43 protein-coding genes (2 of these 43 only partly in view) are annotated in these 57,671 nt (G+C 42.7%); 38 read left to right on the forward strand and 5 right to left on the reverse strand.

Annotation, left to right across the window (positions count from 1 at the left end; translation table 11 throughout):
• The 9 genes from DWW52_RS10750 to DWW52_RS10790 form a co-directional block, all read left to right on the forward strand.
• Positions 1 to 945, forward strand: the 3' portion of a protein-coding gene (locus tag DWW52_RS10750; RefSeq protein ID WP_118715512.1) for a PKD-like family lipoprotein. The gene continues 582 nt to the left of window position 1, outside the view; the window shows 945 of its 1,527 coding nt (coding positions 583–1,527); its start codon lies beyond the left edge, outside the window; it ends in the stop codon at positions 943 to 945.
• 18 nt (positions 946 to 963) lie between these two features.
• The gene (locus DWW52_RS10755; protein WP_118715513.1) at positions 964 to 3,300 is read left to right on the forward strand and encodes a DPP IV N-terminal domain-containing protein; all 2,337 of its coding nucleotides are present in this window, start codon (positions 964 to 966) and stop codon (positions 3,298 to 3,300) included.
• A 31-nt stretch (positions 3,301 to 3,331) separates the two neighbouring features.
• Positions 3,332 to 3,979, forward strand: coding sequence for an RNA polymerase sigma factor (locus DWW52_RS10760; RefSeq protein WP_233556833.1), 648 nt, complete (start codon positions 3,332 to 3,334; stop codon positions 3,977 to 3,979).
• A 100-nt stretch (positions 3,980 to 4,079) separates the two neighbouring features.
• Positions 4,080 to 5,252: a FecR family protein gene (locus DWW52_RS10765; protein WP_118715514.1), complete on the forward strand. Its 1,173-nt coding sequence runs from the start codon at positions 4,080 to 4,082 to the stop codon at positions 5,250 to 5,252.
• 86 nt (positions 5,253 to 5,338) lie between these two features.
• The gene (locus DWW52_RS10770) at positions 5,339 to 8,692 is read left to right on the forward strand and encodes a SusC/RagA family TonB-linked outer membrane protein (RefSeq protein ID WP_233556835.1); all 3,354 of its coding nucleotides are present in this window, start codon (positions 5,339 to 5,341) and stop codon (positions 8,690 to 8,692) included.
• Between the two features lie 10 nt (positions 8,693 to 8,702).
• Complete coding sequence (locus DWW52_RS10775) at positions 8,703 to 10,124, forward strand: RagB/SusD family nutrient uptake outer membrane protein (protein ID WP_158582565.1); 1,422 nt, start codon at positions 8,703 to 8,705, stop codon at positions 10,122 to 10,124.
• 10 nt (positions 10,125 to 10,134) lie between these two features.
• Positions 10,135 to 10,893, forward strand: a complete 759-nt coding sequence (locus tag DWW52_RS10780; RefSeq protein WP_158582566.1) for a DUF4843 domain-containing protein — start codon at positions 10,135 to 10,137, stop codon at positions 10,891 to 10,893.
• A 26-nt stretch (positions 10,894 to 10,919) separates the two neighbouring features.
• Entirely contained in the window at positions 10,920 to 12,461 is a 1,542-nt protein-coding gene (locus tag DWW52_RS10785; protein WP_158582567.1) for a PKD-like family lipoprotein, read from the forward strand.
• 1 nt (position 12,462) lies between these two features.
• Positions 12,463 to 13,557: a TlpA disulfide reductase family protein gene (locus tag DWW52_RS10790; protein WP_158582568.1), complete on the forward strand. Its 1,095-nt coding sequence runs from the start codon at positions 12,463 to 12,465 to the stop codon at positions 13,555 to 13,557.
• Positions 13,558 to 13,621: 64 nt separating this feature from the next.
• On the opposite strand, the gene DWW52_RS10795 is transcribed toward DWW52_RS10790, so the two are convergent.
• The gene (locus DWW52_RS10795; protein ID WP_118715519.1) at positions 13,622 to 14,176 is read right to left on the reverse strand and encodes an RNA polymerase sigma-70 factor; all 555 of its coding nucleotides are present in this window, start codon (positions 14,174 to 14,176) and stop codon (positions 13,622 to 13,624) included.
• A 172-nt stretch (positions 14,177 to 14,348) separates the two neighbouring features.
• On the opposite strand from DWW52_RS10795, the gene DWW52_RS10800 reads away from it, so the two are divergent.
• The 8 genes from DWW52_RS10800 to DWW52_RS10835 all read left to right on the forward strand — a co-directional run bounded on the left by DWW52_RS10800 (position 14,349) and on the right by DWW52_RS10835 (position 26,890).
• Positions 14,349 to 15,506, forward strand: a complete 1,158-nt coding sequence (locus DWW52_RS10800) for a FecR family protein (RefSeq protein WP_118715520.1) — start codon at positions 14,349 to 14,351, stop codon at positions 15,504 to 15,506.
• A 76-nt stretch (positions 15,507 to 15,582) separates the two neighbouring features.
• On the forward strand, positions 15,583 to 19,158 hold the full coding sequence (locus tag DWW52_RS10805) for a SusC/RagA family TonB-linked outer membrane protein (protein ID WP_118715521.1): 3,576 nt from the start codon (positions 15,583 to 15,585) through the stop codon (positions 19,156 to 19,158).
• 14 nt (positions 19,159 to 19,172) lie between these two features.
• Positions 19,173 to 20,651, forward strand: a complete 1,479-nt coding sequence (locus DWW52_RS10810; protein ID WP_118715522.1) for a RagB/SusD family nutrient uptake outer membrane protein — start codon at positions 19,173 to 19,175, stop codon at positions 20,649 to 20,651.
• Positions 20,652 to 20,675: 24 nt separating this feature from the next.
• Complete coding sequence (locus DWW52_RS10815) at positions 20,676 to 21,581, forward strand: hypothetical protein (RefSeq protein ID WP_118715523.1); 906 nt, start codon at positions 20,676 to 20,678, stop codon at positions 21,579 to 21,581.
• 10 nt (positions 21,582 to 21,591) lie between these two features.
• Positions 21,592 to 22,686 (forward strand): TlpA disulfide reductase family protein, encoded by a 1,095-nt coding sequence (locus tag DWW52_RS10820; RefSeq protein ID WP_158582569.1) that lies wholly within the window; start codon positions 21,592 to 21,594, stop codon positions 22,684 to 22,686.
• Between the two features lie 262 nt (positions 22,687 to 22,948).
• Entirely contained in the window at positions 22,949 to 24,031 is a 1,083-nt protein-coding gene (locus tag DWW52_RS10825) for a TlpA disulfide reductase family protein (protein ID WP_118715525.1), read from the forward strand.
• A gap of 5 nt (positions 24,032 to 24,036) precedes the next feature.
• Positions 24,037 to 25,140 (forward strand): TlpA disulfide reductase family protein, encoded by a 1,104-nt coding sequence (locus tag DWW52_RS10830; RefSeq protein ID WP_118715526.1) that lies wholly within the window; start codon positions 24,037 to 24,039, stop codon positions 25,138 to 25,140.
• Positions 25,141 to 25,405: 265 nt separating this feature from the next.
• On the forward strand, positions 25,406 to 26,890 hold the full coding sequence (locus tag DWW52_RS10835; RefSeq protein WP_233556837.1) for a hypothetical protein: 1,485 nt from the start codon (positions 25,406 to 25,408) through the stop codon (positions 26,888 to 26,890).
• 51 nt (positions 26,891 to 26,941) lie between these two features.
• On the opposite strand, the gene DWW52_RS21310 is transcribed toward DWW52_RS10835, so the two are convergent.
• The gene (locus DWW52_RS21310; protein ID WP_255418986.1) at positions 26,942 to 27,091 is read right to left on the reverse strand and encodes an EamA family transporter; all 150 of its coding nucleotides are present in this window, start codon (positions 27,089 to 27,091) and stop codon (positions 26,942 to 26,944) included.
• A 114-nt stretch (positions 27,092 to 27,205) separates the two neighbouring features.
• Between DWW52_RS21310 and DWW52_RS10845 the strand changes: the two genes are divergently transcribed.
• Positions 27,206 to 28,585: an MATE family efflux transporter gene (locus tag DWW52_RS10845; protein WP_118715527.1), complete on the forward strand. Its 1,380-nt coding sequence runs from the start codon at positions 27,206 to 27,208 to the stop codon at positions 28,583 to 28,585.
• Here the strand turns inward: DWW52_RS10845 and DWW52_RS10850 are convergent.
• The gene (locus tag DWW52_RS10850; protein ID WP_118715528.1) at positions 28,556 to 29,134 is read right to left on the reverse strand and encodes a Crp/Fnr family transcriptional regulator; all 579 of its coding nucleotides are present in this window, start codon (positions 29,132 to 29,134) and stop codon (positions 28,556 to 28,558) included. The genes DWW52_RS10845 and DWW52_RS10850 overlap by 30 nt on opposite strands.
• Positions 29,135 to 29,387: 253 nt before the next feature.
• Here DWW52_RS10850 and DWW52_RS10855 point away from each other — a divergent pair, with 253 nt between their 5' ends.
• Genes DWW52_RS10855 through DWW52_RS10875 form a run of 5 tightly spaced genes read left to right on the forward strand, consistent with a single transcriptional unit; the run spans position 29,388 to position 37,063 of the window.
• Positions 29,388 to 30,488 (forward strand): SPFH domain-containing protein, encoded by a 1,101-nt coding sequence (locus tag DWW52_RS10855; RefSeq protein WP_118715670.1) that lies wholly within the window; start codon positions 29,388 to 29,390, stop codon positions 30,486 to 30,488.
• Between the two features lie 9 nt (positions 30,489 to 30,497).
• Positions 30,498 to 31,586, forward strand: coding sequence for a hypothetical protein (locus tag DWW52_RS10860; RefSeq protein ID WP_118715529.1), 1,089 nt, complete (start codon positions 30,498 to 30,500; stop codon positions 31,584 to 31,586).
• Positions 31,587 to 31,597: 11 nt separating this feature from the next.
• Positions 31,598 to 34,375: a transglutaminase family protein gene (locus tag DWW52_RS10865; RefSeq protein ID WP_118715671.1), complete on the forward strand. Its 2,778-nt coding sequence runs from the start codon at positions 31,598 to 31,600 to the stop codon at positions 34,373 to 34,375.
• Positions 34,372 to 34,827, forward strand: a complete 456-nt coding sequence (locus DWW52_RS10870) for a GNAT family N-acetyltransferase (protein ID WP_118715530.1) — start codon at positions 34,372 to 34,374, stop codon at positions 34,825 to 34,827. The genes DWW52_RS10865 and DWW52_RS10870 overlap by 4 nt, the downstream gene beginning before the upstream one ends.
• A 22-nt stretch (positions 34,828 to 34,849) precedes the next feature.
• On the forward strand, positions 34,850 to 37,063 hold the full coding sequence (locus DWW52_RS10875) for a beta-N-acetylglucosaminidase (RefSeq protein ID WP_118715531.1): 2,214 nt from the start codon (positions 34,850 to 34,852) through the stop codon (positions 37,061 to 37,063).
• A gap of 125 nt (positions 37,064 to 37,188) precedes the next feature.
• On the opposite strand, the gene DWW52_RS10880 is transcribed toward DWW52_RS10875, so the two are convergent.
• Complete coding sequence (locus tag DWW52_RS10880) at positions 37,189 to 38,514, reverse strand: MATE family efflux transporter (RefSeq protein WP_118715532.1); 1,326 nt, start codon at positions 38,512 to 38,514, stop codon at positions 37,189 to 37,191.
• 110 nt (positions 38,515 to 38,624) lie between these two features.
• Complete coding sequence (locus DWW52_RS10885; RefSeq protein WP_148315358.1) at positions 38,625 to 39,128, reverse strand: hypothetical protein; 504 nt, start codon at positions 39,126 to 39,128, stop codon at positions 38,625 to 38,627.
• 679 nt (positions 39,129 to 39,807) lie between these two features.
• Here DWW52_RS10885 and DWW52_RS10890 point away from each other — a divergent pair.
• The 15 genes from DWW52_RS10890 to murC form a co-directional block, all read left to right on the forward strand.
• Positions 39,808 to 40,962, forward strand: a complete 1,155-nt coding sequence (locus DWW52_RS10890; protein ID WP_118715672.1) for a sugar MFS transporter — start codon at positions 39,808 to 39,810, stop codon at positions 40,960 to 40,962.
• Positions 40,963 to 41,033: 71 nt separating this feature from the next.
• Positions 41,034 to 42,131, forward strand: coding sequence for an ROK family protein (locus DWW52_RS10895; protein ID WP_118715534.1), 1,098 nt, complete (start codon positions 41,034 to 41,036; stop codon positions 42,129 to 42,131).
• A 179-nt stretch (positions 42,132 to 42,310) separates the two neighbouring features.
• Positions 42,311 to 43,816, forward strand: coding sequence for a glutamine synthetase family protein (locus tag DWW52_RS10900; RefSeq protein ID WP_118715535.1), 1,506 nt, complete (start codon positions 42,311 to 42,313; stop codon positions 43,814 to 43,816).
• Between the two features lie 186 nt (positions 43,817 to 44,002).
• Complete coding sequence (locus DWW52_RS10905; protein WP_118715536.1) at positions 44,003 to 44,746, forward strand: hypothetical protein; 744 nt, start codon at positions 44,003 to 44,005, stop codon at positions 44,744 to 44,746.
• 31 nt (positions 44,747 to 44,777) lie between these two features.
• The gene (locus DWW52_RS10910) at positions 44,778 to 45,380 is read left to right on the forward strand and encodes a hypothetical protein (protein ID WP_118715537.1); all 603 of its coding nucleotides are present in this window, start codon (positions 44,778 to 44,780) and stop codon (positions 45,378 to 45,380) included.
• A gap of 204 nt (positions 45,381 to 45,584) precedes the next feature.
• Entirely contained in the window at positions 45,585 to 46,031 is a 447-nt protein-coding gene (locus tag DWW52_RS10915) for a division/cell wall cluster transcriptional repressor MraZ (protein WP_118715538.1), read from the forward strand.
• 91 nt (positions 46,032 to 46,122) lie between these two features.
• Positions 46,123 to 47,025: a 16S rRNA (cytosine(1402)-N(4))-methyltransferase RsmH gene (gene rsmH / locus DWW52_RS10920; protein WP_118715539.1), complete on the forward strand. Its 903-nt coding sequence runs from the start codon at positions 46,123 to 46,125 to the stop codon at positions 47,023 to 47,025.
• Between the two features lie 4 nt (positions 47,026 to 47,029).
• Positions 47,030 to 47,410: an FtsL-like putative cell division protein gene (locus DWW52_RS10925; protein ID WP_118715540.1), complete on the forward strand. Its 381-nt coding sequence runs from the start codon at positions 47,030 to 47,032 to the stop codon at positions 47,408 to 47,410.
• A gap of 163 nt (positions 47,411 to 47,573) precedes the next feature.
• Positions 47,574 to 49,694 (forward strand): penicillin-binding protein, encoded by a 2,121-nt coding sequence (locus tag DWW52_RS10930; protein ID WP_233556839.1) that lies wholly within the window; start codon positions 47,574 to 47,576, stop codon positions 49,692 to 49,694.
• 240 nt (positions 49,695 to 49,934) lie between these two features.
• Positions 49,935 to 51,383, forward strand: a complete 1,449-nt coding sequence (locus tag DWW52_RS10935; RefSeq protein WP_118715674.1) for a UDP-N-acetylmuramoyl-L-alanyl-D-glutamate--2,6-diaminopimelate ligase — start codon at positions 49,935 to 49,937, stop codon at positions 51,381 to 51,383.
• A gap of 3 nt (positions 51,384 to 51,386) precedes the next feature.
• Complete coding sequence (gene mraY, locus DWW52_RS10940; protein ID WP_118715541.1) at positions 51,387 to 52,637, forward strand: phospho-N-acetylmuramoyl-pentapeptide-transferase; 1,251 nt, start codon at positions 51,387 to 51,389, stop codon at positions 52,635 to 52,637.
• A 131-nt stretch (positions 52,638 to 52,768) separates the two neighbouring features.
• Positions 52,769 to 54,124 carry a UDP-N-acetylmuramoyl-L-alanine--D-glutamate ligase gene (gene murD / locus DWW52_RS10945; protein WP_118715542.1) on the forward strand — a complete coding sequence of 452 codons (1,356 nt, stop codon included), beginning with the start codon at positions 52,769 to 52,771 and terminating at the stop codon, positions 54,122 to 54,124.
• A 69-nt stretch (positions 54,125 to 54,193) separates the two neighbouring features.
• Complete coding sequence (locus DWW52_RS10950; RefSeq protein WP_118715543.1) at positions 54,194 to 55,414, forward strand: FtsW/RodA/SpoVE family cell cycle protein; 1,221 nt, start codon at positions 54,194 to 54,196, stop codon at positions 55,412 to 55,414.
• 16 nt (positions 55,415 to 55,430) lie between these two features.
• A complete protein-coding gene (gene murG / locus DWW52_RS10955; protein WP_118715544.1) occupies positions 55,431 to 56,537 on the forward strand; it encodes an undecaprenyldiphospho-muramoylpentapeptide beta-N-acetylglucosaminyltransferase in 1,107 nt (368 codons plus the stop codon).
• Between the two features lie 48 nt (positions 56,538 to 56,585).
• Positions 56,586 to 57,671 carry the 5' portion of a UDP-N-acetylmuramate--L-alanine ligase gene (gene murC, locus DWW52_RS10960; protein ID WP_118715545.1) on the forward strand. 282 nt of this gene lie beyond the right edge of the window, so 1,086 of the gene's 1,368 nt are visible here — the first part of the coding sequence; it begins with the start codon at positions 56,586 to 56,588; its stop codon lies beyond the right edge, outside the window.

Consider the following 57,671-nt stretch of genomic DNA (forward strand, 5'->3'; position numbering starts at 1 on the left):
AAGACTGTGGTTTTGAGAAATCAGAAAGCGATTCATGTCCTTTCCGAGCAGGAATTTAAGACGATAGATGCTTCAACTTTACAATTGTTCAAAAATTACAATGACGAGTTTTACGCTTTTCCAGTAGGAGCTTTCCCTGGGGATCTTAGTTACCAGAGAGAATATTTGTTTTACGTGGATGCCGGGAAATTGTACTCGTGTTATATCGGAGGGGTTGGAAAGTTTGGAACATCGAAATACATTGATAATTATAATTATGACCTTGATTTGTATCCTGGAATGATATCCAATCGGGATCGGGTGATTGTGTTCGATAGAAAAAGCAACACGTTTATGCTTGGAACGCATGATGACAAAAAATTGTTGCGGTTTAGAGATGAAAGCGGTTCACGTTCTTTAACATCCATGGATGCGGATTTGGTAACTTTATTACAACGGACATCTCCAGAAGATTATACAAGTACGGGGTATGCAATTATGAAAAATAAGCATACGAGTGAAAAAGGTGATTATGTGTTGTTATCTATGACTTTGGCTTCGTATAACTCGAATTATTATCCGGCAGAAATTGATACAATACCTGCAGGTTGTTATATGCCGAGAGCTAAGGTGTGGGGTACTCATTTAGTTTCAAATTGTATATATTTCGGTAAGGAGAATCAACTTTGGGTATATACGAATGCTGCAATCGAGCAACGGGAAAAGATGATTAAAACTTTTCCCGAAAACGAAGAAATTGCTTTTATTCAAAATATCGAAGGACGGGTATTTGGAGATACGAAGGCAATCAATTATTTGGTGGTCGCAACTAATACGGATCGGGAATGGAAGGTTTACTTCTTTACTATCGTGGGAAAAACACCTGAAATCAATCCCGAACAGGCTCACCTGATAAAAGGGGAAGGACGGGTCAGACAGGTTATGTATTATAATAGTTCGAAGTAATGATTGGTTTGATAGATTATGAATAAACTGATATATTTGTTTTTGGTTATTGTTATACCAGCTTCAGCACAAAAGGCTGATTATAAAACAGCGGATAAATTTTCAGAATGGAATCTTCGCAATATTATAGGTTCGCTATCAGTAGTTCCGCATTCTGGGGAAACAGGAGCCGCATTCTGGTACGATTATGAAATTTCTGGTAGAAAGGAGTATTATTACGTGGATCCTGTTCGAAAGATTCACGAAAAGTTGTTTGATCTCCAAAGTTTGGCTACCATGATTAAAGAACAACTTGGGATTACGTTGGAAAAGGCTCGTCCTAGTGATATTGTTTTTTCTGAAGACGGAAAGGCATTGAAAATTTCAGTGGATACTTTTTGGTTTAAATTGGATTTGAAAAGTAAAGTTTTGAAACAGTTGTTTGCACCTAAAAAGCGAAATTATAACACGAGTAATACATGGGTTGGTCCGGGATCGGATGATGGAAAGTTTGCTGCATTCGTTAGTAATCATAACGTGTATTTGTTGGATTTACAGACAGGTGATACAACGCAATTGACTTTTGACGGGGAAGAAAAATATTCTTTCGAAGGGGTTGATGATAAGATTGCTGAAGGATCTATGAATCCGCATATCACGTGGTTTGCCGGTAAAAATAAGTTTTATATTGTTCGTTCGGATTATAGAAAAGTTTCTTCTTTGACACTTACAAGCAGTTTGAACCCGAGGGCCAAACCAGAAACATTTATTTTTTACATGCCGGGAGATAAAAATGTACCGCAACATGAATTATTTATTTTTGATGCGGAAACAAAGTCTGCATTGAAAGTTCCGGTTGAGAAATGGAAGGATCAAACGTTGAAAATTATAGATGATGGACGTGACGGATTTTGTGAACGACTTTATTTTATTCGTAAGAAAAGAACCTGTGATGAGTTAGAGTTATGTAAGATAAATCCTAGTGACGGAAGTGTAAAAATACTTTTTAATGAAGTATGTAAACCTTATTTTAATAATGAACTGTATCATCTTTCAATCTTGAACGAGGGTAGAGATATTCTTTGGCATTCGGAGCGAACGGGATATGGTCATTATTATCATTATGATGGAGAAGGAAATTTTAAGAACGTAATTACAAATGGAGAATGGGTCGCCGGAGAGATTGAATTTATTGATGAAGCGAAGAGAGAGATTTATTTTTATGGCTATGGACAGGTAAAAGGGGAAAATCCTTATTATGCTCGGTTGAACAGGGCTTCTTTGGATGGAAAGTTTGAGGTGCGCTGTTTGACTCCAGAGATGGCAACACATAGTATTTCTTTTGTTGGGCCAGATAAAAAATATTTCGTGGATAATTATTCGAGAGCAGATTTGGAGCCTGTGAGTGTTGTTCGGGATCTTAAAGGGAAGGTTATTTTGAAATTGAAATCTCCCGATTTGGTAAAATTGTATGAATTGGGGTGGCAGAAACCCGAACCTATTCACGTGAAAGCTGCCGATGGTGAGACTGATTTGTATGGATTTATGTGGAAGCCTTATAAAATGGAACCGGGACGTAAGTACCCTATCATTTCGCACGTGTATCCAGGACCGACTTCCGAAGATATGTCTTTATCATTTAATCCGGCCGAGTTGAACACAGCTTTGGCACAAGTTGGTTTTATCGTGGTTAATTTCGGACATCGTGGTGGAAGTCCTTTACGTGATGCTAAGTATCATAAGTATGGTTATGGTAATTTGCGGGATTATCCTTTGGCTGATGATAAATATGGTTTGGAACAATTGGCCGAGCAATATGATTTTATCGATCTTTCTAGAGTGGGAATATACGGTCATTCGGGGGGAGGTTTGATGTCAACGTCAGCGATTTGTACTTATCCGAGTTTTTATAAAGCGGCTGTTTCTTCTTCCGGAAATCATGATAGTAATACGTTTAACTTGTGGTGGGGAGAGACACATCACGGGGTAAAAGAAGTACATAAACAGGTAGAGAGAAAAATCAAGAATCCCGTAAACGGTTTGGATTCCGTTTATACGGAAGACGTGATTTCTTTTGAGTCGAAGATTCCTACGAATATGGAGTTGGCTAAAAGGTTAGAGGGACATTTGTTATTGATTACGGGGGATGCGGATCAGACTGTAAACCCAAGTAATACGATGAGAATGGCAGATGCTTTGGTGAAAGCCGGTAAAAAATTTGATCTTTGGGTATATCCGGGGCAAAGACATGCCTATATGACGTATTATCGGGATCTTTACATACGACAATTGTGGTTCCATTTTGGAAAACATCTTCTCGGTGATTATTCCTCGGAGGCTTTTGTCAATATGAAGGATTATAAAAAGGGGAATTAATTTACCTTTTTTCAAGAGGGGAGAGAGGTTTATGAATAAACTTTTGATTCCCCTCTTGTTTTATAATTATAAAGCCGTATTTTTGTTCATCTGTGGGACGCAATGTATAGAGATGCAAAATGGAGATAACGGTTTTTTGTTGAAGCGTTTGCAAGAAGGAAACGAACGAGCTTTTCGGATGTTATTCGAGGAGTTTTATGCTTCGTTATGCCTGTTTGCTATCCGTTATCTAGGAGATCGGGAGGAAGCTGCAGATGTGGTGCAGGAAGCTTTTTTGAAATATTGGCATCGACATGCGGATTTTGATGATTATCGGAAGATCAAGTCTTTTCTTTACGTGGTTGTGCGTCATTCTTGCCTTAATTTGTTACGGGATCGAAATTTGCGTTCTCGTGTTTCAGAAGAGCTGATCAAGGATTCCGAACAGGAGTTCCAGAATCAGGTGATGGAAGAGGAGGTGCATCGCATTTTCAATCATGCTATCGATAATTTACCAACTCAAATGCGAACTGTGATTCATTATTCTTTGGATGGATTAAAGAATTCGGAGATTGCCGAGAAAATGGGACTTTCGGAAGGAACAGTTCATGCTTATAAAAAAGAAGCGTATAAGAAATTGAGAATTAGCATGAAGGAATACTATTATTTGTTGCCTTTCCTTTTGTTCATGTCGCATTAATTGTTAATTAATTTTAAATTTTAATGGTCAAACACTCCATAAAATTCAATTTTAGTGTTCTAGCTGAAAATTGAATAAATTTATATAATTGGAGTATACAATGGATGACCGTATTTTTGATATTGCCGAATTGGTAAGTAAATACATGACGGGAGAATTAACTGCTGAAGAACAGAGATGTTTGGATGATTGGTTAACTCTTTCCGAGAGAAATCGTCAGTGGTTTGATGCTGTTACCGGTAAAGAATTGGTTTGGCGGAAACGCCGGGAACTAAAGTCGATTCCTGTCGAAGAGGGATGGCAAGCGCTTTTGAACAAACGTAATCGGGAAAACAGACGACAATTATGGGGACGTGTTTGGAAGTATGCCTGTGTATTTATTGTATTGTTGTCTTCAACTATATATTTTTTCATACGAGATGTCGACCGTGATGAGATTATTCCTGTCGTGAATACAGAAATTGTTCCGGGGGCGTCCAAAGCAATTCTGTACATGGCTAACGGGAGTGTGATTGATTTGGGGATTCATCAACGGGATACTTTGAAAGAAGAGGATGGAACAATTATCGGCTTGCACGGTGAAAGTATCACGTATGAGAATTCGGCAGATTCTACGGTACGAGAGGAATTATTTAATGAACTTGTGATCCCGCGGGGAGGGGAGTATGTGTTGACTCTTGCCGACGGGACGTTAGTCTGTTTGAATGCCGGATCTAAATTGCGTTTCCCGGTTCAATTTAATGGAGACACGAGAAGGGTTGAATTGGAGGGAGAAGGGTATTTTCAAGTGGTTCGTGATGAAAAAAAGCCTTTTGTTGTCGGTGCTTCTGGGGTGGATATTACCGTGTTGGGGACAGAATTCAACGTGTCGAATTATCCGGAGAATATGGATGTGCAGACCACTCTTGTGGAAGGATGTGTGAAGATTAACGTTGAACAGGATAAAGAAAGTTATATTTTACAACCAGGGGAACAGGCTGTGTTTAATAAAACAAGTGGTGAATTACATGTATCGGCAGTTGACGTGTCGTATGCTATCGCTTGGAAAGAAGGACGTTTACGTTTTAGAGATCGTCCATTGAAAGAAATTATGGATTTTATTTCCCGTTGGTATGACGTGGAGGTTGAGTATCGGGATGAAGAGGTAAAGGATTATCTTTTCGGGTGTAATTTTAATCGTCACGCAACAGTATTGCCTTTGTTGGAACTTTTTCAAAGTACGGGTACTGTTTGTTTTGAGATTGTAGGAAAGAAAATAATTGTAGGCAAATAAAATAGCGAAGAATACGTGATTATTCTTCGCTAATTAATCAAGCCTCTTGGCGGAGGCGTAATTATAAATCAATCAGTTTCAAAATTATGAAAAAAAAACGTAGAAGTATTCATTGGAGAGGGACAAAAATGAAAAAATTGTTCTTTTTCTGTCAAGTGACTCTTTTTCTTTTATTTTCCAGCAATGTTATAGCAAATGTAGGAGAAGAGGAGCCCGTGATTAATCTTTCGATGAAGGATGTGTCTGTTAAAGATGTGATCTGGGCTATCGAAAAACAGTCAAAATTGGTTTTCGTTTATAATGCAACCGATTTGGATAAAGCGGGCAAAATAGACGTGGAAATTAAGAAAAAAACGGTGAAAGAAGCGTTGGATATATGCTTGAAAAACACAGGTTTCGAGTATGTTATTCAGCAAAATACGGTTGTGATCAAACGGAAAGGAGCAAAAACTCCGGAAATTTCTAAGATAACGATTAAGGGAAAAGTAACAGATAAGGACGATGTGCCTTTGCCGGGAGTTACAATTTTGTTGAAAGGAACGACCTTGGGGATCACGACTGACATGAATGGAGAGTATTCACTTACGATTCCTGAGACGGAAACTCCGGTTCTAATTTTTTCATTTATAGGGATGAAGAAAGAAGAAATTCATGTTGCTGGGCGAACGGTTGTTAATGTCGTGTTACAGGATAAACAAACAACGGTAGATGAGGTGGTTGTGACGGGAATTTATAGCCGTAAAAAAGAGAGCTTTACGGGGTCTTCACAGACCTATAAAGCGGAAGATTTAAAGATGGTGGGGAATCAGAATTTGTTACAGAGTTTGAAAACATTGGATCCCGCTTTTAATATTCTGGAGAACAATCAATATGGTTCGGATCCGAATCGTTTACCAGATGTGGAGATAAGGGGAAAAACGAGTATTGTGGGGTTTAAGGAACAATTTGGTGAAGATCCAAATCAGCCGTTATTTATTTTGGATGGTTTTGAAACAACTTTGCAGACCATTATGGATTTGAGTATGGATCGGATTGCTTCAGTTACGATTCTAAAGGACGCTGCGTCAACAGCAATTTATGGGGCGAAAGCGGCTAACGGGGTTATCGTGGTTGAGACCAAGGCTCCGGCTCAAGGTCGCGTGAGACTTTCTTATAATGGAAGTTTCGATGTCTCTTTTGCTGATTTGAGTGCTTATAATTTGATGAATGCAGAAGAAAAATTGGAATTTGAACTTTTATCCGGTCGATTTGAGTCTAATTTGCCTTTTGGAACAGAGGAGAATATGACTCGTTATAATAGATTGTTAGCAGAGGTGAAAAAAGGTGTAGATACTTATTGGATGTCAGAACCTTTGCGAACAGCTTTTAACCAGCGGCATAACGTGTATATTGAAGGTGGAGATCAACAGATGCGCTATGGATTAGGAGTGAATTATACAAATATACAGGGAGTAATGAAAGAGTCTAGGCGACAGATTATGAGCGGGAATCTTGATTTGCTTTATCGGAAGAACAAGTTGAGTTTTAACAACAAGTTGACTGTGGATTTTAATAAAACGAATGATCCCGTGGTGGCTTTTTCCGAGTATTCCCGTGCTAACCCGTATTATCGAAAAAAGAATGAATCCGGAGGGATTGATAAATGGTTAGAAACTCCTTATAATCCGGGAGCTAGTCTTGGGATTCAATCAAGTAGTATTTATGTTCCTAATCCATTATGGAATGATGCGTTGAATAGTTATAATCAAGGAAATTCGTTTGGAGTGAGAAATAATTTCAACATGGAGTATCGTCCGTTTGATTTTTTGTATCTCCGCGGGCGTGTTGGGATTAGTAAATCGACATCGGATAAGGAAATTTTTCGTTCGCCTGATGATACTTCATTTGATGGAATGGATGTATTAAAGAAAGGGTCTTATTCGGATTCACGTTCGGAGGATTTTAGTTATGAGGGCGATTTTACCGTGACCTATGGACAATTATTGGGTGATGCTCATCAAGTAAATGCGGTATTGGGTGCTGCTTTTCGAGAAAATAAAAGTGAGACAAAAAATTTTGGAGCTAGTGGTTTTCCGGAAGGTGATTTTACGACTCCTGCTTTTTCAAATAGTTATCCAGAAGGAGGTAAACCGACTTCAACAGATTCTAAAAAGCGTAGCGTGAATTTTTATTTCAATGGGGGATATTCCTATAAAAATCGTTATTTGTTGGATGTTAATTTACGTTCGGATGGAACTTCTGTTTTTGGGTCAAACAAGCAATTCACGACAACTTGGGCCATCGGACTTGCATGGAATCTTCATAATGAAAGTTTTATTAAAGATAACACGAATTTATTTTCGATGTTGAAAATTCGGGCATCAATCGGTAATCCTGGGAATCAAAATTTTGGATCATTCAACACGATTACAACCTATAAATTTAATAACTGGATGATGAATAATTTCGGAACCGGTTTGCTTGTGGATGCTTTTGGTGATCCGGATTTAGAGTGGCAAAAAACGATAGATAAGAATATTGGTTGTGATATTAGTATGTTTGATAATCGTTTCCATGTGAATTTTGATTATTATCATAAATTAACGGATCCGTTATTAGCTACAGTTGGGGTCCCTTTATCTGTGGGTGTTTCCAGTCGATTGGCAAATATTGGTAGACAGGTAGAAAAAGGATGTAATGGAACAATCAAGTACGCATTTCTTTATAAGCCTAAAGAACGTGTAAATTGGACAACAAGCGTAACATTTCGTCACGGTACTGCTTATTATGATAAAATTGGCAGTAAACTAGATCAATATAATCGGCAAAATTTGTCCAAGAGTTTGACTCGGTATTACGATGGTGGAAGTCCATCGGCCTTATGGACCGTACGGTCGGAAGGTATAGATCCGGCTACCGGACGTGAGATTTTTTTGAGAAAAGATGGTACCCGTGTTTTTTCTTATAGTTATGATGACGAAGTGGAAGTCGGTGATACTCGCCCTAAATTGGAGGGAGTTATTGGTAATGTGTTGTATTTGAAAGGTTTTTCTTGTAGCGTATATGTCCGATATAGCTTTGGAGCAGACGCTTTTAACAGTACGTTGTATGATAAAGTAGAAAATATTTCAGCTGCTGGTTTACAAAGTAATCAAGATAAACGAGCTTTATATGATAGGTGGAAGCAACCTGGTGATCGAGCAAAATACAAGGGAATATCATTGACGGAGTCTACACCGATGTCCTCTCGTTTTGTTCAGAAAAATAATTATCTGGTCTTGGAGTCTATTCGTTTGGCTTACGAGTTTGAACAACGTTGGATGGAGAAAATTCGTTTTTCAGGAATGACCGTGAGTGCTTACATGAATGATATTTGTCGTTTTTCGACAATAAAGGATGAAAGGGGTATAGATTACCCATTTGCGAGAAGTGTTTCGTTTGCGATATCTTTTAATTTTTAAATGAATGGATATGAGAAAATGTATATATATTATTTTAACAGTTTTGGCATTTACCTTGTATGGATGTTCCGATTGGTTGGATGTGAAACCTAGTGATCGGGTGTCGGAAGAGAATGCTTTTTCGACTCTTTCCGGGTTTAAAAAAGCTTTAAATGGGGTATATGTTGAGTTAAATCAAAATGAGTTGTATGGGCGTTCTTTGACTTGCGAGTTTGTGGAAATACTGGCCCAACGTTATGCGATAGATCAAGAGGCTTCGGGTAATTATTTGTTGACACAATATAATTATATCGGTTCAGATGCTAAAGGGCGTATTTCTTCCATTTGGTCGAAGGCTTATAATTTGATAGCCAATACGAATTTGATTCTAAAAAATTGTGAAGAGAATAGAAGTGTGTTACCAGATGATCATTATTGTTTGGTAAAGGGGGAAGGGTTGGCTTTGCGAGCCATGTTGCATTTTGACTTGTTTCGTTTGTTTGGTCCGGTATACGGGAAGGATTCAGCATTAACTTCTATTCCTTATTATAAGGAATTCGTGTTGGAAGTAAAGCCTTCTTTGGTTGGAAATGAATTTATACAAGAAGTAATAAATGATTTGTTACAGGCGGAGGAGTTATTGCAGCATGATCCGATCATAGAGTACGGTCCGCAGGGTGATCGTTTAGACAATTTTAAAAGCGATCGTAATTTGCGCTTAAATTATTATGCTGTACAAGCGTTGTTAGCTAGGGTATATATGTACCGGGGTGATAAAGTGAAAGCCTTGGAGTATGCCAAGAAAGTGATAACTATTCAAAAAAAATGGTTCCCTTGGGTGGACCCGATGACGATTGCCGCAAGTTCTGAAAATCCGGATAGAATGTTTTCTTCTGAATTGTTGTTTGCTTTACAGAATCTGAATCGCAGTAGTATTTTTACTTCATTATTTGATGGGGATAATTTGAAATTGACGGCATTATTAGTGCCTAGGGAAGATGTTGTTAATGAGGTTTTTGAAAATGAAAAACAAGATTATCGGTTAATTTCTGGATTCGCAAGCAGTTCTGTGGAGCTAGGAGGAGTGAATTATAAGGTGTTTAATAAGTACCACGGGAAAGATTCTTTGTTATCACAGGTCATTCCTATGATTCGTGTGAGCGAGATGTACATGATTGCTGCGGAAGCAGAACCTAAAGTTGCTGACGGAGTAGTGTACTTTAATGAATTAAGAAACAATCGGGGGTTAGAAAGTATTCCTGATCGTTGGATGTCTTTTATGTTGGATGAGGAATGGTGTCGGGAATTTTACGGAGAGGGACAGTTGTTTTTCTTTTATAAAAGGAAAATGAAAACTAGTGTGCAATCGGCTTATGATCGCTACGGGATGACTTCCGTTAATTTAAAAAATTATGTCCTTCCAATCCCGGATGGAGAATTACAATATAATTAAATAGATGGTTATGAGATATTTGATTTTTATATTATTTTTACTTGTGGCCTTTTGTGCCTGCGAGGAAGAGATTGACGCTTATGCCGGAAAATGCGGAATTTATTTTGATACAAAGGATATGCGTTTGGATACGGTTACTGTTTCATGGGGATTAAAGAATAGCGAGTTGAAAGAACAATCTTTAATGTTGAAAGTTTGTCTTTTCGGTGATGTAGCCCCTTATGACCGTAAATTTTCAATTGATGTTATTTCAGATTTGGAGGATACATTACGAGCCATAGAAGGAGTGGATTACAGACCTTTTAGTGTAGAGTATACGCTTCCGGCTTTACAAGCTGAAACGACAATTAATATTCAACTATTACGAACGGAAATTTTGCAAAAAGAAGCTCGAAGATTTACTGTGAGATTGAAAGAAACATCGGAATTGCAGTTTTTGTATAGCCGGCAATGGCAGGAAGATAGTGTAACTACGAGATTATTGGATATTCAAAGAGTTGTGTATATGGATGAAAATTTTCCTATGCCGAGGTGGTGGTATATGTTGGGACCGAGCGTGTTTGGGGATTATTCTGTAAAGAAATCTATTGTTATTTGTGATGTAATGGGTATTGATCGTGAAACTTGGGCACTTGGTAATTTAGCGAGTGATTTATCCGAAGGTTATTTGAAGTATGTTGGTAAGTATATGCATCGTTGGTTACAGGAGCACCCGACTGAAGATGAGAATGATGAATTGATGGAAATGGGACCGGCTTCTCGGAATTGATAGTTGAAAATTGTAAAATGGTGATTATGAAATATAAGTATTTGTTGTTTCTTGCCTTGGCATGGTGCGTTATATCATGTTATGATGATAAAGGTAATTACGATTATAAGGAGATTAATGAACTGAAGATCTCGGGAATAGAGGATAAAGTGTATTATGAGAAGATAGCTTTCGTGGATTCATTGAAGATTTATCCGGAGATAGAATCCCCTTGGTATAATGACGATCATGAGCGGTATCAGTTCACATGGAAATTAATACCTTCGACTGCGGATGTAAATGTTGATGGCGACACGATAGATTACGTGGTTAGTCAAGAGAAAAATTTGATACTTCCTATCACCGAGAAGGCTGGGACGTATCGAGGCTTTTTTATCGTGTCGGATCCGGGAAATGGAATATCTTGGTATAAAAATTTCTATTTGCGAGTAAGAACTTTAACGAGTGAGGGATGGATGGTTTTGTGTGATAAAGGAGGGGAATCCCGGTTGGATATTATATTTAATGTGAACGAGAATGAGGATATGATAGCTCATGATTTGTGGCAAGAGCTTAATTTTAGGACAGGCAAACCGATTAAATTAATCAATAGTTATCGTACGGGAGGGGGAAGTGCTAGATTGTTTATATCCGAAAAAGGAACTTATAATATGGATAAGCTGGATTTACACGTGGGAGAAGATAATAATCTCCGATGGGAATTTGGCGCACAACCGGAAAAAGTGGAGGTGAGAGCATCAGGAATCTCTCAATTCGGGAGTCAAACAAGTTATTGGATAGTTGTAGATAAAAATGGGGATGCGTATTTGAATGACAAGAAAATTTGGGGAAGTATATTTGATTTTCCTATTAACAAGTTGGAGGGGAAAACTCCTTTTGTTGCGGCACCTTTTGTGGGCGTGAATTATGTTTCCACGTATAGCGGACCTTCTGTTATGATGTATGATGAGACTAATAAACAATTTGTGGAAGTTATTGATGGTGCTTCTTATCCTTCTGTGATGAAGTTTAATGGAACTCAACTTTTTAGTGCACAAACAGGGCAGGATATGGTACATTTAGAATCGACTAAAAATGGTTATAATTATGCTATTCTGCGAGATCCCCGAACCGGGAAATACTTTTTTTACGGGATTATTTTAAATGCTTCGGGAAAGAATACGCAAGAATATTACGGTGAAGTTTTTGGACCCAATTTGGATCGAGTGAAACAATTTGCTTGTCATCACATGTATCCTTATTTATTTTATGCTGTGGATAATAAAGTGTACCAATTTGATATGTCACATCCGGATAGGGAAGCGAAAGAGGTACTTTCGTTCCCGGGAGAAACGATACAGGTGATTAAATTTACTGCTTTTGTGGCTTGGGAGGCTTATAAAGATTGGGAAAGAGCTCGAAATTATCAATTGTTGGTAGCTACAAACGTGGAAGATAAAGACGAAAATGGTTGTGGGATTGTTAGAATGTATGATGTGCCTAATTTGATGGGTGATTTAGTGCAGAAGAAGGAACACATGGGGTTGGGTAAAATTGTGGATGTTACATATAGAGAAAGAGATAAGTAATATGAATATTAAATATTTATTTTTTATTATGGGAGTCGTGTGTGCTTGTCACACGACCCCAGGGTATGTGATTAAAGGAGATTTGAAACATTTTTCGGGGAAAATGTTTTTAATGACATTAGATACAGAACAGAAGGTTGATACTTTAATTTCTGTGGAAGTGAAAAATGGAATGTTTGAAATGCGAGGATATGTTCAGGAACCGATATTTGCTTGGTTACAGGCAGATAAAGGTGATTTTAAAATTCCTTTTTTTCTTGAAAATATGGAGTTTGTTTTGGATGCGGATATGAGCAATCCAACTATTTTTGAACTTACGGGGGGACGACTTCAAGCATTACGAGAACAATTTAAGAAAGAGGTAGAAGATTCTATACAAGCAAAGAGAAGAGTGTTGTGCGAAGAGTATAAAAAGAGTGTAGAGGCTGATAGCCTTTTCGGAGTCTTAACCGTGCGTGCCCGGATGGATAATTTGGATTCGCTTTATGATTATAAAGAGAATCTTTTTATTCGAGAGAATAATAATATTGTTTCTGCGGCTTTGGTACGGGGACATTTAAAAGAGCTTGTTCGTAAAAAAAAGTTGATACAAAAATTTGAATTATTGGGGGATACTGCACGGAATTCTGTAATCGGAAGAGAGTTGAAAGTTTACGTGGAGCGAGAACGGAGGATTGCAGTCGGTTCAATAGCACCGGATTTCACGTTGAATACCCCGGATGGTAAATCTTTGGCCTTGCATGCTGTTAAGGCAAGGATTAAGATTCTTGATTTTTGGGCATCTTGGTGTGGACCGTGTCGGGAGGAAAATTCTACTGTGAAAAGATTGTATGATAAGTATCATAATTCTGATCTTGAGGTTGTTAGTGTTTCTTTAGACATGAAGAAGGAGGCTTGGGTGAAGGCGATAGAACAGGATAGTTTGCCATGGATTCACGTGTCGGATTTACAGGGCTGGGAATGTGCGGCTGCGAAATTATATGGAGTGAGTGGTATTCCATGTATAATTGTATTGGATGAAGATAATCGAATTATCGGGACCGATTTGAGAGGAAAGGAATTGGAAGAATTTATTGCTAAGGTTCTTTTGAAATAATATTAGGAATTTTGTTTGTCTTTATTACCTGACCTTGTGAAAATGAGGTCAGGTATTTTTTGTTTTAAGACAACCATAAATGTAAGAACAGAGAGCATGTGGTTAGAGTTCCTAATTCATCTTGCAAGCGTTTTAGGGCAATCTGTTTTTGTTTTTTCACGGTGTCTACGGCTAGATCCAGTTGTTTTGCTATTTCGGATGGTTTCTTGCCTTCCAGGGTGAGCAAACAGATTTTTCTGCACTGTGGAGGTAAGTGATCGATAGAAGCAAGGAGTTGTCGATATACTTCTTCTTGAATAAGATTGTTTATCACAGTTGGTTCCTCTTCTTCTTGCCAATTACTTGTGATTTGTTTTTCGTGACGTTGTTGAATCTTGCGATCCCGGAGGTAGGTAAAGCACCTGTTTTGAGTGGAGCGATACAAGTAAGTGCGAAGGGCCAGTTCGTGATCAAATTTGATTTGTTTTTCCCAAAGGTATACGAATATCTCTTGCACGATGTCTTCTGCGGCTTCGTGGTTGCTGATGTGCTGGAAAGCGAATTGCACAAGTGAAGGGTAAAATTCTTTGAACAGAATTTTATATTGATGTTCCCTATATATGTTACGCAAGTCATCCATTATCAACGAAATTCACCACTCCCATTTGTAAAAGACAAATTTAGAGTTTTTTTTTATTTACGCAAGTAAATATCTGTTTTTTTGCCTTGTTTTTTTTGCTATTTTTTTTCTTTTTTCTTTTACCCCTTTTCCCGGAGTTGTGAGTTATTAATATGAATAAGAAAACAACGTGATGGATAAAAATTTTGAAATAGCGGATATTATTGTTGCGTTTATGAAAGGCGAGGTGACTCCGGAGCAATTAGTCCGGTTGGATGAATGGTTGGGAGAATCGGATGAAAATAAACGTTTATTTATATCATTGCAGGACGAAAAGAATTTTGAACACCAAATAGAGGTACGCAAGGAATTAGATATAGAGCGAGCGTTTGATCGAGTGAAAACAAGAAAACGAGTTAAAAAATATCGGGGTATCGGGAAAATTTCAATTGCAGCTTCAATTGCGATATTTGTGATGGCAAGTGTCGTGATGTTGTATACGAATAACGAGTCTCATGTGGAATCTTCTTTTGGGCAGGAGTTTATAACTGGAGGGACAAATCGTGCTCTCTTGACGTTATCAACGGGAGTTCAGGTTGAGTTGGATAGACAAGATACGCTATTGCAGAGTAACATGGCTCGAATTCGGGTAGATAGGACGATGGGGGTTTCTTATGAAGTAGAAGGTGATGCTACTTCTTCCGAATTAGTGTACAATGTAATGGAGGTCCCGACAAGAGCAGAATTTCAGTTAGTATTGTCGGATGGAACAAAAGTGTGGTTGAATGCCGGTTCTAGATTACGTTATCCGGAAAGGTTTGTCGGAAATGAACGCGAAGTGGAATTAACGGGTGAGGCTTATTTTGATGTCATTCATGATGAGACGGCTCCTTTTACGGTGAAAACATCCCGTTCTGTGATCACCGTGTTAGGAACCGAGTTTAACGTTCGGGATTATAAAGGAGAGGCGAACCAGACGACTTTGGTACGGGGACGGGTCGCCGTGTGTGATTCTACGAATGAATCATTTATCATTCTCCCCGGGCAACAGGTGATTATAGATGAAGACGGAACAAAAGTAACAAATGTGGAGACCTTGTATTTTACATCCTGGAAAGATGGCTATTTCGTGTTTAACGAGGTAACCGTGGGGGAGATTATGAAAGAGTTGGCAAAATGGTATGATTTTGATTGCTTCTTTGCGAATAGCACGGTTTCCGATATACGCTTGACGGCAAGATTGAAAAAGTACGATGATATAAGTGTGATTCTGGATATATTATCTAATACGGGAGATATTCATTTTTCACAAAAAGGACGAGTAATTACAGTAAAAGAAATTGGCCAATAAAATACTGCGGGGAACCGGCACCACCCAAATTCCCCACAAGTAATTATTAATTAACAATTAATTGAAGTACAAATTTATGAAAAAAAATGGAGAAAGCGGGTTCTGTTCGCGAGAAAAGTTGAGACTTTTTGGAGTATTCATGAAAGTCTCGTTGCTAATCGTTTTAATAAACTTTCCTGTGCGAAATTTCGCTCAAGAAAAACGATTTACGTTTGAACTTAAAAATGTATCGGTAAGTGCGGTCTATCTTCATATCGAGAAGAATAGCGATTATTCTTTCGTGTATAATCCGCAAGAGATACGGAAAATTGGTTTGAAGGATTATACATTCAAGGATGCTACCATCCGGGAAATTTTAGAGTATTGTTTGAAAGGTTCCGATTTAACTTATGAGATTCGGGATAAGCATGTGATTATTCGTCGGGATAATGAGAAGCATGAAGGACGGGAGATGATACTTGTTCAGGGAAAGGTTGTCGGAAAAGATGGAAGTGCTTTGCCTGGGGTTTCTGTTTTATTGAAAGGAACCACGACGGGAGTAACAACAAATTCTGAAGGTAATTATTCTTTTTTTATTCCTAAGCAAGAGAATGTCGTGTTGGTATTTTCATTTGTGGGCATGAAACGAGAAGAGGTCAAGTACACGGGCAAAGACGTGATAAATGTCACTATGGAGGAAGACGTGAAGTCTATGGAAGAGGTGGTTGTGACCGGTTACCAGAATATTCGCAAAACAGATATGGTGGGATCTGCACAGAAAGTGCGACGGGATGAATTGTTTTTTAACGGGACAAATAGTCTTGAGCAGATGTTACAGGGAAAGATTGCCGGAGCCGTGGTAAATAACACAAGCGGCTTAGTTGGTGCTCGTCAGAAAGTACGAGTGCGGGGAACATCTACACTTCTTGGTAATCAGGAACCTGTCTGGGTGGTAGACGGGATAATACAGGAAGATCCTTTACCTTTTAAGGCACAGGAATTCTCGTCAACAGGGGCAATATCTAATGATAATTTTGACATGGTGCGTAACTTTGTCGGTAATGCCATTAGTTGGTTAAATCCCAATGATATTGAAGATATTACGGTGTTGAAAGATGCGGCGGCGACAGTATTGTATGGGGTAAAAGCTGCCAACGGGGTAATTGTGATAACAACGAGGAAAGGTAGTAAAGGGAGAATGGCTGTAAATTATAGCGGTAATTTTTCAATCTCTTCCCGGTTGACGTATGACAAGATGCATCTGATGAATTCGCAACAACGAATAGAGGCTTCAAGGGAAATATACAATCAACGATTGGTGTATAATGGAAGAACCTTAGAGGATGTCGGGTATGAGGGAGTATTGAAAAAGTTTTTGAATAAGCAAGTAACTTACGATGAGTTTAATGCGGAAGTGAAACGTTTGGAAGAGGTAAACACGGATTGGTTTGACCTTTTGTATCGTAATCCGTTTAGTCATAATCATAGCCTAAGTATATCCGGGGGAACGGATAAAATAACTTATTATTGGTCTTTGGGTGTCTCCGAAAATAAAGGAGCGGCAAAAGGAAATGATCAGCAATCGTATAATTCGCTTATGAAAATGACCTTTCGGTTGAATGATAAATTGCTTGTTAATGCCCAGTTGAATGGGGATTATTCGGAGACAAATGGTTTCTACGTGGTAAATCCGTATCAGTATGCCAGAACGACTAGCCGGGCGATACCTTGTTTTAACGAGGATGGAACCCACTTTTTTTACCCGTCAAAGAATAGTACGGGAATGCTTTCCTATAATGTGTTGAATGAGTTGGAAAATACTGGGAACAAGAATAATAAAAAGAGTCTGGGGACAACGGTAAACCTGAGATATACCATATTGGAAGGCTTGAATTTCGAGAGTCTTTTAGGTTTGACGTATAGCGGGACAACGGGAGAATCGTATGCTTCGGAGCGTAGTTTTTATATAGCGCAGAAACGGGGATATGATTACGGGCTTTTCAGCTCGGAGTCGGCAGAATATAAAAAATCGCAATTACCTCACGGGGGAGAATTGAACACGACTAATGATCAGAATTTGACAGTGACCTGGAGAAACACGCTTGCTTACGATCATGTATTTAAACGTCATCGGTTAGGCGTGTTTGTCGGGTTTGAATGTCGTAGTTCCAAATATGACGGGACGAGTGCCACTACTTACGGCTATTTCCCGGATCGAGGCAAAACGGTCACTTTACCTCCTTTGCAGTATACGATAGGAACAGCTAAATATGATAATCCCATATATACCCTGTTTATAAAGAATAATATTGTCGATAAGAAGTCAAATTACATGTCTTATTTTGGTTCGTTGACTTATTCTTTTGCTGAACGTTATGTAGTTACCGGAAGTATCCGGAGTGATGCATCTAATCGTTTCGGACAGGATACGAAGCATCGTTTCTTACCGACCTGGTCGATTGGAGGGGTATGGCATGTTGTGAACGAATCTTGGATGCATTCTCAAAATCTTTTTAACGAGTTGAGTTTTCGTGCTACTTACGGTTGGCAGGGGAATGTCGCCGAGAATTATGGTCCTAATTTGGTGGCTAAGATCATGGGGTTGGAATATTATACGAAGGAGTTCCAGTTAAAAGTAAAGTCCTTACCTTATGGCGATTTGCGGTGGGAGAAAACAAAGACCGTGAATTTGGGAATAGATATCGGATTGTTGAAAAACAGATTAATGGTAACGGCGGAATATTATCACAAAAAGACAGAAGATGTTATTTTGAATAAAGAGGTTGCCTACGAGTATGGAGTTAATTCCATGCCTATCAACGGGGGAAATTTGTATAATAAAGGATGGGAATTGAGCATAGCCATGACTCCGGTAAGAACTCGGGATTTTTTGTGGACATTGTCATTCAACACGTCTAAAAATTATAACAAGATGGATTCCCAAACGGAACAAAATAAAAATTGGCGTACGGCTGTTAGTGGTAGCTTGGTGAAAGATGGTTATGCTTTGTCATCAATTTGGGCATTCGAATTTACAGGTTTGACAAATGAAGGACGACCTACTTTTTATCTGCCGTCCAAGGAAGAAATGCCGGAAGCTGCTAAAGATGCTACTGTCTTTTTGAAATATGCCGGAACTCTTGATCCGGATTTTGCCGGAGGTATATCCACGTCATTCCGCTACAAGACATTGACATTATCAGCTTCTTTTAACGTGAACATCGGGAGTAAACGTTTCTTGGATGATTTATTTCCCTCGGGAACCGAAGTTGATGTGCCGAGTGCGTATTTAAATCTTTCTAAGGATATGGTTGATTGTTGGAAGAAACCGGGGGATGAGAAAGTCACGAATATTCCTAATTACCCGTCTGTGGGAGGAAGTGCTCCCACTACTTCCGTGGTTGGTTCGGAATATCTTTATCGGATGTATAACTATAGTGATATCCGGGTTGTGAACGGTTCTTTTTTCCGTTGTAATAATATATCGTTAAATTATACATTTCCGGAATCAATTGTAAAACGTTTGCGTCTGACGCATTTGGCTTTGACGGCTGGGGTAACTAATCCGTTTATTATTGTGAGTAGCGAATATAAGGGGGTAGACCCGGAAGTGGCAACAGGCTCTCAGCCTATAGTGAAGACTTTTTCACTGGGATTAAATGTTAGTTTCTAAATAAATTTGATGGTATGAGAAATATAGAAAATTATATAGTGATTTTTTTCATGATGACGATCGGTATCGGTTGTAGTGGTTTTTTGGATGAATACAGTCAGGATGAGATTGTGCCGAGTACGGCAGATGATTTGGAACAGTTAATGGTCGGGGAGGCGTATCCTATAATTACGCGGGTTTTATCTTATCTGGATTTATTGACGGATGATGTCGATAGTAACTATCCCAGTGTTGCTTCTCAGACGAAAGCATTGATTACAGGAGCGGCCGTGTTTACCTGGCAATCGGATATGTATGAACAAATGGCGGCAAATACGACAACCGCAGTGAATACGTGGGAATATTACTATTCTCGGATTATGGGATGTAACGTGGTGTTAGATAATATTGATGCGGTGATTGGAGACAAGGGTAAGAAAAGTAACGTGAAAGGGCAGGCGCTGGCTATGCGAGCATATTATTATTTTATGTTAGTGAATTTATATGCGAAGCCGTATAATGCCGAAGGTATTGATCGTTCGAAAGAACTTGGCGTACCCTTGATTTTATCTTCTGCCGTGAAAGATGATTTTCCCCGGCGGGCGACTATGGCACAAGTGTATTCCCAAATCGAGAAAGATTTGTTGGAAGCAGTTCCTTTAATGGATGAACACGGGCAGAATAATAACTTGTTCAAGGCAAATGATCTGTTGGTTCACAATTTGTTGTCACGTTTATATCTTTATCAGGAAAAATGGGAGCAGGTTATAAAACAAGCGGATTACGTGATCGGACGTAGCCCGATACTTTTGAATTTATCGGATGTTGTTATGGCTGATGGTCGTTTTAGTTGGATGACCGGGACGGGTGTGTTTGATCCCGCTAGTCCCGAGTGTATTTGGCGATACTCGTCAGCTAACGAGTTTGATACTTTCTTTTACCCGTATAGTCCCCCGGTTGCTTATGAGGCTTCCCAAGAGCTGAAAGATTTGTATGGAAAAGACAATGCTGGTGGTTTGGTAGATTTGAGAAAGGAATGTTATTACCGTACTTATGCGCAAGGTACTCAGAGGATAATACAATCAGGCAAGAAGGCAATTACCGGAAATTCGAAAGGTATGCGAGTGGCAGAAGCTTATTTGAATCGAGCCGAGGCAAATATCCGGTTGTACTTGAAAAATAATGATGAAGAGTCAAGAAAGGCAGCTTTAAAGGACTTGAATTATTTGCGTTCATGTCGTTTTGATACCCGTACAGAGATGTATCAGGATGTAGATAAAAGAGGAAATAGTTTATTGGAATTTTATATGGATGAACGTCGACGGGAATTGACTTTTGAAGAACATCGTTGGTTTGATTTACGTCGTTACGGGATGCCGGAGATCACTCATGTACTCACGCTCGAAGCGGGACAACCGGTAACTCACGTGTTGGAAGCGAAAAGTTCGAAGTATGTGTTACCGATTCCTCAATATATATTGGATCGAAATCCCAATCTGGAACCTAATTTTTGATGTAAAATATTAACAAGAAAAGGTATGAAAACAAATATATGGATATTGCTTGGAGTTTTAGTAGGAATGATCGTTGGTTGTGACAATGATGACAATATTACTCCAACCGAAGAGCCAGAGACTTTTGACGGGTTATATGTTCTACCCCAGGGAAATCATGATTATGATGCTCGGATCGTGGCTCTTTCAGAGAAATATAATACTCGGATTTATTATAAATTTGTTGCGAAAGATTATTATTGGACGATTAGTTCTGATATTCGTTGGACGTTAGACACGGCAACGAAAGCACGTAAGGCCGGATATGAGGCAGAAGTGGCTGATGAAAATTATGTAGGAGGGCAATTGGATTTGTTGGAGAATCATTTTTTTAAGTATTTCTCAGATACGTTACTCTATCGGGTAATGCCTTTTAAGGTGTTATTAACCAGTAAATTTGACTATGTGAAAGCTGGTTCGGGAATGCCGACGGAACTTGATCGTACCTTAACCCATGCTTACTTCGGATATGATTATATTGGATTTAATTGGGGGAATGCAGAGGTGAAGCGAATGACAGCGGGGCAGGTAAATACCTTCAAGTCAGAAGCGGTGGCCAAGTTTTTACAAGGAATTGTCGAGCGGGGATTGATAAAGCGCACTACATTATTTACTTCGGCAACAGATTATAATTCCTCAGCTATAACTAATGCTAATAAATACGAGTACGGAATCTTACATTATAGTTACAGGACGATTGCCGGGGATTGGGAGCAGTATGTGAATGCTATCGTCTCAACTCCGTATGAACAATTGATAGCCCCTGGTGGTATTTTGCATCCGGATATAGATAAAAAGCAGATGATTCGTAAGAAATATACTTACATGATCGATCATTTTAAGAAGGAGTATAATATTGATTTGCAGGCTATCGGTGATGATGTACAATAAGACAATGAATATGAAATGGGTTGGAATAGGGATATTGTTATCCGTAATATCCTTGATCGCTTGTGCGGATCGTTCGGGGTATACGGTGACCATTCAAGGAGAAATCGAGGGGATAAAATATGGAAAGGCTTACTTGAGTACGTTGGGTGAGAATAATTCGATACTACTTTCAACACCTATCGAAAATGGTAAGTTTACGTTAAAAGGGGCGTTACCTGAAAAAGGGCGTTACCTCTTGAATGTTAATAGAAAAACGATATTTCTTTTCCTCGACGGGGAGAATATACAGGTAAAAGCTTCGTATAATCAGCTGGATAATTCTGATATAAAAGGTTCAGAGGCGAATGATCTGGAACTGGAATATAGTCAGCTGGTAAAAGAAAAATACCAGAAAGAGTTTGGTAAACTTCAAGCTGATTATCGGGAGATATTGCAGCAAGGTGATCAGAAAACGGCTGATGATAAGATGAGTGAAATCCTGCAATTGGGAGAGAGACGTTACCTGTTGGCTAAGGAGTTTATAAAGAAGCATCCGGATAATATCTTTTCTATTCATATTGCAAATATGGAAACACAGGGAAGATATGAAAAGGGGAAAGAATTGTATGATCTTCTCTCTCCCGCTATGAAGCGGACCACTCAGGGCAAAGAATTAAAGCAACGTGTTGACGAACTGGCAAATTCAGCCTTAGGAGTTCCATGTCCGGGTATACAGGCAGAAACGGAACAAGGGGAGTTGATCACGATTGATTCTCTGAAAGGACATTTTGTCGTGTTAGACTTTTGGGCATCTTGGTGTGGCCCTTGTCGGCAGGAAATGAAGAATTTGAAAACGCTGCATGAAGAATTTGCTTCTCAAGGAGTGAGCTTCGTGAGTATATCCTTTGATGATTCAACAGAAAAGTGGAAAAAGGCTTGTGAAGAAGAACAAATCCCTTGGATGAGTTTGCTTGATAAAAAAGGATGGAAAAATTCGGAAATCCGGCAGGCTTTGGGAATTCAACAGATTCCGTTTATCGTTTTGTTGGATCGGGAAGGGAATATTGTTGCTAAAAATATCAGGAGAAATCTATTACGTGATAAACTTGTTGAAGTAGTCAAGTAAAATTTCCGGAAGATATAAATTGTTGTGTGGGATTGGGGATGTCTCGAAAGTCAATTTATATGTAATTACCACCTCTAGCCTCTCCTTACACAGGCGGGGAAACCGCTTGGTAATCAACTCTCCCCCTACACAGGGGGAGCCGGAGAGGGTAGAGGTTTCGTGGAAAAAGACTTTTGGGAAAGCCTTATCTCCCGTCCCCATTTTTGTGTGTGAAGGAAATAGTTGATCGTAACTTTTTAAATAATCCATAAAATAGAATTGTATGAAAATCAGTAGTTTGTTGTTCGTTCTTTTTATTAGTCTGTTTTTTTATATGCCATTATTAGCTCAAACGGAAGAGCTGAAATTTTATTCGAAAATGGACCAGATGTATGCGGATTTGCTTCGGGCTGATAAACGCAAGTTGCCTGCCACGGAGTATGCTTTGTGTTTTGATAAGGTGGATCAAGCTGTATTGGCTATGATCGACTCGTTGCCGACGAAAGATTTGAAAGAGAAAGCGATGTTAGTTTCTTACAAAAATGTATTGAATACATTAGGACGTTATGTTGATGAAACCGATCAAGCGTTGAAGAAAAAGTTGGACAAACGGGTGAAAGGGTTGAATATGAAGTCTCCTTACGTGGATCAACTTCCTTATATACAAGAGTCTAATTTATACGGAAGGTACATGGCACATTTGAAGATGGGACAATCTATATTTGAGCGTGCTTCTTATGTGTTGAAACATTCCAAAAGTGATGCATTCCATCGGGAAAGCGTGATGCCGATTTTGCGGTCCGGTATGGCATATTATGGTTATTCGGATTCGGTGAAGATGTTGCTGAAGGAAGTAAAATGTTATGCGAGAGATTCTCAGCTCCTTGCTTTTGCCGATATGGTGAAGGCGAAAGGAGAGGCCTTGAGTAAAGGGCAACCGGCTCCCGACTTCAACATGATGGACGAGAACGGGAGAACTTACCGGTTATCTGACTTCCGGGGAAAATATGTTTTGATGGATATCTGGTCTACAACTTGTGGGCCATGTGTAAAAGCCATGCCTGTTTTGATTGAGACAGCAAACCGGTATAAAAAGTACGAGAATGTCGTCATTATGACCATGGCTTTGAATCCGGGACAGGAAGGATGGGTCAAGTTTATGAAGAATAAAGAGTTCTTTGGAAAAATGACAAATATGCGGTGTACGGATAATGCGTCGAAATTCATGGATGACTATGCCGTATGGGTCCTTTTACGTTACGTGTTGATTGATCCCGAGGGGAACATCGTGGATGCATGGCATATATCCCCGTCCAAAGAGGAGTTCACGGAAATATTTAACAAAGAGGTTGGAATTAAATCATAGAAATAATGAAGTATTATATTGTATTGTGCGGGTTGCTCTTGTCTATTTTATGGGGAAGTACTCCCATTACGGGCCAAAATCTCTCCGAACGGGACGAAGTTATATTGAAAAGACTTTTTTATCATTATAATGCGTTGTTGAATCCTGAATGTATAAAATTACCTCCCGGAGAATTTATGGAACGTTTTTCGGATCTGGAAAAACAAGTTCAGGTTTCAATGGATTCCTTGACAGCTCCGATTTCTAGGGGAAAAGCTTTTTTGTATAACAAACAGGGGGTTTTGACTAGCCTCGGACGCTACGTCACGCAGAAAGATGTTGAAGGTGCCGCAATCTTGAAAGAGGAATTGGAAAAGCGAATTTCCGATCTTAATATAGATTCTCCGGATTTGGATCTGTTATCTGATTTTGAAATTAGGAGTTTGTTGGAGGCGTATTATAATTGGAAAGCACCGAGGACTTCTATGGCCGAACGATCCACGAGTGTATTGTATAATATAAAAAGCGAAAAGGTGAGAAGAGCTTATGCATTATACAATTATAAAATGATGATACAACTTAGCGGGAGTTCTTTTCTCTCGGAAGCGTTGGCATGGGATTTTGAATTATGTTCTGTTGATTCGGTAACACTCCAAGAAGTACGAACTCTGAGTAAGAAATATAAGACGATCACGAAAGGACAGGTGGCATACGATTTTGAAATGGAGGACGAAAAAGGAAATTTGCACCGGTTATCCGACTTCCGGGGAAAATATGTATTTATGGATGTCTGGAACACGCTATGTCATGTTTGCGTGGAAGATTTACCTTTATTCATCCGGACAGGAGTCCGTTACCGGGACAAGGATGTGGTTTTTCTGACCCTCTCGTTGGATTTAGGGCCTATCGGCTGGAAAAAACTTTTGGACCAAAAGAATATTTCTCGTTCAATCCCGCATTATCGTTCGACACAAAGAACGGAATTTATCAATAACTATTGTATTTACGGGATGCCCCGTTATATACTGGTTGATCCTGAAGGGAAAATTGTAGATGCTTGGAATCGTTCCCCCAAGACTCCTTATTTTGAGTCTGATTTTGAACGTAAAATAGGAATAAGAAATGAATAACGATTGTAGAAACGGACTAATTTATCCAGATAGCTTTTTAATAGGGTAATCTTATTGTTATTAGGAGCTTATACCTCATGCCTGTTACAACTTGTTGACGGGTATGAGGTATTTTTATTTTGGTAAAACTTTGGGAATAGGGGAGTATTACTAATAAATTCAAAAGATATGGTTATATTTTAATATTTTTTTAGGAGAATGGCTGTTTATAAATTATTACATTTGAACTTTAATTATTTGTGTTTTATATATTATTTATTGCGAGATGAAACAAATTTACCGATTATCAATTTTGTTGTGTTTGATGATTTCGGTGATACCGTTGTGCGCTCAGAAAAAGAAAGCGCATGGTAATGCCCGAAATGAGTATGTAGTGTTGGCATCCAAGGATTTACAGCAGGATGCTGCATGGATGCAAGTGGTGGATGCTTTGAAGAAAAAGCATGGAGCCGAAGTATTTTTCTACGAGAAAGCGCCTCGTGAACTTTTGGGGGATCTTCAACGGGTGAAGCCTCGTTACGTGGCGATAGTGGAGAAACCCGAACATTTGAACCGGGATTACGTGATCGACTTGAATAAAATGAGTCGTGAGGTCGACGAGGATATTTTCGCGGATTTCCTTTGGGGAATTATTACCGGGTATGATGCGGGGGCGGCAATGAAAATGGTGAACAATAGCACGGAACCTTTGGTCGTAAAGAATGCTTTGGCTACAATCACGGAGTTGAAAAGTGCCAAGTGGTTTGACCGTTACGCTTGGGTGGATGACCAGACATTGGGATTGTGGGGGGAGAAGACAGGTAAAGGCGAAGCTGTGAAAACCGATAAGGTATCGGTTGATGGGCGGTTGAAGAAATTGTCGGACCTGTATGCTTGGTGTGATCCGGATTTGGTGGTAACTGCATGGCATGCTACAGAGAAAGATTTACAAGTACGTTATTCTACGGGTGACATCCGGGCGAAAGACGGGAAATTGTATTTTAATGATCATAAAACAAAAGTGACTTGGGATGTACCGGAGAGCGGGAAACGTAAAGTGTATTTTGCCGTGGGTAACTGCTTGATCGGTAACGTGAACAACACGAAGGAAAGTATGGCTATCGCATGGATGAATGGCGGTAATGCTACTGTGATGATCGGTTACGTGGTGACTACTTGGCACGGACGTAACGGTTGGGGTGGTTTGAAGTATTGGGTGACCAATCCGGGACGTTATTCTTTGGCCGAGGCTATTTACATGAATCAACAGGATTTCCTGTTCCAGCAATATCAATGGTATCCTTCTTTGATCAAAGAGAATTATCCCACGTTTGAAGGAAATGAATTCCAGCTTGCCGGGAAAAAGATAGCTGAAGCGATAAAAGGACAACCGACTAATGATCAGATCGGTTTTTGGCATGACCGGGACGTGTTAGCTTATTACGGAGATCCGTTGTGGAACGTACGTTTGCAAGAGGTGCCGGGAGAGAATGATTTTACGGTGACTTCAAAGGTTAAAGGGAAAAAATGTGTTATCACGATCAAGACCAACGAGAATTTTAGTCTGGAGCGTATGAAAGGTGATAAGTTCAAACAGGAACACGTGTTGGATTTACCGTTCAGTTATTTCTTCCCCAAAAGATTGAATAATCCTCGCCTGGCTGCCGGACAAAACTGGAAAGTCGCTGTGGATGAGAACTTCCTGATCGTTTACGATCCGGAGTTTAAGCCGAATTCAACTTACGAGGTGGTTTTGGATATTGACAAATAAGTTCAATTTATAAATAATAAAGAGGCGTTACAATGATTTGTGACGCCTTTTTTATACTTTTTTCTTACGTGTGGGGAGTCCTTTTTCCGCCACGTACACCCCGCAAATAATCAAAAGTGCGCCCCCGATAGCGATAAACGTGATGTGTTCCTTCAGTACGATTGCTGATGCGATAAGCGTGATGAGAGGCGTGAGATAGATGTCATTTCAAAATGCAAGCGGGTTTGTGTTTCTTGATAATGAACTTTTTGATGTAGATCAAGTCAACGTGAAATATGGTGTGTTATTTTTGTGCCCGGCAAAAAAGGAGGCTGGATGAAACCGAAAAAAACATTACGCAGACAACTATTTCAACTTACGGGACCTATATTCGTGGAGACCTTGCTAATCATGTTACTGGGGGCCATGGATACTTTTATGCTTAGTAGTTATTCAGATGATACTGTGGCGGCCGTGGGGGTTGTCAACCAGTTGTTGAATCTGGTATTTCTAGTGTTCGGGGTTTCCACGGTGGGAACTTCCGTGCTGTGTTCCCAGTATTTGGGGGCGTCACAACATGCTAACGTGCGACAGGTGATCGGGGTCTCTCTGTTATTCAATACTTTGATTGGAGTAATGACCAGCGCATTGCTGTATTTCCGGGCGGAGTCGTTACTGAAGATGATGGATTTGTCACCGGAGTTGGTGAACGAGGGATTAGCCTACATGCAGATCGTGGGAGGTTTTGCTTTCTTGCAAGCCATAGCGTTGACAATGTCTGCCGTGTTGCGAAGTCATAACAAGGCGTATTACCCGATGCGGGTGACATTGTTGATGAACATACTGAATATTATCGGGAACTACGCCTTAATATTCGGTAAGTTCGGGTTGCCGCAAATGGGGGTCGTGGGGGCCGCAATTTCAACGTCTTCCTGCCGGGGGGTGGCGTTGGTATTGCTTCTGTATATTACTTTTGGGAAGGTGGTACCTCATTTTTCGTTTTCTTCCGTAAGGCCATTCCCGTGGGATAAGTTAAAGAATTTACTGCATATCGGTCTTCCGGCAGCGGGAGAGCAGGTTTCTTACAGTTTGTCGCAGGTCGTAATCACGTATTTTACGGTGATGCTGGGAACGGCAGCCTTGACCGCACGTACTTACGCGATGAATATTATTTTGTTTTCCTACGTGTTTTCTGTGGCGTTAGGGCAGGGAGCAGCTATTCTTGTCGGGCATCTCGTGGGAGGTGATCGGGCGGATGCGGCTTTCGTGTTGCAGAAGTATTGTTTACGGCTTTCTATCATGGTGTCGATTAGCGTGGCGGTGATCACGGCAGCTTGCAGTAAGTTGATCTTTGGAATGTTGACGGCTAATCCGGAAATTATTTATATGGGGGTGATGATCCTCTGCATAGATGTCGTGTTGGAAGTGGGGCGTGCGGTGAACATCTTGTCGGTAAACGTGTTGAATGCCGTGGGAGATGTGACGTATCCTTTCGTGACAGGGGTGATCGTGATGTGGGGAGTGGCAACGGCGTTAAGTTACGTGTTTGGAATCTCCTTTGGGTGGGGACTTGCCGGGATGTGGGTGGCTTTCACGCTGGATGAGAATATCCGGGCGATTATCTTCGTGCGTCGCTGGAACAGTCGGAAATGGGAAGGAAAGACCTTTACCCGGGTTGAAAAGTTACTAAAGCAGACCAGCTCTCACACGACTTAGCGTTTCGGGAGTCATGCCGAGGCGGGAGGCGATGTGGATGAGTGGGGCTCGTTTCACAACTTCGGGATGTTCCGTTGCAAGGCGGTGATAGCGTTCTCTGGCTGTTTCGAAGCGGCAGGCATCGGCTTTCTGTTGTGATTCGATCAAAGAGTTCTCAAGCATTTTACAATACATGTGTTCCACTTCACGGTTTACCCGGATAAGAGATTGAAATTTGTCGTGCGGGAGGGAGTATATGATCGTGGGTTCAAGAGCCTCGATAATCAAGTAGCTGGGAATTTGACGGAAATAACTTTCCAGGGATACGAACATACCTTTTTCGTAGGAGAAATGTTCTGTGAGGTCCCGTCCGCCTTTGTTGTAGAACAAACGAATCATACCTTGTGCGACGATGCTGTAATACTTGCATATTTCTCCTTCCCGAAGAAAGATTTCCCCTTTTTCCAGTTCAAAACGCACGAGGATATCAGCTAGTTGCCGGTGTGTTTCCGGGCTTAGCGGGACGGTTTGAACCTCGAATTCCCGGATTATTTGTTCTTTAGAGTCCATAACGCGAAAATAGTGAACTTTTTTAGTCGAAAGTTTGTAAAGTCTATAAAGTTTATAAGATATTCGCGCCCGCAGGCACTTTGTTCTCGATAGCCAAGGCTATCAATGAATGTAGTCTAGAAAATATCGCTGATTTTATGGATTTTGCATGTCGATAGCACTGCATTATATATTTTATGAACCAATATCGCGGGAAAACATTGTAAAAAAGTATATATTTGAGGTGATTTATAATAACACTAAAATTAAATACATGGGGCTTTTTGATAAACTTAGAGGTGAGTTTATAGACATTATTGAATTTCTGGATAATACTCAGGACACAATCGTGTATCGCTTCGAGAGATATGGTAACGAGATAAAAAATAATGCAAAACTCATTGTCCGGGAAGGACAGATGGCAGTCTTTATTAATGAAGGACAGGTGGCGGATATTTTTTCTCCGGGTACCTACACGCTCAACACGGAGAATCTCCCGATATTGAGTACGCTGAAAGGATGGAAATACGGTTTCAACAGTCCGTTCAAGGCTGAAGTGTATTTTGTGAACACGAAAAACTTTATTGATCAGAAATGGGGGACAAAGAATGCAATCATTCTGAGCGATAAGCGATTTGGTATGGTTGAAATCCGGGCTTTTGGGATGTACTCGTTCAAGATTACGGACGCTCCTGTCTTTATCCGGGAAATCGTGGGAACGAACCAATCGTTTACAACCCAGAATATTGCCGAACAGTTGAAGAGCATTATAGTTACTCGTTTTTCCGATGCCACGGGAGAGTCTAATTTACCGATCGAGAGTTATGCGTCCAACCTGAACGAGTTGTCGGATACGATATTTGGTTATATGCAGGGTGATTTTGCCGCTTACGGGATGGAAGTTACCAAATTTTTGATAGAGAATATTTCCATGCCGGACGAGGTGAAAAAAGAGATATTCGAGCTTAGTCGTCTGGAGAAAATTGATTTGGATAAATTGACCAAATTAAAGGCTGCCAAGGCTATGGAAGCTGCTGCCGAAAATCCTTCCGGGACGGCAGGAATGGGGGTGGGGCTTGGAGCGGGTATCGCCATGGCCCAACAGATGACCCAGAATATGATGAACTCGTCGGGAAAGCAAAACGAACAGGATACACCCCCGCCATTACCGGGAGAAGTCCTGTATTACGTGGCTATTGACGGGCAACAGTCCGGGCCGTATAATCTGGTGCAACTGGGGGATTTGGTTGAAAAACAGATGTTAAATCGGGAGTCTCTAGTATGGAAAAAGGGATTGTCTGAATGGGTTCCGGCAGGTAATCAAGTGGATTTGCAAAGTTTGTGGACGCTGATGCCTCCCCCGCTTCCCCAATAGTGATAAAATATGACGGAGGAATCGGAAAATAGCAGGAAAGCCAGTGAAACATATCAGTGCGAATGTTGCGGGGCTGCCTTGAAGTATGAACCGGGAACGGCGTTTTTGCATTGCGAGTATTGCGGGTCGGATACCCCGATAGAGACGAATGTGGTGGAGAATGTCAACGAATTGGACTACATGCAGTACATTCACTATTTCGAGGAAATTAACACGCAGAACACGCATGTGATCAAATGCCGGAAATGTGGTGCGGAATCTACATTCGATGAAAATATGAAATCCATGGAGTGTCCTTATTGCGGCACACCTTTAATAGAAGCTGATGCTCACTACGAACGGTTGATTAAACCGTCTTACTTGCTGCCGTTTCAGGTTTCCGGTAAGGAGATTGACGCTTGTCTGTACCGTTGGTTGCGGAAGTTATGGTTCGCTCCTGATAACCTGAAAGAAAGAGCTCGTTGTTCGGAGAATCTACAAGGGGTGTATATTCCTTGTTGGACGTATGATGCACAAACGGAAACGGGGTACACGGGGCAACGTGGGGTTACCTATACCGTTACGGTGGGTACGGGGAAGAATCGACGCACGGAGACCCGTACCAGATGGACATTTCGTAGCGGTCATATATCCCTCTTCTTTGATGACGTGATGGTTCCCGCCTCCAAGTTAATCGCCTCGCAAGTCGTGGCGGAAATTGAAAATTGGGACACGGAGAACCTCGTGGAAATGGATGATAGGTTTTTGAGTGGCTTCGTGACTGAAAAGTATATTATTAATCTGACACAAGGTTTTGACATCGCTCAAGGCAAGATGGCAGCGGAAATTGATTCTGCTATTCGGCGGGATATCGGGGGCGACAGGCAACGGATATTATCAAGGGATACCCGGTTTGATAATATCAAGTTCAAATTGATTTTGTTGCCTGTATACATGTCCTCTTATTCGTATGGAAAAAAGATGTACCATTTTTTCGTGAACGGGAGAACCGGGGAAGTTACTGGAAATCGTCCTTACAGTACCCTGAAAATCGTGTTCACTGTCATTTGGGGGCTTTTGGTACTTGGGGGAATAATTTATTGGATGAATACTCAATAATAATAAATGAAATGAAACGTGTTCTGTTTTTATTACTGGTCATACCGCTGTTGTACGCGTGCGAGGAAAAGCATTTTATAACTGATTCTACTTATCGGAAGATGGTAGAAGAGGATTTTCAGAAGAAGCAAGAAATTTTGGGAAATATTCCTGGAAATTTGTATGCAGTATTTGATTCTTCCATGACCGTGAAGGAACGAGAAGCTTTGATGTTTCTTTATGCCTATTCGCCTTTGATTGATATCTCTTTTTCGGGAGGGGAGTTTCTGTTAGAAAATGTACGTCTGGCTTTCCGCGCCCGGGAAGAAATGCCTTGGGGAAAGGCTGTTCCCGAGGAAATATTCCGGCATTTCGTGCTTCCGGTGAGAGGGGGAAAAGAGAATCTGGACTCGGCTCGGGTGGTTTTTTACGAGGAGTTGAAGGAACGGGTGGCAGCTTGCGGGTCAATGGAGAAAGCAGCGCTAGAAGTCAATCATTGGTGTCATGAGAACGTGATATACAAACCGACCAACGCCCGGACTTCTTCACCTTTGGCCACGAGGCAACGAGCTTACGGACGATGTGGGGAAGAGTCGGTTTTCACGCTGGCCGCGTTGCGAGCCGTGGGTATTCCCGCTCGCCAGATATACACGTCCCGTTGGGCGCATTGTGATGATAATCACGCTTGGATCGAGGTTTGGGTTGATGGTGAATGGAAATATCTTGGGGCTTGTGAACCGGAACCTCGATTGAATATCGCGTGGTTCACTTTGCCCGTGCAAAGAGCGATGTATGTGGAAGCGGAGGTGTTCGGGAAATATACCGGGGGGAAGAAACTCCTTTACGAGAATGGTAGTTTTAAAGTCTGGGGAGAGGATGGAAGCGAGGGAGAGGAGATTGTTTCCGTGGGAGACAACGGGACGATTGTGAACGTGACTTCACATTACACGGACGTGGGGCAGAAAAGAGTGATGCAAACGGGGATATTTCGTCTGGAGGTGAACGCTAAAGAGGTGAGAAACAAGAAAACAGTAGTGCGAGTACTGGACGGGGAAAGACAGCCTGTTGAGAATGCGAAAGTAGAGTACAAGATATTTAACTACGGGGAATTTTATCCCGTGGTAACTCTTTATTCCGACAGTCAAGGGGAAACCGTTTTAACGCTGGCACGAGGTGATTTGCTGGTTTGGGCCACGAAAGGCGAACAACTCGGGTTTGCCCGGTTTCCCGTGGACCAGCAGGATACCCTTGTGATTACATTGGATAAGAGGACGGGTGACGCTTTTTCTGGTCAATTTGTCTTGGTTCCGCCCGAACAAAGAGATATCAAGGCCTTGACAACCGACGAGGAAAGGGCCGTGAATGATCACCGGTTTGTTTACGAGGATTCTTTGCGGAATGCTTATATCGCCACATTCATGACGGCAAGGCGGGCACATGAAATCGCCGCAGAATTGAAGGTCGATACGGCTCGTTTTACCCGGTACGTGGAAATGGCCCGTGGAAATTATCTGGAGATCGAGAAATTGTTTCGACAGGCTCCGGATAAGGAGTTGGCCATGCAGTTGTTGGATGTCGTGACGGAAAAAGATTTGCAGGACACCCCGGCTGAAGTTTGGTTACAGCATTTGGTGCAAGTGAATTCCGGTATAGATAGCGGGATGTTTCAGAAATATGTATTGAACCCGAGAATACAGAATGAATTGATCACGGCTTATCGGGAATCGATTCGCGTGGCATTTGGGAAAAAAATACTGGAAGTTGCAGACAGAAGTATTGAGATGAGCGCTGTGGTAAGGGAAATCATGCGACTGGTAGGAGAGTTTCGGGTGACCGATTACCCGGCGAAAGTTCCAACTCCTCCCGTTGGAGTGTTGCGGGCGGGAGTAACCGATGCGTTATCCCGGGATATATTCTTCGTGGCTGTTTGCCGGACCTTTCTAATACCGGCTCGTTTAAGTACTATCTCGGGTAAACCGGAATATTATATTGATGGGAATTGGCACACGGCTGATTTCACGGCTGAAAAATCTCTTCCCAGGGGTAAACTGATGTTACATTACGCGGGAGAACCCGTGAAAGATCCGAAATATTTCTTGAATTTCACGATCGGAAAGATCGAGAACGGACGGGTGCGCACGATCGATCTGGGAAGTAATGCCGACGTGGATATGGGTGTTGGGGCTTCATACAAAACAATATTTACAAATCCGGTAGAGTTGGAAGAGGGTAGCTATGTCCTTTCCACGGGCAACCGTCGTGGTGACGGGGCGGTGATGGCAACCTTGACTTCTTTCAAGGTTGAGGCGGGTAGGCAGACGGATTTGGATATGTATATCCAAGCTTGCGAGGAGGAAACGAAAGTTTTGGGGAAGGTTTCTTTGCCATTGTCTTACATGTCGGAAGTAACCGGGAAATTGGAGAATGTGAGTATCCCGGAGAAAGGATATACGGCTATCGCTTTGATAGAAGCCGATAAAGAGCCCACGAATCATTTGTTACGTGATATGAGTGGCATGAAAGGGGATTTTGAACAGTTGGGAATACCGTTATATTTCGTGTTCCGTAATCCGGAGAATCAGGGAAAATTCAAACGGGATGATTTCCGTCCTTTCCCCTCGACAATCGCGTGGGGATGCGATCGGGACGGTAGCCTTCTTCGTTGCTTAAGCGATTGTTTGCAATTGCAAAACGCAGAGAACTTGCCTCTGATTGTTTTGTTGAATGCGGAAGGTGAAGTGGTTTTCGTTTCACAAGGTTACCGGGTTGGCTTGGGAACTCAGATTATGAACGTGATGAATCGAAAATGATGGATATAATCGTGAGGGAATTTGACGAGCGGGATGCGGAAGCCGTGTCCCGTCTGATCCGGAATAATTTGATGTTTGTGAATAGCCGGGATTACGAGACTTCGGTGATTGATTATATGTGTGGTTTGTTTACTCCTGCATACCTTCGGGACATGATGGCTACCCGGGCTATGTTTGTAGCCGAGGAGAACGGGAAAGTCGTGGGAACAGTCGGGTTGGAAGGGGATGAGGTGTGTGCCCTGTACGTGGATCCGGAGGTGCATGGAAGGCGGGTCGGGGAACGATTACTGCGGCAGATCGAGGATTTTGCTTTGAGTCGCCATGTTCACCTCGTGCATCTGTCCGCTAGCCTTACAGCGGTGGGTTTTTACGAAAAAATGGGGTATAGTTCGAAAGAAAAAGAGGAATCCGAGTTGTTTGGCCCGGCTTATATAATGACTAAATTATTATAAAATTACGAATAAACGTTTTATTATGGAAAAGTTACTGATGTGTTTCGTCTGTTTTTTGTTGTTACAGGTGAAAATCATGGCTCAAGATGTTCAGGTGCAACCTACTCCCCGGCAAATGACCGTGAAGGAAGAAGGTGTGATAACTCCCGTTTCTTTTCGCTTGGAAGGAGAATTGGAAGCTAATCCACAAGCAATTAGGTTGTTGAAAGCCTTCTTGGGAGATTGTCTCTCGTCGAAAGGATTACCCTTGTACGTGGGGGAAAAGGGCGATCGTGCCGTGCAAGCCCGAAAATGTCAGATTCCCAATCAGCTGGAGGGGTATTATCTGGAGATAACGAAGAAAGGAATCACGCTTGCGGGGAATGATGAGCGGGGAACGTATTATGCCGTGCGTACTTTTATGCAGTTGTTTCGGGATAATCAATTGCCTCAGGTTGAGATCCGGGATTATCCTGACGTGCGTTTCCGTGGGGTTGTCGAGGGATTCTACGGAACGCCCTGGAGCCACGAGGCCCGGTTGCGACAGTTGCAGTTTTACGGGGAAAATAAATTGAATACCTATATATATGGTCCCAAGGATGATCCTTATCATAGTTCTCCCAACTGGCGGAAGCCTTATCCCGAAAAGGATGCGGTCCGTCTGGCGGAACTGGTGAAAGTGGCGAATGAGAATGAGGTTGATTTCGTGTGGGCTATTCATCCGGGGAAAGATATACAATGGAACACGACCGACCGGGATTTGCTAATGGACAAGTTCGAGCACATGTACGATTTGGGGGTGCGTTCTTTTGCCGTTTTCTTTGATGATATTTCCGGGGAGGGAGCGAAAGCCGAGCGACAGGTGGAGTTGTTGAATTATATCGACGATCATTTTGTGCAGGTGAAACCGGACGTGACTCCCTTGATTGTGTGCCCGACCGAGTACAACAAATCGTGGGTAAACCTTGAAGGCGGTTACCTGACGACCTTGGGTACGAAGTTGAATCCTTCCGTGGAAATCATGTGGACGGGTGATCGGGTGATTGCCACGATGACCCTCGAAGATGTCGAGTGGGTACGGGAAGTGATCCGAAGACCGGCTTATATCTGGTGGAACTTCCCCGTTTCCGATTACGTGCGGGATCACCTTTTACTGGGAGAGGTGTACGGTAACGAGACTACGATAGCGAAAAGCGTGTCCGGATTCGTGGCGAATCCCATGGAATGGGCCGAGGCTTCCAAGGTGGCAATATATTGCGTGGCTGATTATACGTGGAATATGCAACAATATGATAGTGCTCGGTCATGGGAGCGGGCGCTCCGTGCGATCATGCCGGAAAACGTGGATGCTTTTACCGTTTTTGCCCGGCACAATTCCGACTTGGGGGAAAATGTTCATCGCTTCCGTCGGGAAGAGTCCGTGCTGATCCAGCCCGTGGCAGAACGTTTTATGAAGAGTTATCGGGAGGGACGTTATGATGAGCGGGATTTCCAAGTTTTGCGGGATGAATTCGAGCGGGTAGCCGAAACGGCTGATCTCCTGTTGATAGACGATGAGAATGAGGCTCTGATAAAAGAGATTACCCCATGGCTCTACCAGTTCAAGATTTTAGGGGATGCCGGGCAAGAAGCTTTGACTATGCTAAAAGCCGAGGAGGTTGGCGACAATGCGTTGTTCTTGCGGAAATATAATCACGTTAAGGCTTTACGGAAAAGGAGCTACGAGTTGGAGCGCCAATTTAACCCAAATCCTTATCAACCGGGAGTGAAGACCGGGACGAAAGTATTGCAACCTCTTGTGTTGGATATTTTCACGGAGGCCACGGAACGTTTTAACCGGAAAAACGGCACTGATTTACTTGTGCTGGCTGACTATTCCCCGTGCAAGCAGACCACGAATATTCCGCAACTGGATCACCTTCCTTTACAGGTATATCCCAACCGGATACATTTTACCCCGTTGCTGGAAGTCGTGAAATGGCCGGCGGGAGCATCTTTCCAGTTGGAATTTGACGAGGCTTACCTAATTCCCGGTACACGTATCGATCTTGGGATAAAAGACGATATCACCTGGGGACTTATGGAAGTATCCGCTGATGGTGAGACGTGGCATACAGTGCCTTTAACCCGGGACACTCGTGACCGTTGGAATGGTAAATGGGAAACCTCTCCCGTGAAATATCTCCGATTCACGAACACGGGCCAGACCGAGCAGCAGGTTTACTTGCGGGAGTTTTATGTGGTGTTTAATAAATGAGTCTGTAAAGTCCATAAAGTCTATAAAGTCAGTGGGCCCCCCGGCGCTCTGTCAACGGCAGCTAGTGCTGCCGACAAATACGTCCGAAGGACATCCGTGACCTTATAGACTTTATGGACTCATTATCATATTTTCTTTCCTGTCCATTTCCCGCTTTTCATGTACCAGAAGCCGAAGAGGAGGAGAATTCCCCAGTAGGCGTGTTCCGTGGTCCAGCAGATGGCTATATCCACTTTCAAGTAGAATACGATGTAAATGATGTAGAGCACGTAGAAAATCAGTGTGACAAACTCCATGTATAGGGCCATGCGGGTGTTACCCGTTCCCGACACGGCATTAAATAGTATACTGCCGGGAGTGGAGAGAAGCGTGGCGCTCATCATCACGAAGAGGGAGGAGATCGTGGCCTGAATCAGTTGCGGGTCGTCCGTGTATATTCTCAGGAACGTGGAGGGTGCCAGTAGGATAATGATGCCTAGGGAAAGCACGAACAGATAGCACATTTTGATTGTTTTGAGACAGGTGTTCCATACCTGTGAGGCGGCGTTGGCTCCGATCAGGTTACTCACGAGTGAGCTGGTCGTGGCGGCGAAGGCGGAAACCGGCATGAAGAAGAACATGGCGGCGCTACGCACGATATTCGATACGGCTAGCGGGCGTTCTCCCAGATGTTCCACGGCGATAAAGAAAAGGAACCAGGTGGCCATGGCCAGAAAAGATTGAATCATGGTCCACACGGAAATGTTGAGTATACCCGATAATAGTTTCGGGTTAAAACTGGACAAGTTGAAAAGCGCGTATTTTCGCCAATCTACTTTGTACCACGTGTACGTGATATAGAAGAGCATGGATACCAGTTCGGCCACGGATGATCCGATAGCGGCACCGCTGATGCCTAGTGCCGGGAATCCGAATTTACCGAAAATTAAAAGGTAGTTGAGTACGACGTTTGTTCCAACCATGACGAGCGAGTTGATCGTGAGTATGCGGGTCGTGGTGATTCCCACGAAGAAAGCCCGGAACATGACAGCGACGAACGAGAAAAAGAACCCGAATACCCGCCATTTCATGTAACTGTTCGTTGCCACGTAGACCTCTTCCGAATCGATCACCGAATGAAGTACCGATGGAGAATAAATGCGAGAAACGAAGAACATCATGGCGGCAAGTCCCAGTAGGAATAATACGCCTTGGATAAAGATGGGGCCGATTTCTTTGTAATTACCTTCCCCGTTGCGCCGTCCGATAAGGATTTGCGCCCCGATACTGAACCCGAACGCCAGCATGTAAATAGCCATGTAATACACGCCTGCTAAGGCCGAAGCTCCCAGTTCAATTTCTCCGACTCTTCCCAGAAAGGCGGTGTCGGTCATGTTTATTAGGTGTTCCATTAATAAACTGACTAAAATGGGGAACGTGACAGTCCATATTTGCTTGTGCGTGAATCTCATAGTTAAAATGTATCTCGTTTTTTATCCGGGCTGCAAAGATACGTAATTTTATCTATTGATGTTAGGAATAAAAGGTGATAAGTGAAGTAAAAAGGGATGTTATGCCGTATTCACGGTTTTATCGTCAGTAGGTAAGGATAAAGGAAGTTGGCGATCGTGGAACGAGGATAGTAAACTCCGAGAATCACGAATAATTCGTAATCCGGGGTTAAAATGCTTGCGTCCCGGGCGTTCATAAACGTGGTGACTTTCTCGATGTAATCTTTCATGGCGGAGCAAGACGGCAAGGGCATGAAACGATAGGTGACATTCTTACAAAGGGTGGTGAGGTGTTTGAAAAATAACCTGCAGAATAGGTTGCTGATCTCCTTGAAGCGAATTTCTAGAATCAGACAATCCCTCGTGATATTCAATTGATAGGTTGTCTCGGCCGGGATAAAAGTGAGTTCTTCTCGGTGAAGATCGTGGCTTCCGGTTCCCGGAATTTCGATACGAGCCTCTCCTTTCAAGAGAATGAGGGTTAAATTGTAAGCAAAGGTTTCCCGTTTGACTTTTTCTCCCATGTCATGTTTGTTCATGGTGAAGTTCAAGCTAACATTATCGTTTTGATTCATAGTACTATTTTCGCCGTATTCACGCATCGTAAAGCCTTTGCATTTGTATCATTAAACGTTCGTTTAAAGATATGTATAAAAATGACTGCATGTATGTCTTAGAGTCTATATAGATATTGAATAAAATAAATAATTTAATGTAATTATTTGATTTTTGAAAGTGTTGATATACAACGAAATATTATTCGTTTTGCATGGATGATAATCTATTTTTTGATAAAAACACATGCTTAATAAAAAAATGCTTATTTTTGTCTGAATAAACGAACGGTTATTGCAATTCTCGTTTGTGTCGGTCGATACCGTTGTGTAGCCATTTCATGGTAAATTCCATTAGAGATTGGGGTGTGTTTAGGGAGTAATCAGTTTACATGAAAGAATTATAGATGTTTGATAGACGTATCAAAGACGTTTCTAGAGCGTCTTTGATCTGTCTTTGGAGCGTCTTTGTACCCTTATCTCTTTGGTAACTCTCCCTTAATTCTGACTGATCTCATGATGATAAATGTTGTGATTCATGGGCGAGGGGCAGGTGTCAATACGTACCATTTCATGTCAAGGAGTATATATTTTAACGTTTTCGGGAGTAAATGAGGCTATAAATTTTTAGAAAATTAAAATGAAATTGTTTACATTCGTCACCTCTTTAGTGTTTTTTGTTTGTGTTAAATTGTATATTATGAAAGAAAAGTCTACGAGTATTAAGGCTTTATTGCCTGTGTTGTTCGGTTTTTTTATCATGGGATTCTGCGATGTGGTTGGAATATCAACCAGTTACGTGCAGGCGGATTTCGGGTTAAGCGAAACGGTGGCCGGTTTTTTACCTTCCATGGTTTTCCTGTGGTTCTTGTTGCTGGCTGTTCCTGCAGCTATTTTTATGAACCGGATCGGTCGGAAGAAGACCGTGTTAGTGAGTATGTTGGTAACGATCGTGGGAATGATAATTCCTTTTATTGATTATAATCTGTACACCTGTCTGGTGGCTTTTGCCCTGTTGGGTATAGGTAATACCATTTTGCAGGTATCGTTGAACCCGTTGTTGACGAACGTGGTGAAGGGAAACGTGTTGGCGAGTTCGTTGACTGCCGGGCAAGTGTTGAAAGCCGTGTCGTCTTTCTGCGGACCGTTTATCGCTGGTTTTGCTGCCACGGTGTTGGGTAACTGGCAGTATTTGTTCCCGATTTTTGCGCTTCTAACTTTGATTTCTATGGGATGGTTGATGATGGTACACGTGAAGGAAGAAGCCCCGGAGCAAGAGACTTCCTCCTGGGGTGCGACTTTCGGGTTGTTACGGGATAGAACAATTCTGTTGCTTTTCTTGGGTATCGTGTTTGTCGTGGGAGTAGACGTGGGAATTAACACGGTGGCCCCGAAGTTGTTGATCGAGCGTTGTCATTTTGCCGTGGCTGATGCGGGCGTGGGGTCGAGTGTTTATTTCGCGTTTCGTACGATCGGTGCGTTCGTGGGAACGTTTCTGTTGGCCCGCGTGGCGGGAAGCAAGTATTTCCGGGTGAATATTTTAATTGCCATTGTAGCGATGATCGTACTATTCTTCGTGTCGGGACAATATCCGATCATGATACTGGTTGCTCTGATCGGTTTCACGTGTTCCAGTATATTCTCCCTGATTTTCTCCATGGCTATTCAAGCTCGTCCGGAGAAAGCCAACGAGATTTCCGGTTTGATGGTGACGGGGATTTTCGGGGGAGCGGTGATCCCGCCATTGATGGGATATTGCACGGATATTATTGGTAGTCAAGCCGGGTCACTGATCGTGATTCTGGGTTGCATGTGCTATTTGTTGTATTGTTCGGTTGGAATTAAAGCTAAATAATTTTAGATTTCATGATTTTAGATCCGGCCTTTCTTTTAGTTTTTATCTTTTAATTTTTAACTCTAAAAGTGATGTATCAGTTTGATAAAAGAATAGTAATGACGTTGGATGCGGGGGGTACGAACTTCGTGTTCTCGGCAATTCAGGCGAACGAAGAGATCGTGGAGCCGATCACGTTACCTTCAAATGGTAAGAATCTGGAAAAGTGTCTGGATACGATGGTGACGGGTTTCTCCGCTATCAAGATGAAGTTGGCGGAAGAGCCGGTGGCGATCAGTTTCGCTTTTCCCGGTCCCGCGGATTACGTGAACGGGATTATCGGGGATTTGAAGAATCTGCCCGCTTTTCAGGGAGGTGTCGCATTAGGAGCTTTTTTGAAGAACAAGTTCGGAATTCCGGTATTTATAAATAATGACGGGGATTTGTTCGCTTACGGAGAGGCGTTGGCCGGGGCTTTGCCGGAGGTAAACCGGATGTTGCAGGATGCGGGAAGAAATAAAGTGTATAAAAATCTAATTGGTATTACTTTGGGAACCGGGTTCGGAGGGGGAGTCGTGCGAGATCGGGAGCTTTTTCTCGGGGACAATGGTGCGGCGGCAGAAGTTTGGGTACTTCGGGATAAGCGGGAACCTGTTTACGGGGTGGAAGAAGGAATTTCTATCCGGGCAATCAAGCGGGAATATGCCCGTCTTTCTGGTGATAGTCGGGAGTTAACCCCGAGAGATATTTTCGAGATTGCGGAAGGGAACATGGAAGGAAATTCGGCTGCGGCGAAAGAGACGTTCGAGCATGCGGGAGAGGTGTTAGGAGAGGCGATTGCCTCGATGAATGCGGTCGTGGACGGGATTGTGGTCATTGGCGGTGGTATCGTGGCCGCACAAAAATATCTGATGCCCGCTGTGATGCGGGAGTTGAATGGGACGTTGAGTATGTACGAGGGAGCCCCGGCGGATCGCATGGAAATGAAAGCGTTTTTCTTGAATGACCCGGTAGATCGGGAGGCGTTCCTGACTCCCACGGTGAAGCATATCGTGGTTCCCGGTACAACGGATACAGTCGAGTATGATCCCGTGAAACGTATGGGGGTGCTTGTAACTAAACTGGGAACCAGCAAGGCGATCGCTTTCGGGGCGTATGCTTTTGCGTTAAACGAATTGGACAGACGATAATCAGTTTTTGTGATTTAAGAAATTATGGACTGACGAAGGAACTTCTGCTTGAATGAAGTTACTTTCGTCAGGTCTTCGTGTATTTACGGTTTAATAAACTTTGTAAAGTTCATTGAATTGGTACTTTTTTTGTTTATTTTTAGGGGATAAAAAAATAAAATCTTTATAAACAAAGAAGTATGAATTCAGAATACGCATTAAATCCACATGCTTTGGTTCGCTTTCTAGGTAAAGACGCCAAAGATTTCACGAAGGAAGATATTATCCGTTACGTTTCGGAGAATGGGATTGAGATGATCAATTTCAGGTACCCCGGGGCGGACGGGCGATTGAAGACGTTGAATTTTATTATCAATAGTCTTGATCACCTGGATAATATCCTTACTTGTGGCGAGCGTGTTGACGGTTCGAGCTTGTTTCCTTATATAGAAGCGGGGTCGAGTGACTTGTACGTGTTACCTCGTTATCGGACAGCTTTTCTGAATCCGTTCAGCGAGATTCCTGCCGTGGATATTCTTTGCAGTTTTTATACGAAGGACGGGAAACCGTTGGAGATGTCACCGGAGTACACGATGCGAAAGGCGCACGAGGCTTTGAAGAAGGTGACGGGTATGGAGTACGAGGTGATGGGAGAGTTGGAGTATTACGTGGTGAGCGAGAAGGAGGAGTTGTTTTTAGCCTCGGATCAGAAAGGATATCATGAATCCACTCCTTTCTGTAAGGGACGGGATTTGCGGGCGCTGGCCATGAAATATATCGCGGGTACCGGTGGGTTGATCAAGTACGGGCATTCTGAGGTGGGGAATTTCACGAAAGGGGATTGGATGTACGAACAGAACGAGATCGAGTTTTTGCCTACTAAAATGGAAGATGCCGCCGATCAGTTGATGATTGCCAAATGGATTTTGCGTACGTTGGCTTACCAGTTCGGGGTGGATTTGACGTTTGCCCCGAAGATCACGGTGGGTAAGGCCGGGAGCGGTATGCATATTCATACCCGCCTGAAGAAGGGGGATAAGAATATGATGATCGAGAATGGTAAATTGACGGATCATGCTTTGAAGGCTATCGCGGGATACTTGGATCTGGCCCCGTCGTTGACGGCTTTCGGGAATACGAACCCGATGTCTTATTTCCGGCTGGTTCCTCACCAGGAGGCACCCACGAATATTTGTTGGGGGGATCGTAATCGTTCGGTTCTGGTGCGTGTGCCGTTGGGCTGGACAAGTGGTGCGAGTGATATGTTGCGGGATGCGAACCCGTTGGAGAAAGTGGGAGATTTGGATTATAGCGGTAAACAGACTGTGGAGTTCCGTTGTCCGGATGGTTCGGCGGACGTGTATCTGTTGATTGCCGGGTTGGCTGTGGCTGTTCGTCACGGTTTCGAGATGGAGAACGCCATTCAATATGCGAAGGATCGTTACGTGGATGTGAATATATTTGACGAGGCGAATAAGAAGGTGGCCGATTGTTTGAGCCAGTTGCCCGCTTCGTGTTACGAGTCGGCTTTGTGTCTTGAAAAGCAACGTGCCGATTTCGAGAAGTACGGGGTGTTTGCTCCGGGGTTGATTGACGGGTTGATTAACGGTCTTAAGAAGTTTGAAGATAAGACCTTGCGTCAGGATTTGGGAAATGATGACCAGAAGATCATGGAACTCGTAAATAAATATTTTTATTGCGGTTGATTTTTTGAAGTCGTAAAGCGTTGTTCCCCAAACAAGCGAATGGTGAAAATGATCCGGTCGCTTGTTTGGGGAATATCTATTTTTTGCTGGAAAAGTTAAATATGAGTTTTACCGAGTTTATTTTGTGATAGATTGTTGCATTGTATTTTATAATATTTATTTTTGCTCAAACTAAAATGTGTGGTTATGTGTAAAAAATTGGTTGTAATCGTTTTGTTTTTATTGGTGAGTGTCGTGTCTTTCGCCCAGGAACGTCAGGTTGACGTGATCTATTTGAAGAATGGGAGTGTCATAAAGGGGGCTGTTATCGAGCTGGTGCCAGATAAGCAAGTCAAGATCCGAACGGCTGATGGCAGTTTGTTTGTTTTTCAGATGAGCGAGGTGGATCGCATCGAGAAGGAGTATAATCGTAAACAGGTTCAGGAGAAATCTTCTCCATTGAGAGCCAGGGTAATAGGAACGGCCGAGATGGCATACGGGTTTGCCGAGGATGATTTTATAATCGGGGTAAATTTCCTTTTGGGGTATCGTTTTAATCCTTATTTCTCACTTATGGGAGGCACGGGATTAAACTTGGCGGGATTTTATGGTTATGATTGTGATTGGAATTGGGATTATGATTGTGATGATGACGAGGTGGCTATTATGATGCCTCTTTTTGCCCGGTTGCAGGTGAATTTTCTGAAAACTCGGGTAAGTCCTTTTTTTTCTATGGATTTGGGGTACTTGTGGTCATTGGATGATTACGGGCATAGCATGGCTATTATTAACCCGGCAATGGGCGTTTTCGTGAGAATTGGCCGGCGCTTTGCGTTGAACACGAGCTTGGGGTATCAGGTTATTGACAAGGGATACATGAACCGGAAGAATGCTTCTTACAAGAATTCTTCTGATGGTGCGGTGACGTTGAAGGTCAATTTTGTTTTTTAAGAAAAGGAGTTTAAATTTATATTCAATAGATATGAGAAAAGTAATGTGTGCGGTAGTAGTGCTGTGTTTTATGTCGGTGGGAGGTTACGCTCAAAGTGTAGCGTTGGCTTTTGGTGATTTGAAGTGGTTAGGTGGTGAAAAAACGTTGCAATTCGAGTTTTCTTACGAGGACATGCAGGTGGGAAAGATGAGCGAGGCGGAGTATGTAGAAAAAAAGGTGACAGAGTACAATAAGAAGGAGGCGGGTCGAGGGGATGCGTGGAAGAAGGCGTGGGAGAATGATCGGAAAGAACGTTTCGAACCCAAATTTCTGGAATTGTTTGACAAGTATATGTCGGAGAAAGGAATCACTTCAGCCGCAGAGGGGGCAAAGTATGTGGTGAAGGTGAACACGAATTTCACGGAACCCGGTTTTAACGTGGGGGTTGTACGTCGTAACGCTTCCGTGGATGTTGTTTGTACGGTGGTAGAGATCGCCACGGGTAATAAAGTGGCCGTTGTTAAGGTGCGGGATGCGTCGGCCAATAGTTTTTGGGGAACGGACTTCGATAGCGGTTATCGTTTGCAAGAGTCTTACGCCAAGGCCGGGCGTGAATTGGCTAAATTTTTAATTAAAAAAGCGAAGCTTAAATAGAGTTTGGCGTTTATACGCGGGATTTTAAGATAATATTGGTAAAAGAGGAGGGATCGGTAGCGGTTCCTTCTCTTTTTGATGTGTAATATTAAGACTATTAGGTATTTATATGTGTATTAGATATTTTGTTATAAAAAAGTGGTTTAAAGTGGTTTAAAGTGGGAAATTATTTCATAACTTTACATCAGAAATTAGGGAAAGAATATGTTGTCATTTATTGGAGATTATACATGTAAGCTAGATAGCAAGGGACGTGCTGTTGTACCGGCTGTTTTCCGCAAGGAAATGCAGGCGATAGAGGAGACGTCGTTCGTGCTGAGGCGGAATATTTTCGATGAATGTATCGATCTTTATCCTAAGGGTGAGTGGTTGAACCTGATTGCCGGGTTGAGATCAAAATTGAGCCAATTTAATCGAGAGCAGTCTCGTTTTCTTCGAGAGTTTTTCCGGGGAGTGCTGGAAGTGGAACTGGACGGTAATGGACGCATATTGATCCCGCGTAAGATGCTGGATGATATCGGGATTGCCGGGGAGGAAATAGTGATGGTGGGACAGGACTCGAAAATTGAGATTTGGGGAAAAATAAAGTATGAAGAGAGTACTATGGATACAGATGAATTTGTACTTTTGACAACCCAAATCGGACTGTAAATTTTAGATTTGTGATTTTAAATTTGGGATTTATGATTTGCAATATCAGGTATTTACAAGTCTATAATCAAAAAAACTAAAATGAAAAGAAATGAATGAGATGTATCACGTGCCGGTATTGTTAGAGGAATCCATTTCCGGATTGAATATTGATCCGGAGGGGGTGTATCTTGATTTGACATTCGGGGGTGGAGGTCATTCGAGGGAAATTCTGAAACGTTTGAAAGATGGATGTCTGATCGGTTTTGACCAGGATTCGGATGCGTTGGCTAACGTGCCTGATGATAATCGTTTTGTTTTTGTCAATCATAATTTTCGATATTTACGGAATTTCATGCGTTATTGCGGGTATGACAAGGCGGATGGAATTTTAGCGGATTTGGGGGTTTCATCGCATGAATTTGACGAGGCTGATCGGGGGTTTTCTTTCCGGTTTGATGCGGAGTTAGATATGCGAATGAATCAACGGAACAAGTTGAAAGCTACGGATGTTTTGAATTCATATAGCGAGGAGGAGTTGACCCGGGTGTTTCGTAACTACGGAGAGGTTGATAACGTGAAGCGTTTGGTCGGTTTGATCGTGAAGGCTCGTGCGGAAAACGAGATTAACCGTTCGGAGGAATTTTTGCAAGTGATTGATCCTTGTGTGCCTAAACAGAAGGAGAAGAAGTATCTGGCGCAGGTGTATCAGGCGTTGCGTATCGAGGTGAACGGGGAGTTGGAGGCATTGGAAGAGATGTTGCAACAGGCGGAGTTGGCATTGCGTCCCGGGGGGCGCTTGGTGATTATCACTTACCATTCGTTGGAAGATCGGATCGTGAAGAATTTTTTGAAGAGCGGGAATTTTGAGGGAAAGGTAGAGAAAGATTTTTACGGGCATGTGAAACGTAATTTCGAACTGGTGAATCGGAAGGTGATCGTGCCTTCGGAGGAGGAAGTCGAGCGTAATCCCAGGGCCCGGAGTGCCAAGTTGAGAATTGCTGAAAAATTGTAGTGTGATGAAGTGGTGGTTCAAGAAGAAAAAAGTAAAAGATTTCGTTCCCCCGTTACAGGAGCAGAAAGAGGTGCTGGGGGAGTCGATGAAAGAGTTGTTGGATGGTCGGTTGTTGGCAGATACGGTTCTGCGTAAGAATATCGGTTTCATCCTTTTTTTGACGTTCTTGGGCATCGTGTATATAGCGAATGGTTATGCCACGGAGAAGTTGTACATGAAGAAAGTAAGTCTTGAGAAGGAGTTGGGGGAATTGCGTTTTGAATCGATAACGACGGCTTCCGAGTTGATGCGGATCAGTATCCCTTCTGAGGTGGAGAGACGGATTCAAGAGGCGGGGTTGGATTTGGTGCAGAGTAAGGAACCGCCTACTAAAATCATGAAGTGATATTGGTAGATAAAAGATAAAAACTAAAAGATAGAAGTTGACGGATATAATAAATTTAGAATAGATCATGTTGAAGACTGGAAGGAATAAGATCGAGTACGCAGAGCTATATAAGCTGCAAAGATTTTTTATCTTTTAGTTTTTAACTTTTAACTTAAAAAAAATGGCAGCATCTATAAAACATGAATTGGCCGGTCGGTTGGGGCTTGTTTACCTGATCGTGATGGTAGTCGCCGCATTGGTGGTGATCAAGGCTCTGCATGTTCAGGTGTGGGAGGGGGATAAATGGAGGAAGATGGGGCGGGCTGTTTCGTTTAAAGATTTTGTGGTTCCCCCGAATCGGGGAAATATATATGCGGATGACGGGCGTATCTTGGCAAGTTCGGTGCCTTATTATTTCTTACGATTGGATTGTAAAGCCATACCGGATACTTTGTTCAAGAAGAAGATTGATAGTTTATCCATGAGGTTGTCCCGTTTTTTTAAAGATGCACCGGCTTCCGATTATCGAAAAAAATTATGGAATGGTAAATACGGGGCGAAACCGAATCGCTATTTACTTGTGAACAAGAGGAAAATTTCTTATACCGAATTAATGGAGGTTAAGAAATTTCCTATTTTTCGGGAGAGAGGAACTAAGAGTGGTTTGATCTTGGAGCGTGTGAACGAGCGTTTGCAACCTCACGAGAATTTGGCTAGACGAACGATTGGTTACGTGAATGAGGCTGAGGATGGTACTTTTGAAGGACGTGTGGGGATTGAAGGTGCGTTTGAGAAACAGTTGCGGGGAGAGCCGGGGCGAAGTATTCGGCAAATGATGTCGGGACGATGGGTATCAGTGACGATGGAAGACCCGGTGGATGGGAATGATGTGGTGACAACGATAAACGTGGATTGTCAGGATATCGTACAGGGTGCGTTGACCCGGCAGTTGGAGTATTACAAGGCTAGTGCGGGGACGGCTATTCTGATGGACGTGAAGACGGGAGATATAAAAGCGATAGCCAACGTATCGAAGACGGCTACGGGGTATCGTGAAGTGTTGAATAATGCGATTGGAGATGCGGCCGAGCCGGGTTCCGTGATTAAGGCTGCGACGATGGTGGCTTTGTTAGAGGACGGATATGTACATCCGGGAGATACGATTGATTTGGGAAAAGGTATATACACGCATAACGGGGTAACGTTGAAAGAGGCCAGAACGCCAATTGGGAAAGTAACGGTGAAGGAGATTTTCGAGCGCTCGTTGAATGGTATTACGGAGTTGGTTTACGAGCATTATCGTCAACAGCCGGAGAAGTTTGTTAATCGTTGGTATGCCATGGGGTTGAACAAGAAGGTGGGGATTGAGCTCGCTGGGGAGGCTGATCCTTATATCAAGTACCCGACGGATAAGACGTGGAGCGGTGTAACATTGAGATGGATGAGTTTCGGGTATGAGTTGCAGATTACTCCGTTGCAGGTGTTGGCTTTTTATAATGCTTTGGCTAATGACGGCAAACGAATGAAGCCTCGTATAGTGAAAGAGATTCGTAATGGAAGTCGGGTGATCGAGCGATTTGACCCGGAAGTGGTGAGTAGTAATATTTGTAGTCGGCAGACGATTGCTTATATGAAAGAGATGATGGAAGGGGTGGTGGAGAACGGTTCGGCCAAGAATTTGAAAAATGCGGCTTGTAAGATTGCCGGGAAGACGGGAACGGCAAAGGTGGCAGCCGGGACAAAGGGATATAGAACCGAACCCAAATACCGGGCTAGTTTCGTGGGATATTTTCCGGCGGACAAACCTTTGTATTCTTGTATCGTGGTGGTGGATAATCCTTCTACTTCTGTCGGGTATTACGGAAACGTGGTATCCGGTAGCGTGTTTAAGGAGATTGCCAATAAGATTTACGCTATGGCATCATTGATGAGAGATGATGAGGAGGAGGAAGAAGAAGAGAAAGAGGTGACGTTACCCGTTAGTCAAAACGGGTTGAAAAAGGATTTTCTGGAGATATATGACGAGTTGGGTATTAACGTAACGGATGACGAGGCAGATCGGGCCGATTGGGTGATGACTTCCCGGGATAAGGAGGGAACCGAATTCGTGCTGAAACCGAGGAGTGTGGATTTTACATTAGTACCGAATGTGAAGGGAATGGGGTTGAGGGATGCCCTGTATCTTTTGGAGAATAGCGGTTTGAAGGTCGGTGTGAGTGGGGTGGGAACCGTGAGTAGACAATCGTTGACCCCGGGAGGCCGGGTTAAACGCGGGAGTTATGTACATTTGGAATTGAAATAATTGAAATTTAAAATTTAGAATGAAACAATTCAGAGATTGCCGATTGAATGATCCCATTAATTTAGTGATTGCCAATTGAATGATTCTGTGATTATGAAAAAAGGCGTTAGCCTGGTACAGCAGGAATCGCTTAATCGGAAATCACTAAATCAAAAAATAGAAATGGCCTTGTGTGGATGGAATCACTTAATCGGAAATAATCAAATCACAGAATTAATTAAATCTAAAATTAATAGGAAGATGGACTTAAAGGAATTGTTAGAAGGGGTAACCTACGAAATAGTGCAGGGGAAGCCGGATGTAGAGGTTAATATGATCCATTTCGACTCACGGAAAGTCGGGAAGGGGGATCTTTTTGTTGCCCAAAGAGGGGCGAACGTGGATGGGCATGCTTATATTGAAAAGGCTGTTTCTTCCGGGGTAACGGTGGTTGTTTGTGAAGCAATACCCGAAAATCTGGCGGAAGGGGTGGTTTACGTGAAGACGAGGAATTCTTCGGATGCCTTGGGGCTTATGGCTTCCAATTTTTACGGGAATCCTTCGCGAAAAATGAAGTTGGTCGGGGTTACCGGGACGAATGGCAAGACAACAACGGCGACTTTGTTGTACGAGTTGGTGCGTTTGTTGGGAAAGAAAGCGGGACTTTTGTCTACTGTATGCAATTATATAGGGGATGAGAAGGTGCATGCAACACATACAACCCCGGATGCTTTGGTGATTAACAAGTTAATGAGGCGGATGGTGGATGCCGGATGTGAATATTGTTTCATGGAGGTGAGTTCTCATGCCATAGATCAGCGTCGTATCAGCGGATTGGATTTTGACGGTGCGATTTTCTCCAATATAACGCATGATCATTTGGATTATCACAAAACTTTTAAGGCGTATATAGAGGCTAAAAAGGCTTTTTTTGATCGTTTGGGGAAGGATGCGTTTGCCTTGACTAATTTGGATGATAAGAACGGGATGGTGATGTTGCAAAACACGGTAGCCCATAAATATACCTATTCCTGCAAGCGGATGGCCGATTTTAATTGCAAGACATTGGAACGACATCTGGACGGAACGTTGTTGATGCTGGACGGTTGCGAGGTGTGGACTAAGTTTGTCGGGGATTTCAATGCCTATAATTTACTGGCAGTGTATGCCAGTGCCACGTTGTTGGGCTTCGGGAAAGAGGAGTTGTTGCCTGTGATGAGTCTGTTGGTTCCGGTATCGGGGCGTTTCGAGACGATATTGTCGAACGAGGGGGTGATGGCTATCGTGGATTACGCCCATACGCCGGATGCTTTGGAGAACGTGTTGTCGACGATCGAGGGGTTGAAGAAGGAGGGTATGGTGATCACAGTTGTGGGTGCCGGGGGTGACCGGGATCGCACGAAGCGGCCGGAAATGGCCGAGGTCGCTTGTCGGTTAAGTGATCGGGTGATCTTGACTTCCGATAACCCGCGAAGTGAGGAGCCTGCGGCTATTATCGAGGATATGCGTGCTGGGGTGCCGGAAGAGGCGAGAGACCGGGTGTTAGCAATTACCGACCGGAAGGAAGCTATACGTACGGCGTTGATGTTGGCGAAAAAGGGGGATATCGTACTGGTTGCCGGGAAAGGGCATGAGGATTACCAAGAGGTGAAGGGGGTGAAACATCATTTTGATGATAAAGAGGTTATTAAAGAAATATTTAAGTTGTAGGTTATGTTTTATCATATCTTTGATTATTTAGAGCAGTTTGATTTCCCGGGAGCGGGTATGTTTCAATATATTACATTCCGTTCGGCGTGTGCTGTTATTTTATCCCTGTTGATTGCCACGGTTATCGGTAAGCGAATCATCCGTATCTTGCAGAAACAGCAAGTTGGGGAAGAGATTCGGGACCTGGGGCTTGAAGGACAGATGCAGAAAAAGGGTACTCCGACGATGGGTGGGGTGATTATTTTGCTGGCGATATTGATCCCCGTGATTTTGTTTGCCCGTTTGGATAACGTGTATATCCAATTGATGATTGTTTCGACGATCTGGTTGGGATTGATAGGTTTTCTGGATGACTATATTAAGGTTTTCAAGAAACATAAAGAGGGGTTGAAGGGGCGTTTTAAGGTGATCGGACAGGTCGGGTTAGGTTTGATCGTAGGCGTGACTCTTTATGCGAGTGATGACGTGTTGATCCGGGAGAAAGCTTCTATTTCGGAAGTGGGAGTGGTGACGAGTACGGTGGACGAGGGATTTTCCCGAGAGAACGGTCAGACTGTGCTGACAAAAGATATTAAATCGACGAAGACAACTATTCCATTCTTTAAGAATAACGAGTTTGATTACGCTTGGTTTGGGGCGCTTTTTGGGAAGTATGCTGATGAGATCGGTTGGATCGTATTTATTATTATCACGATCGTGATCGTGACAGCCGTGTCGAACGGGGCGAATCTGACCGACGGGTTGGACGGGTTGGCGACAGGTACTTCGGCGATCGTGGGAGCCACGTTGGGGATATTGGCGTATGTCTCCGGAAACATGGTGTATGCCGATTACCTGAATATCATGTATATTCCTCATTCTGGGGAGTTAGTGGTGTTTATTGCTGCTTTTATCGGGGCAACGATTGGTTTCTTGTGGTATAATTCTTTTCCGGCTCAGGTGTTTATGGGAGACACGGGGAGTTTGTCGTTGGGGGGTATTATTGCCGTGTTCGCCATTATGATTCATAAGGAGTTGTTGATTCCGATTCTATGTGGTATTTTCTTGGTGGAGAATCTGTCTGTGGTGATGCAGGTCAGTTATTTTAAATATACCAAGAAGAAATTCGGGGAGGGACGACGGATATTCCTGATGTCTCCGTTACATCACCATTTCCAGAAAAAAGGAATTCCGGAACCGAAGATTGTGACTCGTTTTTGGATCGTGGGAATTGCTTTGGCTGTGATTACGATCGTGACCCTAAAAATAAGATAAAAGTTAAAAACTAAAAAGATTCAGAGATTGCCGATTCAATGATTTGGTGATTATAAAAAGAGCAAGGGAATTGTGAAGAAAATCACTTAATCGAGAATCATGAAATCACTCAATTAATAGAATTTAAAATGATGAAAAGTTTGGTTATTTTAGGAGGAGGAGAGAGTGGAGCGGGGGCAGCTCGGTTGGGAAAAAAGTTAGGATATGACGTTTTCTTGTCGGACAAAGGGAAATTGGCTGATAAGTATAAGAGTGTGTTGGAGGAGTTGGGTGTAGAATACGAGGAAGGGCAGCACACGGAAGAGCGGATTTTCGCGGCGGATCTGGTTATCAAGAGTCCGGGAATTCCGGATAAGTTACCGATGATCATCGGTTTGAGGGAGAAAGGGATAGAGGTGATTTCCGAAATTGAATTTGCCGGACGTCATACGGATGCGAAAATGTATTGTATTACGGGAAGTAACGGGAAGACGACAACGACATTGTTGTTATATCATATATTACAGCATGCAGGTTATGACGTGGGGTTGGCCGGAAACGTGGGTAATAGTCTGGCGGCACAGGTGGCAGAAAATTTGCACCGGGTGTACGTGGTGGAGTTGTCCAGTTTCCAGTTGGACGGGATGTTCCGGTTTCGTTGTGACACGGCAATATTGACGAATATCACGCCCGATCATCTGGATCGTTATGATTATAAATTTGAGAATTATGCGAATTCGAAATTCCGTATTTTGAATAATATGCGGAAAGAGGATTTGTTTATATATGGCTACGATTGTGAAGTCGTGCGAGAGAAGGTAGAAAAGGGGGGAGTTGTACCGGAGGCCGTTGGGTTTACTTACTCGGATAACTTGGGACTGAATGCTCGAATGGACGGAAATATGGTGATAGCCCGCTTGGGTGACCGGGAGTTCCGGATTGCTAAACAGGACATCACGATACAGGGGCGACATAACGTGTACAACGCTATGGCGGCTATATTGGCTTCATTGAAGGCGGAAGTGAGTGATGAGGAGTTGCGAAAGGGATTGATGACGTTCCCGCAGGTAGAGCATCGGTTGGAAACGGTGGACGTGGTGAATGGGGTGACTTATATCAATGATTCTAAAGCGACAAACGTGGATTCGGCTTGGTATGCGCTGGATAGTATGCATGCTCCGGTAGTGTGGATTGCGGGAGGTACGGATAAAGGAAATGATTATAGCGTGTTGTTTGACCTCGTGAAAGAGAAGGTGAAGTTGTTGATCTGTATGGGTGTCGAGAATAAAAAGTTGATTGATGCTTTCTCCCCGATTTGCGAGGTGGTTGACACGCATAGTCTTGACGAGACGATGGACGTGGCCTACCGTCGGGCTGAGAGTGGGGACGTGGTATTACTTTCTCCTTGTTGTGCAAGTTTTGACCTTTTCAAAAATTACGAGAACCGGGGAGAACTTTTTAAGTTGAAAGTTAAAAGTTTAAAGATAAAAGTTGAATCTAGTTTATAGTTTAAAATTTAAAGTTTAAAAGTATTAGCCTTGTGCGGTTGGAATTTAAAATTTAAAATCTAAAATTAAATGGGACTGTTTAATCTAAAAGATAAGGTGGTATTTAAAGGGGATAAGACCTTGTGGTATGTAGTTATCGGGTTGATGTTAGCTTCGCTGATCGTGGTGTATTCTTCGACGGGAAGTTTAGCGTTTCGTGTGCGGGGGGGGAATACCAGTTATTACTTGATCAAACAGTTGTTTTTAATGTTTGGGTGTATGATTGTGATTCTGACGTTGCAATCGTTTCATTACAAATATTTTCTTTCGTTCGCCAAGATCGTGTTGGGAATGTCGTTTATTTTTTTGTTATGGGCGAAGTTTGCGGGTACGACATTGAATGATGCGGGGCGTTGGGTGACGATTCCCGGTATCGGTTTCACGTTCCAGCCTTCGGAAATGGCGAAGTTAGGAATAATTATGTACTGTGCCCGGTCGGTTGCTTTCGAGCAGACGGATGAGGGGTGTAATAATAATGTGTTGATGCGGATGTTGTTTGTTGTCCCTGTGTTGTTTATGATTTTCATGGAGAATTTTTCAACATCGGTTTTGTTGGGGGCGGTTTGTTTGGTGATGTTGTTTGTCGGACGTTTATACTGGAGAACTTACGCGAAGTTGATCGGGGGGATCTTTTTGTTGGGGGCATTGATGATTGCGGTTGTTTTCATTGTACCGGAAAAGTATTTGAAGTCGGCGGGGCGGTTGTTGACAGTGAAGAGTCGTATCGAGCATTTCGTGAATCCAAGCGAAACGGATAGCGATGATTCCTACCAGTCGGATCAGGCAAAGATAGCTGTGGCGAAAGGTGGGTTGGTCGGTCTTGGACCGGGAAATAGCGTGCAGAGAAACTTTTTGCCGCACCCGTATTCGGATTTTATATTTGCGATTATTGTTGAAGAGTATGGATTGGGTGGAGCCGGTGTCGTGATGTTGCTTTATTTGATTATTCTCTACCGGGTGGGAGTTATCGTGCGACGTTGTACGAGAATGTTTCCGGCGATATTGGTTGCCGGGTTGGGATTGTGCATCGTGTTCCAGGCTTTGATAAATATGGGGGTTTGCGTGGGACTTTTCCCCGTGACCGGACAACCCTTGCCGTTAGTGAGTATGGGGGGAACTTCTTTGTTATTCACGAGTGCGGCGTTCGGGATGATTTTGAGCGTGAGCCACACGTTCTCGGAAGAGGGGGAACGGGAAGAGAAAGAAAAACTAAAAATGGCCACGGAAGGTATAAGTGAAGAGGAAAATTAGATAAAAGATATAGACTATGAAAAAAGTGATTGTAAGCGGGGGAGGAACGGGAGGACATATATTTCCGGCACTTTCTATCGCGAATGCGTTGAAACGATTGGATAAAGATATTGAAATCTTGTTCGTGGGAGCCGAGGGTAAGATGGAAATGGAAAAAATACCCGAGGCCGGATACAAGATTGTAGGTTTGCCCGTGCGGGGATTGCAACGTAAGTTGACGTTGGGTAACTTGAAAGTGTTGTGGAATTTGTGGCGAAGTTTACGGAAGGCCAAGCGTGTCGTGCGGGAATTTAAGCCGGACGTGGTGGTTGGTGTTGGTGGTTATGCCAGCGGACCTATCGGTAAGGTGGCCACGAATGCGGGAATTCCGTTAGTGTTACAAGAACAGAACTCTTATGCCGGAGTGACCAACAAGTTGTTGGCTAAGAAGGCTGCAAGGATATGTGTGGCTTACGAGGGGATGGAACGTTTTTTCCCGAAGGATAAGATTATCTTTACGGGAAATCCGGTGCGGAAAGATTTGCTGAATGCGATTAACGAGCGTGCGGAAGGAACTGCTTTTTACGGGTTGGACCCGAATAAGAAAACCGTTTTGATTACGGGAGGAAGCTTGGGTGCCGGGTCTATTAATAAGGCCATGGTGAGGTGGCTGGATCGGATAGCAACCTGGGAGAATGTGCAGGTTATCTGGCAGTGCGGGAGTTACTATCATAAGGAACTGGAGGTGCGGTTAAAAGATCATTTGCCCGAAAACGTGAAGTTTATGCCGTTTTTGAAACGTATGGATCTGGCGTATGCTTGTGCTGATCTAGTTGTGGCTAGAGCGGGGGCAGGAACAATTTCCGAGTTATGTTTGTTAGGTAAAGCGGTTGTATTGGTGCCTTCTCCAAACGTGGCCGAAGATCACCAGACAAAGAATGCGATGGCTTTGGTGAATAAACAGGCTGCCGTGATGATAAAAGATTCGGAGGTTATCGAACAGTTGGGTGAGGTGATGAATCGTTTGTTGCAGAATGATCAGGAACGGAATAATTTATCCGAACATATTTTGACCCTAGCGATGAAGGATTCGGATGAGGTGATCGCGAAGGAAATTTTACAGATTGTAAATTGTAAATTTTAGATTTTAAATTGAGTTCAATCTAAAATCTAAAATCTAAAATCTAAAATTATGGAGGTTGATAATATAAAAGCTGTTTATTTCGTGGGAATTGGGGGGATAGGAATGAGTGCGTTGGCACGTTATTTCAAGGTGATGGGATACGAGGTCGCAGGATATGACAGGACTTCGTCACCCTTGACTCGGAAAATGAGTGATGAGGAAGGATTTGATATTACATACGAGGATGACGAGACGGGAATACGGGCTGTTTTCCGGGATCGGGAGCATACGTTGGTGGTTTACACCCCGGCGGTACCTAAGGAGAACCGGATATTGAGTTTCTTCCGGGATAATGGGTATTCCTTGCATAAGCGAGCAGAAGTATTAGGCTTTTTGTCTCGTAGCAAAAAAGCGCTTTGTATAGCGGGGACACACGGGAAGACGACTACCACGACGATGCTGGCATTCCTGTTGAGCCGTTCGCACGTGGGATGTAGTGCTTTCCTGGGTGGGATTTCTTCTAATTTCGGTACGAACTTGTTGATTGATAAAAATTCGGATTACGTGGTGATCGAGGCGGACGAGTACGATCGTTCGTTTTTACATCTTTACCCAGCGATAGCGGTAATCACGGCGATGGATGCCGATCATCTGGATATATACGGAACTCACGAACATTTATTGATGGCTTTCGAGGAATTTGCCTTGCAAACACAGGGAGAATTGTTCCTGCGTAAGGGATTAGAGTTGCGGAAGAGACAGGTGACGGGACATTATGCCGTGGGGGAGAAAACGGATTATTATGCTGATTGTTTGCGAGTGGATAATGGAAGTTATTTATTCGATTATATTGGTAAAGATATAGAGATAAAAGATTTAAGATTATGTTTCCCGGGACGAGTGAACGTGGAGAATGCAACTGCCGCTATCACGGTGGCTTTGCATGCGGGGGTGACTCAGGAGGAAATCCGGAAAGCCTTGCCCTTGTTTACGGGGGTTGCCCGTCGGTTTGACATGCATGTGAAGAGTGATCGTCTGATTTATATTGATGATTACGCTCATCACCCGCGGGAAATCGAGGCATCGCTTTCTTCAATCCGGGATATGTGGCCGAATAAGAAGTTGACCGTGGCTTTTCAACCTCATTTGTATTCG

This window comes from Odoribacter sp. AF15-53 (genome assembly GCF_003479425.1).
In the GTDB taxonomy this organism is placed as follows: Bacteria; Bacteroidota; Bacteroidia; order Bacteroidales; family Marinifilaceae; genus Butyricimonas.

Coding starts and splice junctions, on each gene's coding strand:
- DWW52_RS10755 (WP_118715513.1), top strand. CDS start 964: ATGAATAAACTGATATATTTGTTTTTGGTTATTGTTATACCAGCTTCA.
- DWW52_RS10760 (WP_233556833.1), top strand. CDS start 3,332: ATGAATAAACTTTTGATTCCCCTCTTGTTTTATAATTATAAAGCCGTA.
- DWW52_RS10765 (WP_118715514.1), top strand. CDS start 4,080: ATGGATGACCGTATTTTTGATATTGCCGAATTGGTAAGTAAATACATG.
- DWW52_RS10770 (WP_233556835.1), top strand. CDS start 5,339: ATGAAAAAAAAACGTAGAAGTATTCATTGGAGAGGGACAAAAATGAAA.
- DWW52_RS10775 (WP_158582565.1), top strand. CDS start 8,703: ATGAGAAAATGTATATATATTATTTTAACAGTTTTGGCATTTACCTTG.
- DWW52_RS10780 (WP_158582566.1), top strand. CDS start 10,135: ATGAGATATTTGATTTTTATATTATTTTTACTTGTGGCCTTTTGTGCC.
- DWW52_RS10785 (WP_158582567.1), top strand. CDS start 10,920: ATGAAATATAAGTATTTGTTGTTTCTTGCCTTGGCATGGTGCGTTATA.
- DWW52_RS10790 (WP_158582568.1), top strand. CDS start 12,463: ATGAATATTAAATATTTATTTTTTATTATGGGAGTCGTGTGTGCTTGT.
- DWW52_RS10795 (WP_118715519.1), bottom strand. CDS start 14,176: ATGGATGACTTGCGTAACATATATAGGGAACATCAATATAAAATTCTG.
- DWW52_RS10800 (WP_118715520.1), top strand. CDS start 14,349: ATGGATAAAAATTTTGAAATAGCGGATATTATTGTTGCGTTTATGAAA.
- DWW52_RS10805 (WP_118715521.1), top strand. CDS start 15,583: ATGAAAAAAAATGGAGAAAGCGGGTTCTGTTCGCGAGAAAAGTTGAGA.
- DWW52_RS10810 (WP_118715522.1), top strand. CDS start 19,173: ATGAGAAATATAGAAAATTATATAGTGATTTTTTTCATGATGACGATC.
- DWW52_RS10815 (WP_118715523.1), top strand. CDS start 20,676: ATGAAAACAAATATATGGATATTGCTTGGAGTTTTAGTAGGAATGATC.
- DWW52_RS10820 (WP_158582569.1), top strand. CDS start 21,592: ATGAAATGGGTTGGAATAGGGATATTGTTATCCGTAATATCCTTGATC.
- DWW52_RS10825 (WP_118715525.1), top strand. CDS start 22,949: ATGAAAATCAGTAGTTTGTTGTTCGTTCTTTTTATTAGTCTGTTTTTT.
- DWW52_RS10830 (WP_118715526.1), top strand. CDS start 24,037: ATGAAGTATTATATTGTATTGTGCGGGTTGCTCTTGTCTATTTTATGG.
- DWW52_RS10835 (WP_233556837.1), top strand. CDS start 25,406: ATGAAACAAATTTACCGATTATCAATTTTGTTGTGTTTGATGATTTCG.
- DWW52_RS10845 (WP_118715527.1), top strand. CDS start 27,206: ATGAAACCGAAAAAAACATTACGCAGACAACTATTTCAACTTACGGGA.
- DWW52_RS10850 (WP_118715528.1), bottom strand. CDS start 29,134: ATGGACTCTAAAGAACAAATAATCCGGGAATTCGAGGTTCAAACCGTC.
- DWW52_RS10855 (WP_118715670.1), top strand. CDS start 29,388: ATGGGGCTTTTTGATAAACTTAGAGGTGAGTTTATAGACATTATTGAA.
- DWW52_RS10860 (WP_118715529.1), top strand. CDS start 30,498: ATGACGGAGGAATCGGAAAATAGCAGGAAAGCCAGTGAAACATATCAG.
- DWW52_RS10865 (WP_118715671.1), top strand. CDS start 31,598: ATGAAACGTGTTCTGTTTTTATTACTGGTCATACCGCTGTTGTACGCG.
- DWW52_RS10870 (WP_118715530.1), top strand. CDS start 34,372: ATGATGGATATAATCGTGAGGGAATTTGACGAGCGGGATGCGGAAGCC.
- DWW52_RS10875 (WP_118715531.1), top strand. CDS start 34,850: ATGGAAAAGTTACTGATGTGTTTCGTCTGTTTTTTGTTGTTACAGGTG.
- DWW52_RS10880 (WP_118715532.1), bottom strand. CDS start 38,514: ATGAGATTCACGCACAAGCAAATATGGACTGTCACGTTCCCCATTTTA.
- DWW52_RS10885 (WP_148315358.1), bottom strand. CDS start 39,128: ATGAATCAAAACGATAATGTTAGCTTGAACTTCACCATGAACAAACAT.
- DWW52_RS10890 (WP_118715672.1), top strand. CDS start 39,808: ATGAAAGAAAAGTCTACGAGTATTAAGGCTTTATTGCCTGTGTTGTTC.
- DWW52_RS10895 (WP_118715534.1), top strand. CDS start 41,034: ATGTATCAGTTTGATAAAAGAATAGTAATGACGTTGGATGCGGGGGGT.
- DWW52_RS10900 (WP_118715535.1), top strand. CDS start 42,311: ATGAATTCAGAATACGCATTAAATCCACATGCTTTGGTTCGCTTTCTA.
- DWW52_RS10905 (WP_118715536.1), top strand. CDS start 44,003: ATGTGTAAAAAATTGGTTGTAATCGTTTTGTTTTTATTGGTGAGTGTC.
- DWW52_RS10910 (WP_118715537.1), top strand. CDS start 44,778: ATGAGAAAAGTAATGTGTGCGGTAGTAGTGCTGTGTTTTATGTCGGTG.
- DWW52_RS10915 (WP_118715538.1), top strand. CDS start 45,585: ATGTTGTCATTTATTGGAGATTATACATGTAAGCTAGATAGCAAGGGA.
- rsmH (WP_118715539.1), top strand. CDS start 46,123: ATGAATGAGATGTATCACGTGCCGGTATTGTTAGAGGAATCCATTTCC.
- DWW52_RS10925 (WP_118715540.1), top strand. CDS start 47,030: ATGAAGTGGTGGTTCAAGAAGAAAAAAGTAAAAGATTTCGTTCCCCCG.
- DWW52_RS10930 (WP_233556839.1), top strand. CDS start 47,574: ATGGCAGCATCTATAAAACATGAATTGGCCGGTCGGTTGGGGCTTGTT.
- DWW52_RS10935 (WP_118715674.1), top strand. CDS start 49,935: ATGGACTTAAAGGAATTGTTAGAAGGGGTAACCTACGAAATAGTGCAG.
- mraY (WP_118715541.1), top strand. CDS start 51,387: ATGTTTTATCATATCTTTGATTATTTAGAGCAGTTTGATTTCCCGGGA.
- murD (WP_118715542.1), top strand. CDS start 52,769: ATGAAAAGTTTGGTTATTTTAGGAGGAGGAGAGAGTGGAGCGGGGGCA.
- DWW52_RS10950 (WP_118715543.1), top strand. CDS start 54,194: ATGGGACTGTTTAATCTAAAAGATAAGGTGGTATTTAAAGGGGATAAG.
- murG (WP_118715544.1), top strand. CDS start 55,431: ATGAAAAAAGTGATTGTAAGCGGGGGAGGAACGGGAGGACATATATTT.